Origin of the sequence: Martelella mediterranea DSM 17316 (assembly GCF_002043005.1) — a bacterium.
GTDB classification, from domain to species: Bacteria; Pseudomonadota; Alphaproteobacteria; order Rhizobiales; family Rhizobiaceae; genus Martelella; species Martelella mediterranea.
The window spans coordinates 3,456,995-3,514,665 of record NZ_CP020330.1; the positions used below are offsets into that span (position 1 = coordinate 3,456,995).

General features: G+C 61.0%; 51 protein-coding genes and 1 pseudogene (2 of these 52 running past the window's edge). 21 read left to right on the top strand and 31 right to left on the bottom strand.

The annotated features are described in order from the left end of the window. Positions 1 to 478: the 5' portion of a tRNA dihydrouridine(20/20a) synthase DusA gene (dusA, locus tag Mame_RS16080; RefSeq protein WP_018064198.1), read on the bottom strand. 473 nt of this gene lie to the left of the window's left edge; only the first 478 of its 951 coding nucleotides appear in the window; it begins with the start codon at positions 476 to 478; its stop codon lies off the left edge, out of view. 173 nt (positions 479 to 651) lie between these two features. Here dusA and Mame_RS27630 point away from each other — a divergent pair, with 173 nt between their 5' ends. Further along, entirely contained in the window at positions 652 to 1,251 is a 600-nt protein-coding gene (locus Mame_RS27630) for a hypothetical protein (protein WP_328286101.1), read from the top strand. Continuing rightward, positions 1,191 to 1,709, top strand: a complete 519-nt coding sequence (locus Mame_RS27635; protein WP_328286102.1) for a site-specific integrase — start codon at positions 1,191 to 1,193, stop codon at positions 1,707 to 1,709. The genes Mame_RS27630 and Mame_RS27635 overlap by 61 nt, the downstream gene beginning before the upstream one ends. Before the next feature lie 436 nt (positions 1,710 to 2,145). Here Mame_RS27635 and cnbZ read toward each other — a convergent pair whose 3' ends face one another. From cnbZ to bcoG, 18 genes are all read right to left on the bottom strand, one after another. After that, entirely contained in the window at positions 2,146 to 2,892 is a 747-nt protein-coding gene (gene cnbZ, locus Mame_RS16090) for a 2-amino-5-chloromuconate deaminase CnbZ (protein ID WP_018064199.1), read from the bottom strand. A 34-nt stretch (positions 2,893 to 2,926) separates the two neighbouring features. Beyond that, positions 2,927 to 3,694, bottom strand: a complete 768-nt coding sequence (locus Mame_RS16095) for an aspartate dehydrogenase domain-containing protein (protein WP_235726806.1) — start codon at positions 3,692 to 3,694, stop codon at positions 2,927 to 2,929. Between the two features lie 40 nt (positions 3,695 to 3,734). Beyond that, positions 3,735 to 5,213, bottom strand: a complete 1,479-nt coding sequence (locus Mame_RS16100; RefSeq protein WP_018064201.1) for an aldehyde dehydrogenase family protein — start codon at positions 5,211 to 5,213, stop codon at positions 3,735 to 3,737. A 30-nt stretch (positions 5,214 to 5,243) separates the two neighbouring features. Then, positions 5,244 to 5,963: an ABC transporter ATP-binding protein gene (locus Mame_RS16105; protein WP_018064202.1), complete on the bottom strand. Its 720-nt coding sequence runs from the start codon at positions 5,961 to 5,963 to the stop codon at positions 5,244 to 5,246. After that, positions 5,956 to 6,711 (bottom strand): ABC transporter ATP-binding protein, encoded by a 756-nt coding sequence (locus tag Mame_RS16110; RefSeq protein WP_018064203.1) that lies wholly within the window; start codon positions 6,709 to 6,711, stop codon positions 5,956 to 5,958. Before Mame_RS16110 ends, Mame_RS16105 begins: the two co-directional genes overlap by 8 nt. Beyond that, positions 6,708 to 7,652, bottom strand: coding sequence for a branched-chain amino acid ABC transporter permease (locus tag Mame_RS16115; protein ID WP_018064204.1), 945 nt, complete (start codon positions 7,650 to 7,652; stop codon positions 6,708 to 6,710). Before Mame_RS16115 ends, Mame_RS16110 begins: the two co-directional genes overlap by 4 nt. Beyond that, positions 7,649 to 8,515, bottom strand: coding sequence for a branched-chain amino acid ABC transporter permease (locus Mame_RS16120; RefSeq protein ID WP_018064205.1), 867 nt, complete (start codon positions 8,513 to 8,515; stop codon positions 7,649 to 7,651). Before Mame_RS16120 ends, Mame_RS16115 begins: the two co-directional genes overlap by 4 nt. A gap of 75 nt (positions 8,516 to 8,590) precedes the next feature. Next, complete coding sequence (locus Mame_RS16125; protein ID WP_018064206.1) at positions 8,591 to 9,793, bottom strand: amino acid ABC transporter substrate-binding protein; 1,203 nt, start codon at positions 9,791 to 9,793, stop codon at positions 8,591 to 8,593. A 126-nt stretch (positions 9,794 to 9,919) separates the two neighbouring features. After that, complete coding sequence (locus tag Mame_RS16130) at positions 9,920 to 10,822, bottom strand: LysR family transcriptional regulator (RefSeq protein WP_018064207.1); 903 nt, start codon at positions 10,820 to 10,822, stop codon at positions 9,920 to 9,922. 285 nt (positions 10,823 to 11,107) lie between these two features. Then, positions 11,108 to 12,862, bottom strand: a complete 1,755-nt coding sequence (locus Mame_RS16135; protein ID WP_018064208.1) for a serine hydrolase domain-containing protein — start codon at positions 12,860 to 12,862, stop codon at positions 11,108 to 11,110. A gap of 134 nt (positions 12,863 to 12,996) precedes the next feature. Then, on the bottom strand, positions 12,997 to 13,992 hold the full coding sequence (locus Mame_RS16140) for an NADPH:quinone reductase (protein WP_018064209.1): 996 nt from the start codon (positions 13,990 to 13,992) through the stop codon (positions 12,997 to 12,999). Between the two features lie 7 nt (positions 13,993 to 13,999). Continuing rightward, positions 14,000 to 14,791 carry an SDR family NAD(P)-dependent oxidoreductase gene (locus Mame_RS16145; RefSeq protein ID WP_155122131.1) on the bottom strand — a complete coding sequence of 264 codons (792 nt, stop codon included), beginning with the start codon at positions 14,789 to 14,791 and terminating at the stop codon, positions 14,000 to 14,002. Between the two features lie 2 nt (positions 14,792 to 14,793). Then, entirely contained in the window at positions 14,794 to 16,449 is a 1,656-nt protein-coding gene (locus Mame_RS16150; RefSeq protein WP_018064211.1) for an ABC transporter ATP-binding protein, read from the bottom strand. Further along, on the bottom strand, positions 16,442 to 17,263 hold the full coding sequence (locus tag Mame_RS16155) for an ABC transporter permease (protein ID WP_018064212.1): 822 nt from the start codon (positions 17,261 to 17,263) through the stop codon (positions 16,442 to 16,444). The genes Mame_RS16150 and Mame_RS16155 overlap by 8 nt, the downstream gene beginning before the upstream one ends. Positions 17,264 to 17,273: 10 nt before the next feature. Further along, a complete protein-coding gene (locus tag Mame_RS16160; RefSeq protein WP_018064213.1) occupies positions 17,274 to 18,233 on the bottom strand; it encodes an ABC transporter permease in 960 nt (319 codons plus the stop codon). Between the two features lie 7 nt (positions 18,234 to 18,240). Then, entirely contained in the window at positions 18,241 to 19,827 is a 1,587-nt protein-coding gene (locus tag Mame_RS16165) for an ABC transporter substrate-binding protein (RefSeq protein ID WP_018064214.1), read from the bottom strand. A gap of 114 nt (positions 19,828 to 19,941) precedes the next feature. After that, positions 19,942 to 21,387, bottom strand: coding sequence for a carnitine 3-dehydrogenase (locus tag Mame_RS16170; RefSeq protein ID WP_018064215.1), 1,446 nt, complete (start codon positions 21,385 to 21,387; stop codon positions 19,942 to 19,944). Further along, complete coding sequence (bcoG, locus tag Mame_RS16175) at positions 21,387 to 22,307, bottom strand: 3-dehydrocarnitine:acetyl-CoA trimethylamine transferase BcoG (protein WP_026173372.1); 921 nt, start codon at positions 22,305 to 22,307, stop codon at positions 21,387 to 21,389. The genes Mame_RS16170 and bcoG overlap by 1 nt, the downstream gene beginning before the upstream one ends. A 402-nt stretch (positions 22,308 to 22,709) precedes the next feature. Between bcoG and Mame_RS16180 the strand changes: the two genes are divergently transcribed. Then, positions 22,710 to 23,636: a GlxA family transcriptional regulator gene (locus Mame_RS16180; protein ID WP_018064217.1), complete on the top strand. Its 927-nt coding sequence runs from the start codon at positions 22,710 to 22,712 to the stop codon at positions 23,634 to 23,636. A gap of 7 nt (positions 23,637 to 23,643) precedes the next feature. On the opposite strand, the gene Mame_RS16185 is transcribed toward Mame_RS16180, so the two are convergent. Next, positions 23,644 to 24,528 (bottom strand): alpha/beta hydrolase, encoded by an 885-nt coding sequence (locus tag Mame_RS16185; protein ID WP_026173373.1) that lies wholly within the window; start codon positions 24,526 to 24,528, stop codon positions 23,644 to 23,646. 304 nt (positions 24,529 to 24,832) lie between these two features. Here Mame_RS16185 and Mame_RS16190 point away from each other — a divergent pair, with 304 nt between their 5' ends. The 3 genes from Mame_RS16190 to Mame_RS16200 all read left to right on the top strand — a co-directional run bounded on the left by Mame_RS16190 (position 24,833) and on the right by Mame_RS16200 (position 26,731). Next, the gene (locus Mame_RS16190; protein ID WP_018064219.1) at positions 24,833 to 25,714 is read left to right on the top strand and encodes a DMT family transporter; all 882 of its coding nucleotides are present in this window, start codon (positions 24,833 to 24,835) and stop codon (positions 25,712 to 25,714) included. Positions 25,715 to 25,860: 146 nt separating this feature from the next. Next, complete coding sequence (locus Mame_RS16195; RefSeq protein ID WP_236953504.1) at positions 25,861 to 26,346, top strand: GNAT family N-acetyltransferase; 486 nt, start codon at positions 25,861 to 25,863, stop codon at positions 26,344 to 26,346. 1 nt (position 26,347) lies between these two features. After that, complete coding sequence (locus Mame_RS16200) at positions 26,348 to 26,731, top strand: GFA family protein (RefSeq protein WP_033409837.1); 384 nt, start codon at positions 26,348 to 26,350, stop codon at positions 26,729 to 26,731. Positions 26,732 to 26,759: 28 nt separating this feature from the next. Here the strand turns inward: Mame_RS16200 and Mame_RS16205 are convergent. From Mame_RS16205 to Mame_RS16230, 6 genes and pseudogenes are all read right to left on the bottom strand, one after another. Further along, positions 26,760 to 27,919 (bottom strand): annotated as a pseudogene (locus Mame_RS16205) (IS3 family transposase). 218 nt (positions 27,920 to 28,137) lie between these two features. Further along, on the bottom strand, positions 28,138 to 29,670 hold the full coding sequence (locus Mame_RS16210) for a sulfatase family protein (RefSeq protein WP_018064224.1): 1,533 nt from the start codon (positions 29,668 to 29,670) through the stop codon (positions 28,138 to 28,140). A gap of 17 nt (positions 29,671 to 29,687) precedes the next feature. Further along, positions 29,688 to 30,773: an ABC transporter ATP-binding protein gene (locus Mame_RS16215; protein WP_018064225.1), complete on the bottom strand. Its 1,086-nt coding sequence runs from the start codon at positions 30,771 to 30,773 to the stop codon at positions 29,688 to 29,690. A gap of 28 nt (positions 30,774 to 30,801) precedes the next feature. Further along, positions 30,802 to 31,665 (bottom strand): carbohydrate ABC transporter permease, encoded by an 864-nt coding sequence (locus Mame_RS16220; RefSeq protein ID WP_018064226.1) that lies wholly within the window; start codon positions 31,663 to 31,665, stop codon positions 30,802 to 30,804. Further along, entirely contained in the window at positions 31,655 to 32,608 is a 954-nt protein-coding gene (locus Mame_RS16225) for a carbohydrate ABC transporter permease (protein ID WP_018064227.1), read from the bottom strand. Before Mame_RS16225 ends, Mame_RS16220 begins: the two co-directional genes overlap by 11 nt. A 63-nt stretch (positions 32,609 to 32,671) precedes the next feature. Then, a complete protein-coding gene (locus Mame_RS16230; protein WP_018064228.1) occupies positions 32,672 to 34,180 on the bottom strand; it encodes an ABC transporter substrate-binding protein in 1,509 nt (502 codons plus the stop codon). 263 nt (positions 34,181 to 34,443) lie between these two features. Between Mame_RS16230 and Mame_RS16235 the strand changes: the two genes are divergently transcribed. Beyond that, the gene (locus tag Mame_RS16235) at positions 34,444 to 35,358 is read left to right on the top strand and encodes a LysR family transcriptional regulator (RefSeq protein WP_018064229.1); all 915 of its coding nucleotides are present in this window, start codon (positions 34,444 to 34,446) and stop codon (positions 35,356 to 35,358) included. 4 nt (positions 35,359 to 35,362) lie between these two features. On the opposite strand, the gene Mame_RS16240 is transcribed toward Mame_RS16235, so the two are convergent. Continuing rightward, on the bottom strand, positions 35,363 to 36,901 hold the full coding sequence (locus Mame_RS16240; RefSeq protein WP_018064230.1) for a sulfatase family protein: 1,539 nt from the start codon (positions 36,899 to 36,901) through the stop codon (positions 35,363 to 35,365). Positions 36,902 to 37,159: 258 nt separating this feature from the next. Next, positions 37,160 to 38,962, bottom strand: a complete 1,803-nt coding sequence (locus Mame_RS16245) for a putative bifunctional diguanylate cyclase/phosphodiesterase (protein WP_210190846.1) — start codon at positions 38,960 to 38,962, stop codon at positions 37,160 to 37,162. A 284-nt stretch (positions 38,963 to 39,246) separates the two neighbouring features. Here Mame_RS16245 and Mame_RS16250 point away from each other — a divergent pair, with 284 nt between their 5' ends. The 4 genes from Mame_RS16250 (at position 39,247) to Mame_RS16265 (ending at position 45,730) form a co-directional block, all read left to right on the top strand. Continuing rightward, positions 39,247 to 40,503, top strand: coding sequence for an efflux RND transporter periplasmic adaptor subunit (locus tag Mame_RS16250; protein WP_018064232.1), 1,257 nt, complete (start codon positions 39,247 to 39,249; stop codon positions 40,501 to 40,503). Beyond that, a complete protein-coding gene (locus Mame_RS16255; protein WP_018064233.1) occupies positions 40,504 to 43,572 on the top strand; it encodes an efflux RND transporter permease subunit in 3,069 nt (1,022 codons plus the stop codon). Positions 43,573 to 43,670: 98 nt separating this feature from the next. After that, positions 43,671 to 44,399: a response regulator gene (locus Mame_RS16260; protein ID WP_018064234.1), complete on the top strand. Its 729-nt coding sequence runs from the start codon at positions 43,671 to 43,673 to the stop codon at positions 44,397 to 44,399. Beyond that, entirely contained in the window at positions 44,396 to 45,730 is a 1,335-nt protein-coding gene (locus Mame_RS16265; protein ID WP_018064235.1) for a sensor histidine kinase, read from the top strand. Before Mame_RS16260 ends, Mame_RS16265 begins: the two co-directional genes overlap by 4 nt. On the opposite strand, the gene Mame_RS16270 is transcribed toward Mame_RS16265, so the two are convergent. After that, positions 45,731 to 46,573 (bottom strand): MipA/OmpV family protein, encoded by an 843-nt coding sequence (locus Mame_RS16270; protein ID WP_018064236.1) that lies wholly within the window; start codon positions 46,571 to 46,573, stop codon positions 45,731 to 45,733. It abuts the gene before it with no gap. Positions 46,574 to 46,931: 358 nt separating this feature from the next. Here Mame_RS16270 and Mame_RS16275 point away from each other — a divergent pair, with 358 nt between their 5' ends. Together Mame_RS16275 and Mame_RS16280 are read left to right on the top strand one after the other, a co-directional pair. Beyond that, positions 46,932 to 47,660, top strand: coding sequence for an SDR family oxidoreductase (locus Mame_RS16275; protein ID WP_018064237.1), 729 nt, complete (start codon positions 46,932 to 46,934; stop codon positions 47,658 to 47,660). 153 nt (positions 47,661 to 47,813) lie between these two features. Further along, complete coding sequence (locus Mame_RS16280; RefSeq protein ID WP_079921004.1) at positions 47,814 to 47,942, top strand: winged helix-turn-helix domain-containing protein; 129 nt, start codon at positions 47,814 to 47,816, stop codon at positions 47,940 to 47,942. Positions 47,943 to 47,984: 42 nt separating this feature from the next. On the opposite strand, the gene Mame_RS16285 is transcribed toward Mame_RS16280, so the two are convergent. Together Mame_RS16285 and Mame_RS16290 are read right to left on the bottom strand one after the other, a co-directional pair. Beyond that, the gene (locus Mame_RS16285; protein ID WP_018064238.1) at positions 47,985 to 49,283 is read right to left on the bottom strand and encodes an NAD(P)/FAD-dependent oxidoreductase; all 1,299 of its coding nucleotides are present in this window, start codon (positions 49,281 to 49,283) and stop codon (positions 47,985 to 47,987) included. Then, positions 49,283 to 49,984, bottom strand: a complete 702-nt coding sequence (locus tag Mame_RS16290; protein WP_026173378.1) for an HAD-IA family hydrolase — start codon at positions 49,982 to 49,984, stop codon at positions 49,283 to 49,285. The genes Mame_RS16285 and Mame_RS16290 overlap by 1 nt, the downstream gene beginning before the upstream one ends. Positions 49,985 to 50,093: 109 nt before the next feature. On the opposite strand from Mame_RS16290, the gene Mame_RS16295 reads away from it, so the two are divergent. The 8 genes from Mame_RS16295 to Mame_RS16330 form a co-directional block, all read left to right on the top strand. Then, positions 50,094 to 51,032 (top strand): LysR substrate-binding domain-containing protein, encoded by a 939-nt coding sequence (locus Mame_RS16295; RefSeq protein WP_018064240.1) that lies wholly within the window; start codon positions 50,094 to 50,096, stop codon positions 51,030 to 51,032. Next, complete coding sequence (locus Mame_RS16300) at positions 51,029 to 51,772, top strand: LysR substrate-binding domain-containing protein (RefSeq protein ID WP_018064241.1); 744 nt, start codon at positions 51,029 to 51,031, stop codon at positions 51,770 to 51,772. The genes Mame_RS16295 and Mame_RS16300 overlap by 4 nt, the downstream gene beginning before the upstream one ends. A gap of 247 nt (positions 51,773 to 52,019) precedes the next feature. After that, positions 52,020 to 53,525: an FAD-dependent oxidoreductase gene (locus Mame_RS16305; protein WP_018064242.1), complete on the top strand. Its 1,506-nt coding sequence runs from the start codon at positions 52,020 to 52,022 to the stop codon at positions 53,523 to 53,525. A 66-nt stretch (positions 53,526 to 53,591) separates the two neighbouring features. Then, positions 53,592 to 54,434, top strand: coding sequence for a transporter substrate-binding domain-containing protein (locus tag Mame_RS16310; protein WP_018064243.1), 843 nt, complete (start codon positions 53,592 to 53,594; stop codon positions 54,432 to 54,434). Between the two features lie 240 nt (positions 54,435 to 54,674). Next, positions 54,675 to 55,421 carry an amino acid ABC transporter permease gene (locus Mame_RS16315; RefSeq protein WP_018064244.1) on the top strand — a complete coding sequence of 249 codons (747 nt, stop codon included), beginning with the start codon at positions 54,675 to 54,677 and terminating at the stop codon, positions 55,419 to 55,421. Then, positions 55,418 to 56,227, top strand: coding sequence for an amino acid ABC transporter permease (locus Mame_RS16320; protein ID WP_018064245.1), 810 nt, complete (start codon positions 55,418 to 55,420; stop codon positions 56,225 to 56,227). The genes Mame_RS16315 and Mame_RS16320 overlap by 4 nt, the downstream gene beginning before the upstream one ends. A 16-nt stretch (positions 56,228 to 56,243) precedes the next feature. After that, positions 56,244 to 57,002 carry an amino acid ABC transporter ATP-binding protein gene (locus tag Mame_RS16325; protein WP_018064246.1) on the top strand — a complete coding sequence of 253 codons (759 nt, stop codon included), beginning with the start codon at positions 56,244 to 56,246 and terminating at the stop codon, positions 57,000 to 57,002. Between the two features lie 52 nt (positions 57,003 to 57,054). Next, a protein-coding gene (locus tag Mame_RS16330; protein ID WP_018064247.1) for an NADH:flavin oxidoreductase crosses the window boundary here: on the top strand, positions 57,055 to 57,671 show its 5' end (the start). It continues 1,417 nt past the right edge of the window; only the first 617 of its 2,034 coding nucleotides appear in the window; its start codon is at positions 57,055 to 57,057; the stop codon falls past the right edge of the window.

Below are 57,671 nucleotides of genomic sequence, written 5' to 3' on the forward strand. Positions count from 1 at the left end.
GCCACGCCTTGCGGGCGTGTATCCACAGCGCGTCGGCCCCGGCGCCCGCCATCCGGTCGACAAAATCCGGAAGCACCGCATAGGGATCCTGATCATCCACGCCGATCCGGCATTTGACGGTGACCGGCACCGAAACAGCCGCCTTCATGGCCGAAACCGCTCGTTCCACAACCTCGGGCGTGCGCATCAGGCAGGCGCCGAACGTGCCGGATTGGACGCGGTCCGACGGGCAGCCGACATTGAGATTGATCTCGTCATATCCGAAATCGCTGCCGATCGATGCGGCCTCCGCAAGCTTCAGCGGATCGGACCCGCCAAGCTGCAGCACCACGGGATGCTCGACCGAGGCAAAGCCCAGCAACCTGTCGCGATCACCATGCAGCACCGCATCGGCCACGATCATTTCCGTATACACCTGCCCGCGGGTCATCATCTGCCGATGAAAAAACCGGCAATGCCGATCCGTCCAATCGATCATAGGCGCAACGGCAAAGCGGGAAGCAGCCAGAAGTTCTCGTTTTTCAGTTTTTTCAGACACTTACAGAAACCTTATTTCTGTCTCTTTTCCGCTCGTTCGGTACCAAATACGTCGATCTCGACACTGGTCTGGGTACAGAGCGCCAAATAAAACTCCGTGTACCAAATCAGGAGATGGGCTCGATCAGACGCGCAAACGAAAAGAGCAGCAGCTACCATGCTCGCGTGCGCGTGATGCGAGAGGGGACGTCCTATCACGAGACCAGGACTTTTGACAGACGCCCTGCCGCAACCGCCTGGATAAGGAAGCGCGAGAAAGAGCTGGCCAGACCTGGTACGTTGGAGGCGTTAAATGCGCAAGACCCGCCACTCTCCAAAGCCATCGAGCGCTACATCAAAGAAGCGGTCAAAGAAATCGGACGCACGAAGGCACGAGTCCTGAAGACGGCCTATCCGATCGCCGACATGCCCTGCTCCGCCATCAGGTCAAAGAACAGCATCGCGTTCCTTCAGTTCCTTCCCGGGCAACCACAAACCGTCGGGAATTACGCAAGCCACCTCGCCTCCATATTTGCCATTGCGCGGCCGATGTGGGACTTTCGGCTTGACGACAGGGAAATGAGAGACGCCATCACGGTGGCGCGCCGCATGGGATCATATCCCGTTCAGTTCAGCGCCACCGCAGACCCACCCTCGATGAACTCGACCGATTATTGGCGCATTTCATCGATCGGCGCCGAAGAACACCTCAGGCAATGCCAATGCACAAGGTGATCATTTTCGCTCTCTTCTCGACCCGCCGACAGGCAGAGATCACCCGCCTCACCTGGGCAGATTTCCAGAAGCAACACAAACGCATCCTGGTTCGTGACATGAAGCACCCGGGTGAGAAGCTTGGCAATGATACATGGGTCGACCTTCCCGACGAAGCCATCCGTATCATCGACAGCATGCCCAAGCGTAAATCGGAGATATTCCCCTACTCCCCGGATGCAATCACAGCGAACTTCACACGGGCTTGCAAGCTACTCGGAATTGAAGACTTGCACTTCCACGATCTGCGCCACGACGGCATCTCGCGCCTGTTCGAGATGGGCTGGAACATCCCGCATGTTGCAGCGGTCAGCGGACACAGGTCCTGGGTGAGCCTTAAACGTTATATCCACATCCGTGAGACCGGCGACAAGTATGCCAATTTGCAAGGCTTGCAACTCGCGAGCGGAAACGACTGAACGCCCCCGGAGGCTCACCGGTTTATCTCTTTGAGATAAGCCTGATGGGTTGAAGCGTTACGCGTCTGCGCCCTAAGCGTATGCCTGTTTGAGACGGCTCTTCGCGCGTCGCGCAGAATCTGCCGGCTTCATCTACCCCCTGCGCCTTTCACAGTGCCGCAACGAACGGCAGGTCGCTCGGGCAAGCTTCTGAACGGCTGGCATAGGTGCAAGGCGGCCGCCCAAATTCGGCATTGACATGAATTTTCATTTTGAAGCACGTAGTAATATATCACTCTGCAGAGTGGTTGCGGGGGCGGGATTTGGACACTGTTTTTTGCTCACAGCCATTTGCTGTTTCATCAAGGCTGCTCGTGCCACGCGATATCTTTAAGCGCTTACTTCCCGAAAACGTTCCAGGCTGAGATTCACCTGCACACCCCAGGCCTACGTCGCTTCACAGAATGATTTCGTCGAACACCCGGCGGCAGTCCATCTCATATTCCAAACCGACAATTGGCGGCCGGTTGTAGTGCCAGGAAAACCCGTTTCGGTGGGCGCCGCGCGGGCCGAGTTCGGTCTCGATCAGGGTGTGGATGTCATGGACCGAATAGATCTGCGCCGCCGTCGTATCCGCCCACTTGCCGCCGAAAAAGCCCATGCGGCGCTCCATCTCATCGAGCACGAAGGCGGCCTTCTCGCGAATGGCGTCAGGACCTGTCTCACCCGGACGAACGATATGGTCGCGGTAATTGGCCTTGCCCTCCGGCACCTCGCCGGAACCGGCAATCGCGAAGGTCTTCGGCGCGTCCTCATCCTTCACCGTGTAGCAGAAGGCATGGAACCCGGGCTCCTCCGGCGCGCCGATCTCGGGGCAGATATTGGAGCGCGCTACCGGATTGTCATCGCCTTCCATGATGTTCCAGGCGATGAGCGTTTCGGCGTAAAGCGTGTTGAAGGCGGCAAACCCCTCCTCGGTGAACTGGCCGGGCGAGCGCAACTCACAGGCGCAGAAGGCTTGCAACGGCCGGCCGATTTCGCGCAAATGCGTCGCGATTCGCTCAAAGCCCTCCTCCATCGGTACAACATCGAAGAAGCGGGCGCGGACGATGCGGTAGCCATCAAGGGCCGCGACACCGGCCGAATACTGCATCACGCCCGGAATATAGTGGTAACCGCCGGCCGCCATGGTTTTTGTCTGCATAATCAATTCCTTCTGTCTGATATGTGCTTCCGGCTCACGAGCCGAGCGAAACGGCACTTTCCATACGCCTCAAGGCAGCGATGATGCTGTAGGCCGTGATCGCGCTGCTCTTCGGATTGTCCGCATCGGGCAGGTTTTCCGACACGGCCCTGATCTTGCCGCCCCTGGAGCGAATGGTGAGTTCATGCGTATTCAGGGCGATACCGGGATCGGCCCAGATCTCGACAGATGTCCGATCGGCGCCGAACCCTGCAAGCGCGACGGTCGCCGCCACATTGATGTTCTTCGGAAAGGCTGCGATCGATTGCCGGGCACTGCCGGAGAACAGGCGTGTGGGCTCTTTGATCTCAGACGCCGCCACGATGGTGTCACCGATCCTGACGCTATCACCGAAGGAATGCGGCGGCTTGCTGGTTTTCAACGTCACCGCCTCCAGTCCGATCTCGCGCGCTGCCCGCAGCCCGTCAAGTCCGGTAACCGCACCGGATGGCACAAGGATCGCAAGGTCTGCTGCACGTACGGCATCGAGAAAGCCTTCGGCGATCAACAATTGCCCGACGCTTGCCACGACAAACCTCTTGCCGCCGTGGTTCAGCATCGCGTTACCAAGCTCCAGGAAAGCCGATGGCGGCAGGCACTCGACCACGATATCGGCCGCTACCGGCAGTTCGGAAAGCGGCAGGATGGCGGGAGAAGAACGCAAGCCGGAAAGACGCGCGGTCGCCGTCGTGACATCACGCAGTGCGACGGCTTTCAGTTGAAGACCCTCGATCCCCTGATCAAGGGCTTTTGCGACCCGCATGCCGATCGATCCCAGACCGGCGACTGCGACCGAGTGACATTCAGCCATAATTGACCACAAGGAGCTTGATGTCGGTCATACTATCCATCGCATAGCGCGTGCCCTCGCGGCCGAGGCCGGAATCCTTCCAGCCGCCAAAGGGCATAGTGTCGATGCGGTAGATCGGCACGTCATTGATCATCAGCGCGCCGACATCCCAGTCCTCCAGCGCGCGGAAGGCGGCCTTCATGTCGTTGGTGAAGAACCCGCCCTGCAGGCCGAACCGGCTGTCGGCGGCGCGGCGCACGCCCTCATCGGCATCCTTCACCTTCGTCAGCGTCACCACCGGTCCGAAAATCTCGTCGGCCTCGACCTTCATGTCGGGTTTCGTGTCGGTCAGAACCGTCGGCGCGATGACGGCCTTGTCGCGCGTGCCGCCGGTCAGAACGCGCGCGCCCTGCTCGACGGCCTCGTTGATCCAGCTTTCGATACGCATCGCCGAGCGCTCGTCGATGACCGGTCCGACATCGACCCCCTCCTCCATCGGATTGCCGACCTTGCAGGCTTCCACACGGGCGACCAGCTCCTTCTCGAAGGCGTCATAGACCTTTTCATGGACGAAAATACGCTGAACGCCGATGCAATACTGGCCACCATAGACGACGCCGCCGCGCACGCAGCGTGCCGCCGCAAAGGCGATATCGGCATCATCGGAGACCACGACCGCCCCATTGCCGCCAAGTTCGAGCGAGACCTTCTTCTTGCCGCTCAGCGACTTGATATGCCAGCCGACCGGCACGCTGCCGGTGAAGGTGACCATGGCGATGCGATCATCACGCACCAGCTTTTCGGCAAGCGGCACATCGCAATGGACGACCGTCAGCGCCTCCTCAGGCAGACCGGCCTCATACAAGACTTCAGCCAGCAACCGGCTGGTGAGCGGGGTCTGCGGCGCGGGCTTGAGGATGACCGAATTGCCGACGGCAAAGGCCGGGGCCAGCTTGTGCAGCACCAGGTTCAGCGGAAAATTGAACGGTGTGATGGCCAGGATCGGGCCGATCGGGAACCTTCGGGCAATGCCGATGCGCCGGCCAAGCCCGTTGAGCGTCGCCAGATCGGCCTTCGACAGATCGAGCGGGCTGCCATCGGCAGACGCCGTCTGGTATTCGAAGACCGCGCCGTCGATATCGAGCGGCACTTCCTCGCCGCCGAAGGCGCGGGCCTCGCGGGCCGCGCCGCGCAGGTTCAAAAGCGAGCGTGATATCTCGCCGCGCGCATCATAAAGCGGCTTTCCCGCTTCCGCCGCGATGAGGCGGACGAATTCATCCTTGCGCGCCTCGATTAGGTCCGCAGTGCGCTCGAGAATATCGGCGCGCACGAAACGCGGCAGCTTGCGCATCATGTCGAAACCCTTTTGCGCTGTCAGGATCGCCTGCTCGATATCGGCCTCCTCGCAGACCGGCATATGCCCGACAAGGCTGCCGTCATAGGGCGAGAGAATGGCGTCCTGGCGGGGTTCGATTTTCTGGGAAGCATGCATCGGAATTGCTTTCTGTGTTTTCTCTAAATGTCAGGCCGCGCCGATATAGGCTTCGCGCACGGCGGGCTCCTGACGGAGTTGTTCTGAAGTGGCTGCAAGGGAAATGCGGCCGCGATCGATCACATATCCGCGATGGGCAAGGTCGAGCGCGGTCATCACATCCTGCTCGACAAGCAGGATGGCGACGCCGGTCTTGTTGATCTCGATGAGCGATTCGCTGAGGAGCTCGACGGCGCGCGGGGCAAGCCCCAGCGAAAGCTCGTCGATCATCAGAAGTTTCGGACGGCTCATGATCCCGCGACCGATCGCGCACATCTGCTGCTCGCCGCCCGACAGCGTCGAGGCATCCTGATGCGCCCGTTCGGCAAGGCGCGGGAACATGGTCATGACCCGTTCGAGATCTTCCTCGACCGAGGCGCCCCTCTTCCTGAGATAGGCGCCCATCATCAGATTGTCCTTCACCGACATGGTGCGAAACAGCCGCCGGCCTTCGGGCACATGGGCAATGCCGCCCGCCAGGATCCGGCGCGTGTCGGCGCCCGCGAGCTCCTGGCCGTCGATTACGATGCTGCCCGCCGTCGGCGGAAGCAGGCCGGAGATCGTGCGCAGCAGCGTCGTCTTGCCCGCGCCGTTGGAGCCGATCAGGCAAACGATCTCGCCGGCACTGACGGCAAGGTCGATGCCCCAGAGAACCCGGATTTCGCCGTAGCCGGCCTCAAGCTTGCTGATCTGGAAGAATGGTTCAGACATCGGCTTTCTCCCCGGCATTGGCTTTCGCATAACGATTGCCGAGATAGGCCTCGATCACCTTCTCGTTTCGCGTGATCTCGTCTGGCCGGCCTTCGGCGATCTTGGCGCCGTGATGCAGGACAACAATGCGGGTGCAAAGGCTCATCACCACCTTCATCAGATGTTCGATCAGGATGATGGTGACCCCGCGCGCCGCAATTGCCCGGATCATCTCGAGCGCCGTCTCGATCTCCGCCGGGTTGAGCCCGGCATTGACCTCGTCGAGCAGCAGCACCTTCGGCTTCATGGCAAGGCTCTTGGCCAGTTCCAGCCGCTTGCGGCCGGCAAGGGTCAGTTCGCTTGCCGGCGTGTCGCGATGGGCTTTCAGCCCGAGGAATTCGATCGCCTCGTCGGCGGCATGCATGGCCTCGGTGGTGGAGGCGGCCCCCGCGGCAAAGACCGCCGGCGCCATCACGTTTTCCAGCACGGTCATCTCGGGAAACGGCTGGACCACCTGATAGGTGCGGGCGACGCCGAGCCGGCTGATCTGATAAGGCTTCATGCCGTCGATGCGCCGGCCATCATAGATGACGCTGCCGGCAGACGGCTTGAAGACGCCCGTTACCAGATTGACGAGCGTGGTCTTTCCCGCGCCGTTGGGTCCGATGAGGCCGACGATCTCGCCGGGTTCGACCGCAAGATCGACATCATTGACGGCTGTCAGCCCGCCGAAGCGCTGGGTGAGACCGTTCAGTTCGAGAATGCTCATGGCCTGGTCTCCACTTTATGTGCCTTGCGCTTGCGCAGTTTGCGCATGGCGGTCCCGACAACGCCGTTGGGCAGGTAGAAGATCAATCCGACAATGAGGATGCCGAGAACGGCGGCATGGATGGACAGGAAGTTGCGCCACACCACTTCCTCGATGACTAAAAAGATTCCGGAGCCGATAACCGGACCGAGCAGCGTTCCGGGACCGCCGAGCATGGTCATCACGATCGGGCGAACGGTGGTCATCACCGAGTAGACATCCGGCGGTTCGATGTAGAACACCCATGAGGCATAGAGCGCGCCAGCGGAGCCGACGAACAGGGCGGAAAGCACAAAGGCGATGATCTTGTAAAGCGTGGTGTTGATGCCGACCATGGAGGAGGCATCCTCGTTCTGGCGAATGCAGCGAAGCGCAAAACCGATGCGTCCGGCCGAGACATACCAGCTCATCAGGAAGGTGAGCACGGCAAGGACCAGCATCGACCAGAAGAACAGGCGCGCCTGGGCGGCGACCGACATGCGGATGATCGGCAGGTTGAGCCCCATGCCGCCGCCCGTCAAGCTGGTCCAGGAGGTGGTGATTTCCAGAAGCACCTCGGCAAGAACAAGGCTCGCGATAGCGAAGTAGTGCCCCTTCAGGTGCAGAATGGCAGCGCCCATCGCGGCCGCGAAGGCTGCGGCCATCAATCCGGCCGCCGCCCAGGCAAGCGGCATGGCAAGGCCGAGCCCCTGCAGGATCGCGCCGGTATAGGCGCCAAGCCCGAAGAAGGCCGCCGTTGCGAAGGAGGGATAGCCGGCATAGCCGCCGATGATGTTCCACGACTGGGACAGCACGGCATACATGGCGAACATGGTGCCAAGGCGCAGGATGTAATTGTCTCCGAACACCGGCAGGAAGGCGATGAGGGCAAAGAAGCCAAGACCAATCAGCGGATGTCTCATTCATACCCCCTGCGGCCCATAATGCCGGTCGGCTTGAAGATAAGAAGCAGGATGAGCAGGACGAAAGCGATCGTCAGCCCGTGTTCCGGGCCGATGAACAGCGCGCCGAAACTCTGGATGAGGCCGAGCGCCAGCCCGCCGACGATGGCGCCGGCAATGCTGCCAAGCCCGCCGAGAACGCAGACAATAAAGGCGATCGACAGATATTCCGAGCTTGCCAGCGGTGAGATCGGGAAGACGAGGCTCAGCAGACTGCCCGCGGCACCGGCCATCAGCGCACCGATGCCGAAGGTAATCGCATAGATCGTCTTCACGTCGACGCCCATGAGGGCTGCCGCCTCCCGGTCCATGCGCACGGCGACGATGGCATGGCCGATCTTGGAGCGCACCAGAAGCAGGTATAAAAGCCCGGTCAGTACGCCTGCAAGCAGCATCGCCACCAGCCGGTCAAGCGGAAACACCAATCCGGCGATCACCTTGCTGCCAAGCGGGTTGGCAAGCTGTACCGAGCGATAATCGGCGCTGAAGGCGAGCAACATGCCGTTGTTCAGGAGAAGATCGAGGCCGAAGGTCAGGACCAGCGTCGTCAGAACCGGCGCGCCGACCACCCGGTTGATCAGGCCGAGCTGCACCACATAGCCGAGCGCAAACAAAAGCGCACCGGCGATGACAACCGAGACGAACGGGTGAATACCAAGGTGAACATAGGCGAAATAGGCGATGTAGGAGCCAAGAACGACAAATGAGCCGTGTAGCACGTTGATGACGTTCAGGACGCCCCACACCAGCGAGAAGCCGACCGAGATACAGGCATAGAGCCCGCCCAGCACCAGCCCGTTAAGGAGGATCTGTGCATATAGCATTGCTGTGTTTTCCGCTGTTTTTGCGGCCGACCGCGACAGCCGGCCGCTAAAGCGTTGAATGGCTGACGCCGGGACTTATTCGATACCGCCGAAACGCATATCGGCCTGCTTGATCTCTTCCGGATAGATCGTCTTCGTGGCGCCATCCTGGATCTGGAAGACCGGCGGCTCGAGTGAGTCGATCTGGCCGTTCTCGCCGAAATGCACCGGACCGTAGAAGGTCATGACATCCATCGCGGCAAGCGCATCGCGCACGGCGGACGGCTCGATCGTGCCGGCATCCTCGATGGCAAGCTGCAGAACGACGCCGGCAGCCGCAGCAGAGGCTTCCGCATAATCGGGCGTGGCATCATATTTCGCTTCGAAAGCCGTGACGAAGTCCGAAGTCGGACCAAAAACACCCTCGCCGTCATAGGCAACGGCCGGATGCCACCAGGCGGCACTCGAGACATTGTTCGAATGATCGCCGGTCGCCTCGATGAATTCCTTGTAGGCGGGACCGGCCAGCATCGTCAGCGCCTTCGGCTCGATGCCGAGATCGGCCATTTGGCGGCGGATGAGAATGAGATCGTTGATATAGCCGGTGGCGAAAATCCAGTCCGGTTTGGAGCGCATCAGGAGCGTCATGGCCGAGGCGTGGTCCATCGTTCCGATGGCGTATTCATCAAAGGAGATGACCTCGATGCCATTGTCGCCGGCCGATTTTTCCATTTCCTTGGCGATCGCCAGCGGAAACAGGTCGTTGCGAGCATAGATCGCGACAGTCGAGATGTCCTCGCCGGAATCGGCAACGATCCTGGCAAGCGGATCGGTCAACGTATTGTTGGGCGTGAACGTACCGAACAGATACTGATAACCCTGATCGTAAACCTCCACGGAGGAAGCCGTCGCGGCGACCATCGGGATCTGGTAGCGCTCGGCAACGGAGCTTGCCGCCTTTGCAGCACCCGAACCGAATGGCGCGAACAGGAAGTTCACATCATCGGCGGTGATCAACCGCTCGGCGGTCTGGACGGCGCGCGGCGTCTGGCTTTCGTAATCAACATACACGATCTCGACGTCATAGGTCGTGTCACCGGCGGTGACGCCGCCGGCTGCGTTGACGGTTTCGGCCCAGAGATCATAACCGCGCTGCTGCTTCAGACCTTCCGGGGAAAGAGGCCCCGTCAGTGGAAGCGGCGCGCCGATGCGGATCGTTTCATTGGCAAGTGCCGGCGTCGCCAGCAGCATTGTGGCACCGGCAAGCGCGAGCAGCCACGATTTCGTAGAATGCGTCATTTCGGAACCCCTCAGTTCTCGTTGTTTTTTGATGCACCGGGAGATTTGGCGGTCTCCGGATTTCAACAAGGTAAGGGGAAAAGCGTGCCTCGCGGAAGTCGTAATTCAGGCACACAGCGTTGCGTTCTACGCAACACCAACAAATTCATCGGCCACTTTCCGAATATACTCGACCAACCGGCCTGCGGCCGGGCTCAGTTCGATCTCCGCGCGCTTGCAGACCTGCGTCGTCGACTGCGACAACGTTGAGGAGGTGATCGGGACGCCGATCAGCTCACCGGATTCCAGTTCACGCTCGAACGAGAAGGCAGGCAGAAAGACGATGCCCATATCCTGAAGCGCAAACTGGCGCATCATGTCGATAGAATTGGTTTCCAGCCTGATCTTGAGCGCAAGCTGCTCGGACCTGACGACATGATCGACCAGCTGACGAATGCCGAAGGACTGGTCCGGGAGGCCGACCGGCTGATGGCGGACTTCGGTGAGGTTCAGTTCCCGCCGTCCGGCGAGTGGGTGGTGGCGCGACATCACCGCCATCACCGGCTGGCGCAGGCTGACCAGCGTATCGATCTCCTCGCGCGGAAACGGCTGGAAGGAAATACCGATATCGCAGCGTTCCTCTGCAACCGCCCGCATCACGCCATCGGTTCCGGCCACCAGCACTTGATAGGTGATATTCGGATGGTCCCTTCCGAAACGGGCAAGCGCGCGCGGCAGAAGACCGCCGATCATGCCCTCGACCGTGTAGATGATGACATGCCCACTCTCAAGGTTTTTCAGCGCATCGATTTCCGCGCGCAGCCGCTGCAGTTCCTTGTTGCGCCCCTTCACAAAGCGCAGCACCAGTTCACCCGCCGGCGTCAGCCGGACGCCCTGGGACTGGCGGACGAGAAGTTCGGTTCCGTAAGCATATTCCAGCTTCTGGATCTGCCGGCTGACCGAAGACGGCGAGATATGAAGCTTTTCCGAAGCCTTCCTGATCGAACCGAGCTCCGCAACAGTCTCAAACTGAAAGAAAGCCGTCTCCATATCCGTTTCCGTTTGAATTTACCGAAACGGGCTGCAGGCCCATTTCCTTTCAGCGGCTGACACTCTGACCTCAAAGCCACGATCCTTCAGAGAAAGGCTTACAGAAGCCGACCCTAAAAGGCTTTCCATATGCTGTGCTTCCCAAGCTATTGGGTGCAGACGCGTTTTGCAATGCGCACCATAAAGCTACGCTCCGCCCAAGCTCGGCCAGCGGGGTATCAAAGAGGCAAAACAGAAAGCGCCGGACAGGTCTTTTCCCGCTGCCAGGCGGATCATTCTTCGAGTTTATGGGCAGAAGGACTCGATTGCGTTTGCCGTGCGGATGAGGCTCTCCATGTTCTTTGCGCTCTCGTCGCCATCCCAGTTGGCCGCAATTCGGATCGCGGTGATGTCGTTTGGCATCAGCATGACGCGGTTGTCGCCCCAGCCATCCATGGACGGGAAATAGAGCGTGCATTCATCCGATTTGAAGGGATAGCGCCAGAAGGCCTTTCCGTAATAGGGCTTCGCTTCCTGACCGGTCGTAAGCCCGGCAGGTTCGCTGGTGGTGGCGATATCGGCCATCATCTCGGCGCTGAGTATCTGCTCGTCGCCAAACCTGCCGCCATTCTGGTAGAGCCTTGCAAGCTTCACGAGATCGCCCACCGTCGGATAAAGCCCATAGGCCGTTAGCGGCTGGCCTTCGCTGCCGTCATCCTCGATCGTCTTGTTGATCGGCATGTCATGAATGCCGATCGGTTCGTAAACATTCGCCTGGAGGAAGGACCAGGCATTCGGGTCCGGGTCCTGCTTTTCCTTCAGGTAGTTGGTGACGGCGACGCCAACGAGAAACATGTCCTCATCGCGGTAGCGCATCATCGCGCCGGGACCCCAGACATAGGGCTTGGCGGCGTTGAGCAGCAGGTTGAGCTTTTCTTCCTGCGATCGCGCCTCATAGAAGGCGTAGTAGTCGTCGGTATAGGGCGACCAGGATATTTTCGGCTCTGCCTCGCGCTGGCCATAGCCCATGCCGGTCGCCATGTTGAGCGCATCGCCGACCGTTACCTTGTCCCAGCCTTCGATGCCTTCGGCTTCCGGCACGAGGTCCGTGATCGTCATGTCGAAGATCTCGGGACCGTACTTCTCCGAAACGCTCAGCATCGCAGCAGCCGCGACCAGCGATTTCGACACCGACCAGACACCGAAGCGCTGTCGGTCGCAATAGGGCAGTTCGCCGGCCGGCGTCGGGCAGGATTTCAGATAGAAGGTATCCTCTACCATCAACCCGTCCAGCAGAAGTTCGTTGGGGCGGATGTCGCTGTCGAAGCCTTCCAGCGTGTCGGCACCAACCTTTTTCTCCAGCGCGGACCACGGGCGGATGTCCTCGGCATCGGCCCTGGCAATCTCGAATCGCGCGGCCAGCGCATCAGCATCATCAACTGCCGTGGAAGTCAGCTCGGCAGGCAGGCTTCCTGCGGCGGTGAAATAGGTCTCAACGTAGAAAGGCGCTGTTTCCGTCAGTATCTGATAGCGGAGATCGCTGATTTCGCCGTCCCTGTAGAGGAACATGGCAACGCCGTTATGGGTCTCGCCCTCGATCATATGGACCAGCGAGAACGGAAACGACGCCCGCGACCAACCGTCATCGCCAATCGACCAGACCTTTCCGGGCTGAACGATGATATCCCAGAAGCTGCTGCCGTTTTCCGTCGATCCGGCGCGGATGACGTCCTGCGTGGCGGGCACGAGCTCATCGCCGAGGGTGATGAACGAAAGATCGACAGCCGGGAAAAGCTGCGGGTTCTTGCCGAGTACCTCCCCGCTCGCAATCTCGGCAGGATCACTCGGCATCGGGGTCTCGGAAATCGACAGCGTGCCCTCGAAGGCCTCCTTTGCCGGCCCCGCATCTTGCGGCGGCACGAACAGAGCGTTGTCGACCAGCGCATAGTCGTCAATCGACGCAGTGAAATCGTCAATGGTAAAACGGGTTTCATCGGCAAGCGCTGTACTTGTGACCATCGCGCCAAGCGACACCATCATGGGCAGAAGCAGTCGTTTCATGGGCTTTTTCTCCAATCTGTTGTCATTGCGGCCGGCTCCGCGATGGCCGCCCATTCCCCAGCAAAGCCTGTCCGGCCGCGCAGTATGTATCTTCACTTCGCATCGGCTCCCGCCGAAGGGTCGGATACGGTGGCTCAAGCGCCGTTGATCTTCAGCACCACCGAACCACGCACCTCGCCCGCTTCGATCTCGCGGTGGGCGAAGGCGCAGTCTGCGAGCGGGATCAGGCGGGCAATGCGATGCTGCAGGCGGCCGGCTTCCAGCGCATCCTGAATGTCGGAAACGGCATGGTCCTTGGCCTCATCCGGCATGGCGTAGACAATCACCATGCGGATGGTGATGTCGAGATACATCATCTTGAGGAAGGGCAGCTTCGGCTCCTTCTCGACCGTCGATGAATAGGTCGCGATGACGCCGCTTGTGCCAATGACCTTCAGCACATTTTCGAGATTGGCGCCGAACTCGACCTCCACCACGCGGTCCACCTTCTCACCGTTGGTTGCGGCCAGAAGCGCTTCCGGCCAGCCGGCGTCGCGGTGATTGACAATGATCGATGCACCGGCATTGCGGCAGGCATCGGCATCGGCGTCATTGCTGGCGGTCGCAATCACGCGGGCGCCGGAAAGCGCTGCCCACTGGATCGCGTAAAAGCCGACGCGGCCCGCCCCGCCGGTGACAAGCACGGTCTTGCCGTTGACCGATCCATCGGCGAAAACGCAGCGGTGCGCGGTCATGGCCGGAATGCCGAGGCAGGCGCCGACTTCGAAGCTTGCAGACTCAGGAAGGCACGGCGCATGGGCCGACGGCAACGCGACATATTCCGCCGCCGTGCCGAAACGGCGGCCGTATTGCGCATTGAAGGTGAAGACCCGCTCGCCGATCCGAGCTTCGGGCACGCCTTCGCCGACGGCCGCGATTACGCCGGCGCCATCGCTGTGGGGAATGACATATCCATTGTCGAGAAGGTTCGGAAAGGACGCCATCCGCTTCTTCGTATCGGACGGATTGACGGCACTGGTGTGCAACTTCACCAGCACCTCGCCGAGGCCTGCGACGGGCGTTTCGATATCGCCGTAGATCAGCACCTCATCGGCATCGCCGAATTTTTCAAACCGGACTGCTTTCATCATAACGCTCCTAAAAGGGGACTGAGAGGCTTTCGGTGTGCCCATCGACGGCGATCACCTGGCCGGACACCATGCCCGCATCCTTCGACGCCAGAAACACGCACATGCGGGCAATATCGTCGGCGCCGACAAATTTGCGCATGGACACCTGGCTCTCGTAGATTCTGCGCACATCGCCAGCTTTCATGCCGCGGCTTTTTGCATCCCGCGCAATCACGCCATCAATGCGTGGGCCTTCCACCGATCCCGGGCAGACGGCATTGGCGCGGATTCCGAAGGGGCCAAGCTCCATCGCAAGCGTCTTTGTGAGCCCGATGATAGCCCATTTGGAGGCAGCATAGGAGGTACGGTTCGGATAGCCGAAAAGGGCGGCCGTCGAGGCGATATTGATGATCGCGCCCTGCCCCATTGCCTTCATGGCTGGCACCACTTCCTTGAGGAAATAAAAGGTGCCGTTGACATTGATATCCATGGTGCGGCGGAAGTCTTCGGCATCGACCGCTTCCACCGGCGCATTCATGCCGGAAATGCCGGCATTGTTGACGAGAAGGTCGAGCCGGCCACCGGTCGCCGCAACAACCTCCGCCACCAGCGCAGACACCGCGGTCTCATCGGCGACATTGCAGACACTGGCGGTGATACCGGCGGTCTGCATGCTTTCGACGGCCTCCGGATCGACATCGCAGATGAACACGCGAAAGCCCGCGGCCTTCAGATTGAGGGCGATCGCCTTGCCGATGCCGGAGCCGGCGCCGGTGACCAGAGCCACCGGGCTATCTGTTTCGGGTTTTGTCTGAGACAAGATCAGGCTCCTTCGGGCACGGCTGAAGCCGGCAGATGCTCTTCCAGAAGTTCCAGCGTATCTTCCAGCCAGCCGATCCGCATTTCCGGCACGGAGCGCATGAGAAGCTCGGTGTAATCGTCGAACGGCGGCGAAAGGACCTCTTGCTTGCCGCCATAGCGCACCACCTCACCCTGATACATGACCGCAATCGTGTCGGCGACTTCGCGAACGGCGGCGATATCATGGGTGATGAAGATGTAGGTCACACCGTCTTTCAGCTGAAGATCGCGCAGCAACTTCAGAATGCCCTTGGCCACCAGCGGATCGAGCGCGCTCGTCACCTCGTCGCAGATGATCAGCTTCGGTTCTGCCGCAAGCGCGCGGGCAATGCAGACGCGCTGCTTCTGCCCGCCGGAAAGTTCGGCCGGGTAGCGATCGATGAATTCTTCGCCGAGTTCGATACGGTCGAGCAGCTCGATGACGCGTTTGCGTTTCTCCTTGCCCTTCATGCCGAAATAGAATTCGAGCGGGCGGCCGATGATCGTGCCGACGGTCTGGCGCGGGTTCATCGCCACATCCGCCATCTGGTAGATCATCTGCAGTTCTTGCAGGTTCTGCCAGCTACGTCCCTTCAGCGCAGGCGACAGCACCTCGCCGTCAAACGAGATTTCCCCGGTATGCGGCGGCAACAGCCCGGTCAGGACCCGCGCAAGCGTCGACTTGCCCGAGCCGCTTTCGCCGACGATCGCGAGTGTGGTGCCCGGCTGGACCTCCATGTTGATGTTCTTCAGCACATCGAAATCGAGCCCGCGATAGCGCGCCGAAATCTCCTTCAGCGTCAGCACCGGCTTTTCATCCGGGTCGTGCTCGCGGCGCTCGACATTGATCGCCGAGACGAGGTCCTGCGTATACTCCTCCTGCGGGTGATTGATGATCTGGTCGCAGGTGCCGTATTCGACGGTTTCACCGCCGCGCAACACCATGATGTCATCGGCGATCTGGGCGACGACGGCAAGGTCATGCGTAATGTAGAGAGCGGCCACGCCGAAATCGCGGATCGCCTTCTTGATCGCCGCCAGAACGCCAAGCTGGGTGGTCACGTCCAGCGCCGTCGTCGGCTCGTCGAAGACGACAAGATCCGGCTTCGGGCAAAGCGCCATGGCGGTCATGGCGCGCTGAAGCTGGCCGCCGGAGACCTGATGCGGATAGCGGTTGCCGAAGGTTTCCGGGTCGGGCAGGCCAAGACGGGTGAAAAGGTCGACGGCGCGCGCCTTTGCCTCCGACCGGCTCATGCGCTTGTGCTTGACGGTCGATTCAATGACCTGATCCATCAGCTTGCGCGCCGGATTGAAGGCGGCCGCCGCTGACTGCGCCACATAAGTGACTTCGGCGCCGCGGGCAGAGCGCAGCACCTTGCCGGGCGCGCGGCGCATTTCCCGGCCATTGAGCTTGATGGAGCCGCCGGTCAGCCTGACACCGCCACGGCCATAACCCATGGCGGACAAGCCGATAGTCGACTTGCCGGCGCCCGATTCCCCGATCAGGCCCAGCACCTTGCCCTCTTCCAGCGTCAGCGACACGCCGTTGACGATGGTGATCTTCTGCGGCTTTTCGCCCGGCGGATAGCTGGTCGCCTCGATTTTCAGGTCCTTGATTTCAAGAAGAGCCTCAGCCATTGCGGCCTCCTTTCAGCGATGTCGTGCGTTCCAGAATCCAGTCGGCGACCAGATTGACGGAGATGGCGAGCGCGGCGATCGCAACGGCCGGCAGCAGGGCTGCGGGAATGCCATAGACGATGCCATCCTTGTTTTCCTTCACGATGCCGCCCCAGTCGGCATTCGGCGGCTGGATGCCGAGACCGAGGAAGGAAAGCGTCGAGACGAACAGAACGACGAAGATGAAGCGCATGCCGAGTTCGGCAATCAGCGGCGAAATCGCATTCGGCAGGATTTCACGGAAGATCACCCAGCCACGGCCTTCACCGCGAAGCTGCGCTGCCTCGACAAAGTCCATGACGGCAAGATCGGCTGCAACGGCGCGCGACAGGCGGAACATGCGGGTGGCCTCCAGCAGCCCGATGACGACGATCAGGATCGGCACCGTGACCGGCATCACCGAGAGCACCACCAGCGCAAAGATCAGCGATGGAATGGCCATGATGAGGTCGACGAGGCGCGACAACGCCTGATCCACCCATCCGCCGATGACGGCAGCGAAAAGCCCAAGCGCCGTGCCGACAGCAAAGGCAACCATGGTTGCCGCGATTGCCACGAAAATCGTGGTGCGGCCGCCATAGATCAGGCGCGACAGCAGATCGCGGCCGATATTGTCGGTGCCAAGCCAGTACGCGGCGGACGCCGGCTCCCAGACATCGCCGACAACCTGGCTCATGCCATAGGGCGCAAGAAACGGCGCGAAGATAGCCGCGAGGAAGAAGCAGATGGTGACAAACAGGCCGACAAGGGCGGGATAAGGTATTCGTTTTATCATGTTCTTCTCCTCATCGCGGATGCCTGAGGCGCGGATTGGCGAGGATTGAGAAGATATCCGCCAGCATGTTGAGGCTGATGTAGACGGCGGCAAAGATAATGCCGCAGGCCTGAACCACCGGCACATCGCGCTTGGCCACATGGTCGACCAGATACTGGCCCATGCCGGGATAGACAAAGACCACTTCGACCACCACGACGCCGACGACCAGATAGGCCATGTTGAGCATCACGACGTTGACGATCGGCGCAATGGCATTCGGAAACGCATGCCGCCAGATCACCTTGAAGCGGGAAAGCCCGTTCAGTTCGGCGGTTTCGATATAGGCGGACTGCATGACGTTCAAAAGCGCCGCGCGGGTCATGCGCATCATATGCGCCAGCACCACCATCACCAGCACCGTGACCGGAAGCGCAATTGCATACAGTCTGGCGAAGAACGACATGTTCTGGTTGATCATCGCGACCGACGGCGCCCAGCCAAGCTGCACGCCGATGTAGAAGATCAGGATGTAGCTCAGCATGAATTCCGGCACGGAAATCGAGGCCAGCGTGATGGTCGAGATCAGCTTGTCCGGCCAGCGGTTGCGGTAGAGCACCGAAACAAGACCGAGAATGATGGCAAGCGGCACCGAGATGATGGCGGCGCACCCGGCCAGGAACAGCGTGTTTGAAAGCCGTCCACTGATGGCGGTCGCGATATTCTGGCCATTGGTCAGAGATGTTCCGAGATCGCCGTGCAAAAGACCGACAAGCCACGTGATGTAGCGTTGGTAGACCGGCGCGTTAAGGCCAAGCTCGGCGCGCAGGTTTGCCAACGCTTCAGGTGTGGCAGACTGGCCGAGAATGGCCTGGGCGACATCGCCGGGCAGCATTTGCGTGCCGGCGAAGATCAGGATCGATACGAAAAAGATCAGCATGAGGCCCAGCGCTAACCGCTGGGCCACAAGCTTGAAAAGGGAGGCGTTCATGGGCGCCTCAGGCCTTCCAGCATTTTACGGGAGCAAGACCGTTCATCAGCTCGAAGACGCCGTTTTCTTCCCAGCCCTGAACATCGGTGCTGACGGCCTGTACGAACTCGTTGAACATCGGGCAGATGAGACCGCCCTCGTCACGCAGGATCTGCGCCATCTGGCTGTACTGTTCCTTGCGCGTTTCCTGGTCGAGTTCGCCCTTGGCTTCCAGAAGAAGCTCATCGAATTCCTCATTGTAGAAATGCGTGTCGTTCCAGTCGGCGCTGGAAAGATAGGCGGTGGTGTACATCTGGTCCTGAACCGGACGGCCATCCCAGTAGGAGGCGCAGAACGGCGTGTTGTTCCAGACATCCGACCAGTAGCCGTCATCGGGCTCGCGCTGGATCTCAAGCGGAATGCCGGCAGCCTGTGCGCTCTGCTGGAAGAGCTGCGCGGCATCGACAGCGCCCGGGAAGGCGGTTTCGGCAACACGCAGGATGATCGGGCTGCCGTCATGACCGGAAGCCTTGTAGAGTTCGGCGGCCTTTTCCGGATCGTAAGTGCGCTGCTCGATGCTGTCATCGAACAGCGGATAGCTTTCGTTGATCGGGAAGTCATTGCCGACCGAACCATAGCCGCGCAGGATCTTTTCGACCATTTCCTCGCGGTTGATGGCGTATTTCAGCGCATTGCGCAGTTCCCTGTTGTCGAACGGCGGCTGATCGCACTGCATGATGAACACGTAGTGACCGCGACCGGCAACATGATCAACGGTGATGTTCGGCGCACGATCAAGCAGACCGGCAACGCGCGGCGCGACCTGGTTGACGATATCGACCTGACCGGACTGGAGTGCGGCATTGCGCGCCGTCGCATCATTGATGATGGTCATCTCGATCGTGTCGAAGTGACCGCGGCTGTCATCCCAGTAGTCGGCAAACTTTTCAAACGTGTAGCGAACGCCCGGCTCGGCCTCGACGATCCTGTAGGCGCCGGTACCGATGCCGGCGGTCGGGTCTTCGCGGCCACCGCCCGGCTGGATTGCCAGATGGAAGTCGGAAAGGAGATAAGGAAGGTCCGCCGTCGGCACATCGACCTCGACGATCAGGTTTTCGCCATCGACGCGGATATCGGAAATGCCGCGCATGATGCCGAGCGCGCCGGACTTGGAGTCCTCATCGGAATGGCGCAGCAGCGTCTGGCGCACATCTTCCGGCGTCATCGTCTCGCCATTGTGGAACTTGACGCCCTGGCGGATCTTGAAGGTCCAGGTCTTGGCGTCGTCGGAGGCCTCGAAGGATTCGGCAAGGCGCGGGTTCAGCGAGCCGTCTGCGTTCACTTCGAGAAGCTGTTCGCCATAGGCGCGGACAACGTGGAAGGGAACCTGGCTGGCAATCAGCGCCGGGTCGAGCGAGGTGGTCGACGAACCGCCGCCGAGGCCCATGCGCAGCGTGCCGCCCTTGACCGGCTCCTGCGCCATGGCCATGCGGCCGAACATCGAATTGGCGGCAACGGCACCGACGCCAAGCGCCGAGGTGCGGGCGATGAATGCACGGCGGGACATGCCGCTCTTCAAAATGCCGGGTGTGAGAAATTTCCGATAATTGTTCATTTTGCTTCCCTCTTGGTTTGGATTTGTCCGCAAACGAGGCGGCTCGTGAGCCTCTCTGGTGGGGCGGAATAAAATTGCTGGAACGAGCCCGTAGGAAACTTTGCCCGGTCGCAGCTAACGACTGCCGGGGCGCTCGCCGACAAAACGGCCAGCGCCATCGGCATCGAAACCGGAATGTATACGCTCGAATTCCGCCAGCTTTTCGGCGACCTCACCTTCCGGAACGCAGGTGCGACGTGCCTTGAGGTCGGTGTGCAGCAGCAGCGTCTCGACGGTTGCCGCCAGTTCGCCGTCACCGCGGAAAAGCCGGTGGAACAGATGCATCTTCTTGCCCTGGCCGGAGAGCAGTTGCGACGTCGCCGTCAGCCTGTCACCCTCGTGAACCTCGTTCAGATAGCGCACATGGCTTTCGACGGTGAAATAGCTGAGGCCACTGGCGATATAGGCTGCATCCGCGCCGATCAGCGCCATGAAACCGTCCGTCGCCTTGGAGCCGGCCTCCAGAAAGAAGGTCTCGTTCATGTGGCCGTTATAATCGGTCCATGACGACGGCACCTGGCGGTTGAGCGTTACGGGAAGTCCGTCACGCTCTCCGCTGACGACAAGATCGGCCTCATGCGCCGACACGACCTTGCCGGAGGCATTGTCGCTGACCTTCAGCGCCCGCAGGATGCCGACAAGATTGTCGTCGCGCTCCCGCTCCAGTTCACGGATGGACTTTGCGCCGGACTGCGCGTCTGACTGCCCGGCGATCAGCCCGACAAGTTCATCATTAAATTCCGGCACGTCCATGAGCTTCGTCCACGGCCAGGAAAGCGCCGGACCGAACTGCGCCATGAAATGCTTCATACCCGCCTCGCCACCGGCAATGCGGTAGGTCTCGAACAGGCCCATCTGGGCAAAGCGCAGGCCAAAGCCCATGCGGATCGCCTCGTCGATATCCTCTGTCGTGGCAACGCCGTCCTTCACCAGCCACAGGCTCTCGCGCCAGATCGCTTCGAGAAGCCGGTCGGCGATATGGGCGTCGATTTCCTTCTTCACCGTCAGCGGATACATGCCGATAGAACGGAGAATCTCGGCAGCCTTTTCGCAGGTCGCCTTGTCGCCGACGAGTTCAACGAGCGGCAGCAGATAGACCGGGTTGAAGGGATGGGCGACGATGGCGCGGGCGCCCTTTTCATTCAGCTCAGACGGTTTGAAACCGGACGTGGACGAACCGATGATCGCCCCCTTCCCCGCCGCCGCAGAAATTGCTGCATGGGTTTCATGCTTCAGCGCCAACCGTTCCGGCACGCTTTCCTGTACCCAGATGGCCTCGCAGACAGCCTCTTCAAGTGTGTCACAGAAGGTCAGCGCCCCTTCGACGGGCAGCGGCTTATCGTAGAGCGCCGGCAGCGAGCGGCGGGCATTGGCGATGACCTCGCCAATCTTCCGCTCGGCTTCCGGATCGGGATCGAACACTGAGACATCAAAACCATTCAGCAGGAAGCGCGCGGCCCAACCGCCGCCGATCACGCCGCCGCCGATAATGGCGACCTTTGATGGGCCATCCGAACTCATCAGGCAGCCCCCTTCGGCGCACGTTTGACCAGACCGAGCTTTTCACGCACGGCCTCCGGCCCGATGACGCGACCGCCCATGTTTTCAGCAATCGTGACCGCTTTTTCGACGAGTTGGGCATTGGTGGCGAGCACGCCCTTCGACAGATAGATATTATCCTCAAGCCCGACGCGGATATTGCCGCCGGCAAGCATGGCGGCTGCCGCATAGGGCATCTGATCACGACCGAGCGAGAAGGCCGACCACTGCCAGTCTTCCGGAACATTATTGACCATGGCCATGAAGGTGTTGAGGTCGTTCGGCGCGCCCCATGGCACGCCCATGCATAGCTGCACCAGCGCCGGCGAGGTCAAAATGCCTTCCTTGACCAGCTGTTTGGCGAACCAGAGGTGGCCGGTGTCGAAGGCTTCGATCTCCGGCTTCACGCCGAGATCCGTCATCATCTGCCCCATGGCGCGGAGCATGCCGGGCGTGTTGGTCATCACGTAATCGGCTTCGGCGAAATTCATCGTGCCGCAATCGAGCGTGCACAGTTCCGGCAGGCATTCGGCGATGTGGACGACGCGTTCGGCGGCGCCGATCATGTCGGTTCCGGCCTCATTGACCGGCAACGGCGCCTCCGTCGACCCGAAGGTGATATCGCCGCCCATGCCGGCCGTCAGGTTCAGCACCACATCGACCTCCGCATCGCGGATGCGGTCCGTCACTTCACGGTAGAGTGCGGGAAGGCGTGACGGCGCGCCGGTTTCGGGATCGCGGACATGACAGTGAACAATCGCTGCGCCCGCCTTTGCGGCATCGATGGCGCTTTTGGCAATCGCTTCCGGTGAACGGGGAACATGGGGCGAGCGGTCCTGGGTACTGCCTGAACCGGTTACGGCACACGTGATGAAGACATCCCTGTTCATTGTCAGAGGCATGAATACTCCTGTTGCGTCACTCCCGTCGTGAAGAGGCGGAGAGCGAAAATACTCGTTGCGCACAAGCCGGCCCTGACCTTGAAGGCCGGGTGCGAATTCCAATTTTTCTCGCGCAGATTGACGCCCTGCGCGGCGCTTAACGTGCAGGTATGAATCGGACTTCGGATGCAAGACGCATCCCGGCACGCGGCGTGCAGCCATGTGCATGACCCGGTGGAAAAACAGTCGCATGCCCCGTCAGGACAGACTTCGTCACCGGCTCGTCCGATTGTCCAGGCGAAGGGCCTGAGGCGCGCTGTCGCGAGGACTGACGGTTTCGATGGGCAGGAGAATAGGTTAGCCATGCGCCGGCGTTTTATCCTATTATGCCATTTTATTGTCCAATAAGGCCAATTACGCCCCATGAACGTCACATTCCTGCTCCTCGACGGCTTTTCGAACCTGGTCTTCTCCTGTCTTCTCGAACCGCTTCGCATGGTTCACGATCTTTATCGGGAGGATATCAGATGGCAGGTCATCAGCGCCGATGACGAAGCGGTTGAGAGCTCGTCGCACCTGCTGCTCGTCCCCACAGCAAAGCGCGAGGACATCGAGGCCTCCGATCTTCTGGTCATCGTCTCCAGCAACGGCTACCGCCAGCATCCGACGCCTGAAAACCAGCGCCTCGTGATGGCGCTCGCCCGACAGAGCCGTTATGTCATAGGCGCGGATGCCGGTGCATGGATGCTCGCCTCGACCGGTCTTCTGGACGACCTGACGGCAACGCTGCACTGGTCGGTGATCAGCGAATTTGCGGAAACCTTTCCGGAGGTTCACGTCAGCCAGGCAGGCTACGTCAAGGAAGGGCGGCTGTGGAGCTGCGGCGGCGCCTCGACGGCGCTGGAACTGATTCTCGCCTTCATCACCGAGGAGTTTGGCGCGGCCAGGGCGTTCATGGTCTCATCCATGTTCATGCATGATGCAAGCCCACAGCGCGACGGCGCGCGCATGCCGACGGCGCTTTCCGTGCCAGGACGCGGCAAGATGGACGCCATCATCAACATCATGGTGGAAACGATCGAAAATCCGCTGTCGCTCAGCGCGCTTGCCGAACGCGCCCACATGTCGACGCGCACCCTTAACCGGCTGTTTAAGGCCGAGCTCGGCATGTCGCCGGGGCAGTACTACCAGAACATCAGGCTGGCTCACGCCCGCGAGATGGCGGAAAACACGGCGCTGGGCCTGCGCGAAATCGCGATCCGCTCCGGCTATTCGAACGCCCCTGCCCTCAGCAAGGCCTTTCGCAAGGCCTATGGGCACTCGCTGCGCAAGATCGAAAAGAAGCCGTGACCGGCCTTCAGTCGCCGTGGCACAGGAGCGAGAGCCGCTCCGTGATCCGCCGGAACATATCCGCCGCCCTCTGGCTGCGGTGGCGGGCGCGCAGCCAGCCATGCACCAGTTCCGTTCCGGTTTCGACATGGACGGAACCGCCGACAGCTTGCGCGGCGGCCTGATAACGCAGCGCGTCGTCATGCAGCGGATCGCATTCGGCAGGATAGATGAAGGTTGCGGGCAGGCGTGCGAGATCGCCGGCCCGCGGCGTGGCCCTCGGATCATCCGGCGTGCCGCCGCGGACATCGCCATAGCCGCGCAACTCGTCACGGGAAAGCAACGGCGCGTGGGCATGAGTCTCGAAGCTTCCGCCCTCCGGTGCAAAGCCGAGCGAGGGATAAATCAGAACCTGCCCCGCAAGCGCCGGCCCCACCCACGTTCCAGCCACGGAAGCGCAGAGCGACGCGCCGGCACTATCGCCGCAAAGCACCAGCCGGCGCGCCTGTGCAAGCGCGCGCACAACGGAAATCATATCATCATAGGCTGCCGGATGGCGGTGCTCCGGCGCAAGCCTGTAGTCGACGGACACCACCTGAACGCCGGTCGCGGCGGCAATTTCCGCGCAAACATCGTCATGGCTCTCCAACCCGCCCAGCACAAAGCCGCCGCCATGGGCATAGACAATGACCGTGTCGGTCTCTGCCCCATAAAAGCGAACCGGCACGCCGGCGATCGTCCCGTCGAGAACCGTGAGCCCTACCGGTCGTCCAGCATGAAAATGCGCCGCCATGCGGTCGTAAGCCGCCCGCTGCCCGTCCCAGTCGTCACCCTTCAGGTCCGCAGGATAGAAAGTCATTGTTTCATTGACGAAGTCGAGAATGGTCTGGTCCAGATAAGTCGTATAATCCACGAACACGCTCCCTTGGCTGCAGGGATCGTTAGCTCATTTTCCCATCGGCAAACAAGTTCCCGCGAACAGGTCAAAAAACTGATCACCGATTTGAGGGCGAAGCTGTTCGGCTTGCCGAAACGAGGTCGACGGGCAGCGACAAGGCCGGCCGCGCCGTCGACGCCAAGGCTGCCGGACCAGTCAGGAAGGTCATACCGACCCGGGCTCCAGTGCCCCCGTGACTTCTTCGCCCTTGCCACTTTCGCACCGGATCGGGCAGTCTGTCCTCTCGCATACGGAAAGGCATCGACAGAAAGAGATCGAAATGCAGGCTGCGCCGTCCGGCAGAGAGGCAAGTTATACCAGCGGCGTTGTCCTGATGTGCGCAGGCGTTGCCTGCCTGAGCGCCAATGATGCAGTAGCCAAGGCGCTGACCTCGCACTACCCGCCGCTTCAGATCCTGTTTCTGCGTAACGTGGTCGCCTTGCCCTTCACCGTGCTCATCGCCATCACCATGGGTGGATGGCAGGCGCTGAAGACCTACCGGCCCGCGGCACACCTGCTGCGCGGAGCGCTCTGGGTCTGCGCCACGATGATGTTCTTCACGAGCTTTATATATCTCGGACTTGCGGAGGCCACCGCGCTGATCTTCGTGGCGCCTTTCTTCATTACCGTCATTTCGGCGCTGTTTTTGGGCGAAAAGGTCCATATATGGCGATGGCTGGCGGTCCTCTTCGGTTTCCTCGGCGTTCTCGTGGTCATCCGCCCGGGCGGGGCGACCTTTCAGGCGGCCTCACTGCTGCCCGTTGCCACAGCACTTGTCTACGCATTGCTGATGCTCAGCGCGCGCTGGGTCGATGCGCGTGAGAGTGTGTGGACACTGCTGGTCTATCTGACGGGCACGGCGGCGCTGATCAGCGTGTTCATTGTGCCCTTCGTCTGGGTGCCGGTGCGCCTCGAAGACCTCTGGCTTTTTGCGGCCATCGCCGTTTTTGGAACGGCGGGCATGACAATGATGACGCAGGCCTTTCGGCTGACCCCGGCGGTTATTGTCGCGCCGCTGGACTATACCGCGCTCGTCTGGGCCACGCTGTTCGGCTGGTTGATCTGGCGGGAAAGCCCGGACGCCGCGACCTTCCTGGGCGCCGCGATCATCATCGCCAGCGGCGTTTTCACGATCTTCCGGCAAAAAGGGAAAGCCGCATGACCCTGCAGAAACGTAACATTCACGGAGACGGATAACAGATGGCACGCCAACCGCATGCGCCGTTAGCTTTTGATATCCGACCGGCAAGATGGGCGCACTTTGAGGCCGTTATGGGAGAGAAAGGCGGCTGTGGCGGGTGCTGGTGCATGTTATGGAGACGCAGCGCCAAGGCGATGGAAGCCGGAAAGGGTGATGGAAATCGGCAGGCCATGAAGGCGATCTTCGACAGCGGCGCTGTTCCGGGGCTTGTCGCAATGCATGGAGACGAGGCTGTCGGGTGGATCCAGGTCGACCGGCAATCGGCATTCCCGCGCCTTGCATCGTCACGAATCCTGAAGCCGGTGGATGAACAGGCGGTCTGGAGCGTCTCATGTTTCCTGGTCGACAAGCGATACCGGCGTCAGGGGCTCTCGCTCAAACTGTTGAACGCGGCTGTCGAATGGGCCCGTATGCACGGGGCAGCAATCGCCGAGGGCTACCCGATCGATACGCCAAAAGCAAAATATCCGGCCGTCTATGCCTGGACCGGTTTCATGGGAACATATATCAGCGCCGGTTTCACCGAGGTCGCCCGCCGATCCGAGACCCGACCGATCATGCGAAAGCAGTTGAAAAATGATGGAGAGGATTGAGATGATCAAAGGCAGATGCGAATGCGGCGCGGTCGCTTTCGAGGTGGAAAATGTGCGCGACACCGTCACGGTCTGCCATTGCAGCCAGTGCAGGCGAACCAGCGGTCATCTCTGGGCATCGACCCACGCGCCGTTCGACCAACTGACATTCCTGAATGACGAAGGACTGCGATGGTATGCATCGTCTGATCATGCAAAACGCGGCTTTTGCACGCATTGTGGATCCAGCCTGTTCTACCGCATGAATGATGAAGCCGGCATCGGCATCGCCGCCGGTTGCCTGGACGACACCTCCACCTTGCACATCAGCAAACACATCTTCGTTGCCGACAAGGGTGACTACTATCCTCTGCCTGACGACGCCGAGATTATCGAGAACAGCTAGATGTGAACTTTCAGGAGGTTTGGACCTGTCACGGTTTCGTTACGCCCCAGGTGCTCGTTTGAGCCACTTTCCATTCGAAAGCGACGGGGCTTTTCCAGCCCAGCGCTGAGTGGCGTCGCCGTGGATTATAGAAGCCGTTGATGTACTCGAAGAGTGCCATTTCAACCTGCCTTCGCGTTTCCCATGACCTCCGCCAGATCAGTTCAGCCTTGATCGTTTTGTAGAACGTCTCGACTGCCGCGTTATCATAGCAATTTCCTTTACCGCTCATTGATATTTTGAACCCATGTTGGTGCAGGATTTTCTGGTAGTCGTGCGAACAATATTGACTGCCTCGGTCGGTGTGATGGATGCAGCCCTCGGGCGGCGTCCTGAATGCGATGGCCATGTTCAGCGCCCGGATCGCCAAGTCCCGTTTCATCCGGTTCGAGAAGGCCCAGCCGATCACTCGGCGAAAATGCAAGTCCAGGGACACAGCCAGATACAGCCAGCCTTCGCGGGTCCAGACATAACGGATGTCACCCGCCCACTTCTGGTTTGGCGCGTCAGCTTTGAAGTCACTATCCAGCAGGTTTGGCGCGATGTTGAACCCGTGGTCGCTGTCCGTCGTCACTTTGTGTTTGCAGGTTCTGACCACGGATATGCCATTCTGGCGCATCAGTCTGCCCACACGGCGGTGCCCCACATTCAGGCCGATGTCCTTCAACTCTTACGTCATCCGTGGTCTGCCGTAGCTGCCCAGGCTCAGACGTGATTGTTCCTTGATGTGCGCCAAGGTCACCATATCGGATCGTTGCCTGCGGCTGGCTGGCCGACTGCGGAAAGCCCGCAAGCCGTGCGGATCACTTCCATGACCTTGCACAGTCGTCCGATGGAAAATACGGATTGGTGCTCTTCGATGAACTTGAACCTCACGGCTTTTGGCTCGCGAAGAACACCGTGGCTTTTTTTTAAGATGTCCCGCTCCTCCTTGAGAATACGGTTCTCGCGCCGAAGTCGCTCATTCTCTTGGGCGTGGCCTAAATCCTCTGTCGACACCACATCCGTTTCTCTGTGCGCTGTGATCCACTTGTTCAACGTCGACATGCCAACGCCCAGATCATCTGCAACCTGTTTGCGCGTGAGCCCCCTCGTCAACGCGATCCGAACCGCGTCCTGGCGGAATTCGTCTGGCCGTTTCAATCCCATACTCAGTCTCCTTTGTGGAAGTAAATGCTATCAAAGGAGCGGAATCAAACCGCGACAGGTGCTGTGTCCGCGTGCATCAATATGGTGCTACCGGAAAAACGGACTCCAATCGAAGCCTGGGGTGTGCCAAGGGGGACCTGACAACGAAGAATCACGCCCTCGTCGATCCGGCGATTGATCTGACCGATCTCGTGCACCAGAGCATCCATTTGCCGTTTTCAGTTCCGACAGGCGGCCCCGTTGTGCTCCGGCACATCGCCGATCTCAGCCATCTTGGCATCCAGCTTTTCCAGCATGTCACGGAAAATGCCCCCATATTCCGGGTCGCCGGCGCGATTGTACAGTTCAAAGGGGTCCGCACCACAGTCGAACAGTTCCCATTCGGGCGGGTCATCGCCCGATGTAGCCCCGATCTGGCCGAGCGGCTCGTTGTACCAGTAGATCAATTTGTAGCGCTCGGTCCGAATGCCGTAATGGGCGAACGCATTGTGGATGACATCCTTGTGCATCCAGTAACGGTGATAGGCGACATCCTGCCACTCTTCGCCCGCCTGGCCTTCGAAAACCGGCCGCATGCTCGTCCCCTGCATGTAGGAGGGAACCGGCACGCCGGCATAATCGAGAAAGGTCGGCGCGAAATCGACATTCATGGCGATCTTCCCGGAAATGCCGCCCGGTTTTATCCCGTCGGGATAACGCACCAGAAACGGCATCTGCAGCGATTCCTCGTACATGAAGCGCTTGTCGAACCAGCCGTGCTCACCCAGGAAAAAGCCCTGATCGGAGGTGTAGATGACGATCGTGTTGTCCGCCAGTCCCGCCTCGTCGAGATAATCGAGGAGACGGCCGACATTGTCGTCGATCGACTGCACCGTTCTCAGATAGCGCTTCATGTAGCGCTGATACTTGAATTCGGCGAGTTTTTTCGGGTCGGTAAAGGTGAAGTTTTCGCCGGTCTTCACATCGATCAGCGTCACGCTTTCCCCCTCCTTCAGTTCGGGCACCTTGCGCATGTGCACATTCGGATGCTCGAACAGCAACGCGCCGACCTCCGAGCCGCCTTCGGGCTGCACCAGACCGAGATCCTCATAGGTCATGTCCGAGCGCACCCGCATCTTCGCCTCCTTCGCCGCCGCCGCGCGGTTGGCGTAATCATCGGTGAAGCTGTCGGGCAGCGGCAGGTCCGCCTCGAACATGTCCTCGTGCTTGTGATCGCAGACGAAATGCCGGTGCGGCGCCTTGTGATGGCACATCAGGAAAAACGGCCGTTCCTTGTCGCGGGCCTTGATGAAATCGATGCTCATGTCAGTGGTGATGTCGGTGACGTAACCCGGATGCACCTTCGGACCATCGCGATCGATGAACACCGGATCGTAATAGACGCCCTGCCCCGGTATCACCGCCCATTGATCGAAACCGGTCGGCTCGTGCGCCTTTCCCTCACCAAGATGCCACTTGCCGAAGATCGCCGTCTGGTAACCGGACTGTTGCAGGTGTTTGGCGACGTTCGGCAACCGGTTGTCGATATGGGTGTCGAGTGTCGTCACCAGGTTCACGTGATTATAGGTGCCGGTCATGATCGCGGCGCGGCTTGGCGTGCAGATCGAATTGGTGACATAGCAACGGTCGAGCCGCATGCCCTCGTTCGCCAGCCGGTCGAGATTGGGCGTGTTGTTAAGCCCGCCACCATAGGCCGAGATCGCGCGGGCGGCATGGTCGTCGGACATGATGAAGATGATGTTGGGTCGCATGGATCTGCCCCTTTATGTCAGTTCTGGTCTGCGGCAAGCGAGATGCCGGCAAGCGACCGTCCCTCGCTGTCGAAGAAATGGGTACGTCCCGACAATACGACACCGGTTGCGACGCCCGTCGGCGTGTTGGTGCCGCCGGGAACACGCACCACCAGTTCCTGACCCCATTCGGTGGCGACATAAACGAACTCGCTGTCGCCGAGACGTTCCACCACGCTGACCGTGCCAGTGAAATGACCGCTGTCCGGCTCCGTGAGCGTCATCTGGTCGGCCCGTAGCCCCACAACGGCGGTTCGCGCCGCATCCTCACCTGAAAGCGTGACGGCGCTTTTATCCCTGAAACGGAATGTCAGGTTTTCGCCGCCTTCGAGATCGAGAAAGTTCATCTTCGGCGATCCGATGAAACCGGCGACAAAAAGATTTGCCGGGTTCTCGTAAAGCTCCATCGGCGCGCCGATCTGCTCGACCCGGCCCTTTCGCAAAACCACGATCTTGTCCGCCAGCGTCATGGCCTCAACCTGGTCGTGGGTCACATAGATCATCGTGGAGCCTGCCAGCTGCTGATGCAGCTTGGCCAGTTCGAGACGGGTCGCGACCCTGAGCTCGGCGTCGAGGTTCGACAGCGGCTCGTCGAACAGAAAGACCTGAGGGTGCCGTACGATGGCGCGGCCGATGGCAACGCGCTGGCGCTGTCCGCCGGAAAGCTGTTTCGGCTTGCGGTCCAGAAGGTCCTCGATCTGCAGGATTTTCGCCGCTTCGCTGACGCGCTTGGCCACTTCGGCTTTCGGCGTACCGTTCATCCTCAGTCCGAAGCCCATATTCTGGTCGACCGTCATATGCGGATAAAGCGCATAGGTCTGGAATACCATGGCGACGCCCCGGTTGGACGGATCGACATCGTTGACCCGCTGCCCGTGGATCTCGAGGTCGCCGCCGCTGATTTCCTCAAGCCCGGCGATCATCCTGAGAAGCGTGGACTTGCCGCAGCCTGACGGGCCGACAAACACAACGAACTCGCCCTTTTCGATTTCGATGTCGACGCCATGCACGACCTCGAGACCGCCATAGGATTTCTTGATGTTCTTGAGACTGACGCCAGTCATGTCTGGTCTCTCCCAAATAGCTCAGCAGTCATCCCTTCACCGCCCCGGCGAGGCCGTCGATGAAGTAGCGCTGCAGGAACAAAAACAGGATCACCACCGGAAGGATGGAGATCGTGGAGGCGGCGGTCATGCCGCCCCAGTCGATGAAGTTCTCGCCGCGAAAGGCGTAGACGCCGACCGAGAGCGTCCGGATCGAGGGATTGGCGAGCGTGACGACCAGCGGCAGCAGGAAATCGTTCCAGGCGTAGAGCGTCTGCATCACCACGACCGTAACAACGATTGGGCGGGCAAGCGGCAGCATGACGTACCAGAAAGTCTTGACGAAGCTGACGCCGTCCATCTTGGCAGCTTCTTCGAGCTCGTTCGGTATCTGGCTGAAATAGCCGGCAAACAGGAGAACGAAGATGACGAAGGATCCGCCGCAGGTGGCCAGCATCACGCCCCAGAGCGACTGGCCAAGCCCGATGCGCGTCAACAGGTCGAAGATCGGGATGATGGTGTAGCCCTGCGGCACGAAGATCGTGAACGCGATCAGCGCGAAGATAAGGCCGCGCCCGACGAACCGCCGGCGCCCCAGCACATAGCCCATCATCGAGGAGGCGATCGTGACGAGGAGAACCGACCCCACCGTGACGAAAACGGTGTTGAAGAAATAGGAGCCGATATTGGCCTCTTTCCAGGCGCGAACATAATTTTCGAACGTCGGCTGTCCGGGGATAAGCCCTTCATTGGCAAAGATCGCGGCATTGTCCTTCAGCGACGCCGAGATCATCCACAACAGCGGATAGATCCAGACGGCGCAGACCGCTGCCAGAACGACGGAGATCAGAACGCGGCGCATGCGCGGCGACAGCGCCGGCTGTCGGATTGCAACACGGGCATCATGCGGCATGGGGCTTCTCCCTGTTGCGCAGGTGGCGAACCGCCAGCACCTGAAGAATGGTCAGCGACATGATCGCCAGTCCGAAGAACACGCCCGCCGCACTGGCATAGCCGAGACGCGGTATGGCGCCTGCGGTGGCAAAGGCGTAGCGAAAGATATAGACCTCCATCACTTCCGAGGCGAAATAGGGTCCGCCCTGGGTCATCGACATGATCAGCGGGAACACGTTGAGCGCACTGATGGCGGAGATCAGCGCGATGACGATGGCAAAGGGCATGATCATCGGCATGATGACGTAAAGCGTGACCTGCCAGCCCTTCACGCCGTCGAGCTTGCAGGCTTCATAGAGTTCGGCGGGAACCGTCTGCAGCGCGGCCAGCCAGTAGACCATGGTGACGCCGACCCATTTCCAGACATAGATCGCCGCCAGCGTCCACAGGACCAGGTCCGGGTCACCGAGGAAGTCCAGCGGCCGCGACAGCAGACCGATATCCAGGATGGCCATGTTGATCGGCCCGTTGAAGGGCGACAGCATGATCGTCATCACGATGCCGATGACGGCGACAGGCGTCACCACCGGGAGGAAGATCATCGTGCGAAAAAGGGCCGAGAGCTTCAGAAGCTTGTTGTTCAGGATGATCGCGATAATCAGCGAAATGATCATCTGCGCGGGCACGGTGCTAAGCGTGAACAGAAACGAACGCCCGAAAGCATTCCAGAAGAACGGATCGCGAAGCAGTTCGACATAGTTTGCGAGCCCGACAAACTTGGCATTGGCATCGAAGCCGGACCAGTTCAGCAGCGAGAAATATTCCGCCGCAAAAATCGGGTAGAGAATGAAGGCGCCGAAGATGAGCATGCCGGGAACGAGGAACAGATAGTCGACGCGGCTGCTCCAGATCCGTGCGCCCAGACGGCGCGTCAGACTGGATGACACGGTGAAATCGGACATGGGATAGTTTTCCTGACTGCGGACCCGCCGTCGGCGGCGGGCCCTTTTCGCCTGCTTCCAGCCTCAAAGCGCCTCGTAATCCGAAGCCACATAGTCTTTCGACGGGTCCCAGTTGGGGAAGACGAGATCGTCACGGCTGACATTCGCCCCATTTTCCTTCGCCGTCTTGAAGGCAGCATCGAGCGCCGTATTGGTGGCCGAGACAAGCCTGGTCAGTTCGCCCTTGATGTCGGTTGTCTGGCCGGTGAACAGGCCCTGAATGGTCTGGGCGGCATTCGGAGTCGGCTCCTGATAGATGCTGGCGACGGCCGCAAGCTCCGGGTTGCGCGCGAACGGGTTCGGCGAAATGCGGATGGTCTGCTCGAACATCTGCAGTGCCTTTTTCGATCGCGCCGACATCGTCGACTGTTCGACGGCTTTCGGGAAGATCGGAGGATCGGAGGAGCCAACGACATTGCCCCACGCGATCTGGCCTTCCTCCGTGCCGAGATAATGGAAAATATCGGCGGCAACGGAAGCGTTCTTGGACTTCGAATAGATGAACATCGTGTTCGACGCCGATGCCAGAGAGCCGACGATGGAGTAGCCGCCCTTTCCCGGGGTTGGCGCGATGCCGAAATCGAAATTCGGGTTCTCGCGCTCCCACTGGGGAATATTCCACGGCCCCTGGAGGATCATGCCGGCGGCGCCCTGCGGCATCATCGCGCGCGCCTGCGGCGCGTTGATGCTCATCACGCCGGGGAAGATCGAACCGTCCGCCTTCAGCGCCAGCAGAAGCTCGATGGCGCCGACGATCTCGTCGGCGTCGAAGACCACCTCGCCGGTGCGGAAATCGACGCCGTTGCCGATCGACGTATCGCCGCAGGCCAGCCCGTTGGTCTGTGCCAGCGTCCGGCAGGCATCCCACCAGCGATTGACCTGGTTGCCGCCGATGATGAAGCCGAAGGCGCGCCCGGCATTCATTTCGGTGACCTTGGCCGCCGCCGCGCGGAATGTATCCCAGGTAAACGGCGTCGCCTCCGGATCATAGCCGGCATCATTCAGGTATTTCCGGTTATAGAGCGTAAAAGCCGAACTGACGCGCGCCGACGTGTATGGCAGGCCATAGGTCTTGCCATTGAAGACATTCAGCCCCTCCAGAAAAGCGCCGGGCGGAAATCCTTGCTTCCAGGTCTCGATATCCGGGATGAAATCGTCATAGGCCTGCACCCAGCCCTCGTTGACGGCGTAGGCAGGCGGCATGTTGAGTGGCAGGTTGAAGACGTCCTGTGCGGTATTGTTGCGGATGCCGAGCGGCAGGACCTGATTGATCTCGTTCCAGGGCAGTCCGTCATAGACCACTTCGATATCGCGCGCGCTGGCGTATTCCGGGAAGAACGCCTTGTAGAAAGTCGCCTTCTGATCGCCGCTGTCGAGCCAGCGAAACGGACCGTCGGCATTGATCGGACCGATGGGGGCCGGAATATCGAATTCCTGCGCGAAAGCCCGTCCGGCGCCGGTCAGCGCCAGTGCGCCGAGTGCTGCGCTGCCAGCCAGGAACTGGCGGCGTTTCATCGTTGTCATCTGCGTCATAGTCTCCTCCCTTGGCGCAACCCGACCGGCTTTCCGGTCAGGACAGACCCGGCACCATAGGATCTACCATTGTCCGTTTACGAACGCTCTCGCATCCTCAAGCGAAAACAGTCCGCAGCCAACGTATGACGCCAACCGCAAGTCTCCTCCTGCAGGCGGCGCCGGTAAACCATTCGATGACGGTTGCGATCTGATGGATATCAATTGAAGTTATCAAAAACAAATGCCATTCTTTGCTGCAGCGATAAAGGAATTTGATACCTATGCTGGACAGAATGAGCCTGCTTTTCCGGTTCCGCACCATTGCCGAAGCGGGCAGTGTACGCAAGGCATCGGAGATCCTGAACGTGACCCAGCCCGCGCTTTCGCGGTCGCTGGCGCAACTGGAGGATTTCTACGATGCCAAGCTGCTGGAGCGCCATGCCCGCGGCGTTCGTCCGACGCCTTTCGGCACGAAACTTCTTTCAACGATATCGCGGCTTGCCCGCGACTGGGAACTCGCCGAGGCAGAGCTTGCCGGCAATGATCCTGCCGCCGAAGGACGGTTGCGCATTCATGCCGGCCCGTTGTGGTCTTCCGTCGTATTGCCGACGATAACATCGAAGCTCCATAAGCAATATCCAAATCTGACGCTTGAAATGGCGCCCAGCGTGGCCGGTTCATCCCAGGCACTGATCGACGGAATGATCGACGTTGCCTTCGGCGGGCTTTACGCGGAGAGCGAACATCCCAACCTGGAGACGCGCGCCTTTTCCAAGATCTGCGATCGCCTTGTCGCCCGCGCCGATCATCCGATCCAGCAATGCCGCGCCGATGAGTATGAAGCCGTGCATTGCTACCCCTGGATCATCTATTCCGCCGATCCGATCTACGAGGCGGAGACGCTGCACGCCGTCATGGAGCGCACCGGGCGACTGCCGCAGATCAGGGTGCGATCAAGCTCTCTTCTGGCCATTTTCCGCCTTCTGCAGGACGGCGACTATCTCTGCATCCTGCCGGATGCCGCTGCCCTCGGCATTCCCGGTCGTCCGATCCTGACCGTGCCGATCGAGCTTGGACGGCGCAATTCCGATACTGGCGCGGTCTATCGCAAGGCGATCAGCCACTATCCGCCGCTTCAGGCGTTGATGGCGTTGTGCGCGGACTATTTCGAGACCATCGACCAACGCGTCGCATAGCCCCTCATGCACCGGCAATTCGCGGCATGCGGGTGGGTTCGGATTTCATGATGCCTTGTATCATGGCATGAAGCATTCTGGCCTTGAGGTCCTGCGAAGCGGGATCATCCCAAAGATTGTCGATCTCGCCGGGATCATCCTGAAGGTCGAACAGTTCGCCGAAACGGCCCTGACGGTAAACCGTGATCTTGTAGCGCCGGTCGACATAGGTTTCGACATGCGGCATCACCGGATTGTGCCGGTTCTCGCAAAGAATGAAATCCCGCGCTTCCGGTCCGCCCTGCCAGTTCGACCATTGCGAGACGCCCTGCATTTCGCCGGGCACGGCAATGCCGGCGGCCTCCAGAAAGGTCGGCGCCAGATCGACGAGGCTCTGCATATCCTCATTGACCGCGCCGGCCGCGACCCTGCCCGGCAGCCTGACGATCATCGGAAGGCGCAGCATGTCCTCATAGTGAAACGGACCTTTGGCGATGAGGCCATGCTGACCAAGAAAGTGGCCGTGATCGGTTGTGAACACCACCAGCGTATTCTCCGCCAGGTCCATGTCATCGAGCCTGTCCAGGATGCGGCCGATCTCGGAATCGAGAAAGCTCATCATTCCGAAATAGGTGGCCTTATCCTTCCTCAGATCTTCCTCCGGATAGAGGTGGCTTTCGCAGCCATGCGCCTGATAGGGATCATGCCAGTCCCCGAAATCCGGATTTTCCTCTTGCGTCTTGCCAAAATGCGGCGGGTTGCGGTCATGCTCGCCGGGCGTGACCCGATCGATTTCCATGTCGTCCGGATCGTACATCGACGCCCAGGGCTCGCTGACGGTGTAGGGCGGATGCGGATCGTGAAAGCTCGCCCATAGAAAGAACGGCTTTCCGCTGCGGCCATGCTCGTCGAGATAGGCGATGCTGCGCTCGGCGGTCCATGTCGTATAATGCATGTCGGCGGGTAGAGACCAAGAACGGTCAAGCCGGGTATAGCTGCCCTTCTTGCCGGCGCGCGGTGCTTTCGCAGCATTTTCGCCCGAAAGCGGTTGGAAATAGTCACGCCAGTCGACAAGCCCCTTTTCCTCCATCCAGATCGCATAGTGCTGGCCTGCATGGCTTTCATCGGCGTGGTTGCGGGCAAGTTCCAGATGTTCGAACCCATACCAGGTACGGCTAAACCCCCGCCAGAAATCAAGGTCACGCAGGATCGGCTGACATTCGAGCGATTCCGACTCCGGAGTGCTTGCGAGCGGCTGAAAATGCGCTTTGCCGACCAGCGCGGTATTGTAGCCCGCGGCTATCAGGTGATCGCCGACAGTCGGGACATCCTCCGGCAGCTTGACGCCGATTGTCCAGGCCCCGTGATGCGATGGATACTGCCCGGTGATGATGCTTGCCCGTGATGGCGTGCAGACCGGCGCGGGGCAATAGGCCCGATCAAAACGCGTCCCTTCCCGGCACAAGCGGTCAAGGTTCGGTGTCTTCAGTCTTGGATCATGAACCCCAAGCGCTTTGTAGTGCTGCTGATCGGTGGTGATCAGCAAAATATTCGGCCTCGTCATAAACGCCTCCCATCCCGACGCCGCACCATAACGAAATGAGAGGCCGGGAGCTTTCGAAAGGCATATCCGCTCCATGCAACAATTTTATCGCTCGCAGGTCGGAAGTGCTCCGATCGGAGTTCCGCCAAAGCAATGACCGAACGACATTTCCAGCATGCCAGGAAAGAGCTTGTGCAAAATCTCACGATCAGTGGACAGACACAGTACCCCTCACCCGCTAAAGGTCATGTAGTTTCCACCAGTTACGACGCGCAACCACTACGTTGCCTCCTTTCCCTCATTTGCCTGCTCCGCGCGTTCGTTCACCCTTGAGAGGGGCTCCGGTCGGCCGAGGAGAAAGCCCTGAAGTTCGGGACATCCCATGTGCCTGAGGGCGATGCGCTGGCTCTCATGTTCGACCCCCGCCGCCGTGACCGACAGGTCGAGTTCCTTCCCGATCGCCAGGATCGCGCGGATGATCGCGACGGAGCGGGCGTCGGAATCCAGATTTGAAACAAAACTGCGATCGATCTTGATCCGGTCGAACGGCATGCGCTGAATGCTCGATATCGACGATGTTCCGGCGCCGAAATCATCCAGCGCCAGCAGAACGCCGATCTCCTTCAGCTGCGAAAAAGTCTGTGCGACCATCTCCGTCGCGCCGATCAGGGCCGATTCCTTGATCTCCAGTTCGAGGCGGCGGGGCGCAAGCCCGGAGACGTCAAGAGCATGCCGGACCGTTCCGGCCATGTGCCCGTCCTCAAGCTGGGTCGAAGAGACATTCACCGACACGCGCACATGGTCCGGCCACATCGCCGCGTCACGGCATGCCCTCTCCACTATCCAGGCGCCGAGCCTGCGGATAATGCCGGTTCTCTCGGCGACCGGGATAAAGACATCCGGAGAAATCTCTCCTCTTTCGGGATGCGTCCACCGGGCGAGCGCTTCATATCCGACGACCACCGAATCCATGCCGTCGCACAGGGGCTGATAGGCAAGCGATATATCGCCATGGGTGATCGCCGCGCGCAGTTCCTTTTCGACGTCCCACTCCGGCCAAACCTGCCCTTCAGGGAAGTGGTCGAAACGAAGATAACTGCCCCCGCCCGACCGCTTGACCGCATAGAGCGCCATGTCGGCATTGTTATAGAGTTCGTCCATGCCCGAAGCATCGTCCGGAAACAGCGCAATTCCGATGGATGCCGAGACGGAAACGCGCGTCTGTCCCACGAGAACCGGTTCTTCGAACGCGCGAATGAGACGCTTCGCCAGGGCGAAGGCGCCGGCCGGTTGCTGGACGCCCACCTGGACGACGCAGAATTCGTCGCCCCCGATCCGCGACACCGTGTCGCCGGACCGGACATGACCGGACAGGCGCCGGGCAACCACCCGAAGAAGCTCATCGCCGGCAACGTGACCGTATCGGTCATTCACCTGCTTGAACCCGTCAAGATCGAGAAGCAGAAGCCCCACCTTGGTCTGCGAGCGCCCGGAAGCGGCGACGGCCTCGGCAAGCGTATCCGTAAGCCGGTTCCGGTTTGAAAGACCCGTCAGCGGGTCGTGCTCGGCAAGATAAGCGGCCCGCGCCTCGGCCTCCCGGATCTTCGTGACATCCGAGAGAATGGCCAGGATGAAAGGCTCCCTGCCATCATTCGTGTCGAGTTCGACGAGCCGCTTGCGCGTCACGATGACGTGGACGTCACCTTTGGCGTCGGTGACGACCTCCTCATTCTCGTTCGGCTCACCCGTCTCGAACACCTGGTTGTCGACCTTCCAGAAGACAGCGCGCTGGTCCTCCGGTAATTGTTCGTCCAGCGAGCCGAGCAAGGCCTCCCGCGGCGTTCCGAAAAATGTGCAGGCGGCATCGTTTGCGACCACGACGCGATGACTGCGGTCCTTCATGATCACGGGCAGCGGCATGGCATTCAAAACCGCCTGGAGGTTGTCGACCGTGGCTCGGATTGTAGAACGCGAGAACATAGACAGCCTTCCGTACGCCTTAACTTCAATAAACAGGGCCTGATCTCCGTGTCCGCGGACCTGCCTGTCCGCAACAGGAGAAGACCCTTCCTGCCGCATCATAACACGAAGTCCGCCAGGGAATGAACCGCCCGGGGTGACACACATCTGCTTCGCGTAAGGCCAGACTTCAGTCGGTCATTTGGCAGGCAGGATTTGTCACGTCGACACGGGGCAATCGCCCCTTCGAGCGAATCTGACCCTCATTTCCGCATGACCATCGCCGCTTCCCGATGGCACCTTCGCAACATTTCGTAACACAACGTAGCACCCCCTGCCCGGCTGCTCTGGCAGAGCTCATGGCGGGGTCGGATGATCCGGCTCCGGTTCTCAGACAGAGATCGGCCATGACAGACAAAACGACTATTTCTTCCTCCAGCGAGCCGCATGGCGGGCGGCGGGCGCTGTTGCGCTCCCTCTTCCTGCTTCTCGCGATGATCCCGGGCTCCCTCGCCGCGGCGCAGGAGACAAGGCATGTCACGGTGGTGGCCGCGCGCGCGGGAGAGGTCGTCGGCACGGCGACCGCGACCGGCATGGTCGTCGCCCGCGATGAGGTGCCGGTCCATGCCGAGGTGGAAGGCGAGATCATCCGCGTCGTGCTGGCCGAGACGGGCGATTTCGTCGCGGCGGACGCGGCGCTTGCCGTAATCGACACGGCCGATGCCGAACTGGCGCTTGCGAAAAACGCCGTCGAACTGCGTCGGGCACGCATGCTCATCGAACAGGAACGGGCCCGGCTGGAAAAGGCAAGGGTCAGCGAGGCGGAAGCCGCAACGGAACTGACGCGCAATCGCTCGCTGGTCGCAAACGGCGCCGTATCCGAACGGGCGTTGAGCGAGCGCGAGAACGAACAGGCCCGCGCCGCCGCCGATCTGGCGCTTGCCCGCCATGCGCTCGAAGTGGCCGAAGCCGAACTGGAACTCGTGGAGCGCAGCCGCGCGGAAATCGAACGCACAGTTGAGAAGAGCACGGTCCGGGCCCCGACGGCCGGGCTTGTGCTCGCCCGCAACGCCCGCACCGGCCATACCGCATCGCTTTCCGGCGAACCGCTCTTCGTGCTGGCCGAAGACGGCGTTCTGGAACTCGAGGCCGAGGTGGCCGAAGCCGATTTTGTCCGCGTGCGCACGGGTCAGACGGCTCGCTTCCGCATTGAAGGAAACGATATGCCCCTCGTGGGTCGCGTCCGGCATCGCGCCGCACAGATCGACGCGGCGAGCCGGCTGGGCCGCGTGCGGATCGCGCTCGACGACCCGGAAGGTCTGGTCGCGGGCGCCTTTGTCAGCGGTCGTATCGACGTCGTTTCCCGCCGCGCCATCCTGCTGCCCGCCTCGGCGATCCGCTTTGCCGGAAACGGCGCCGCCATCGTCACCGTGGTGGAAGACGGCATCGTCTCGAAACGTGAAGTCACGACCGATCTGACGCAGGGCGACCTTATCGAAGTCATCGACGGCATCGCGCCCGGCGAACGGGTCGTGCTGAAAGCCGGCAGTTTCCTGAAGGACGGCGAGCGGGTGACGCCGGCGCTTTTCGAATACCGCTTGCCAAACGAACGCTCCGGCAACATCGCGCCGGACGAAGCCTCCAGACTGTCGAGGGCCGGTTAAATGAACATGTCCGCCTGGGCGATCCGCTCGCCGCTTGCCTCCATCCTGCTTTTCATCGTGCTGATGGTGATCGGCGTCTACGGCTTCATGCGCCTGCCGATCACCTATTTCCCGACCATCGACACGCCGGTCGTCAGCGTTACCGTCAGCCAGCCGGGCGTCGCGCCCGAAGAGCTTGAGACCGAAGTCACCAGGCCGGTCGAAAACGCGCTGGCGTCGCTTGCGAATGTCGAAAAGATCTCCTCGACCGTCACCAATGGCGAATCCGTCACCGAGATCGATTTCGTGCTCGGCACGGTCGATATCGACAGGGCTGTCTCGGAAGTGCGCGGCGCGGTGTCGAGGATCCGCTCCGACCTGCCGGCCGATATCGATGAACCGGTCATCGAGCGCATCGAGGAAGAGGCGCAGCCGGTCGCCATCTACGCGGTTTCAGCGACCGCCATGTCGCTCGAAGAGGTTTCCTGGTTTATCGACGATACGCTGGCGCGCGAGCTGCAATCGGTGCCAGGGCTTGCCGGCATCAGCCGGATCGGCGGCGTCGACCGCGAAATCCTCGTCGCTCTCGCGCCGGACCGGCTGCGCGCCTATGGTCTGACGGCCAACGCCGTGACGGAAAGCCTTGCAGTCAACCATGTCGATGTCTCGGGCGGCCGTAGCGCGTTCGGCGGGCGCGAACAGGTGCTTAGCACACGCGCCAGGGTGAATGATGTCGCAGACCTCGCGGCGATCGGCCTTCCCTACCATGATGGGCGGCAGGTCACGCTCGGAAACCTCGGCGATATCCGCGATCTCTACGCCGAACCCCGCAGTTTCGCCCTGCTCGGCGGGGCCGAGGTGGTCGCCTTTTCCGTCGAGCGCACCCGCGGCGCCAGCGAAACCGGCGTTGCCGACGCCGTTGCCGCAAGGATCGCCGAAATCGCGGCGACGACGCCTGGCATCACCATGACGCTGGTGGATGACGGCGTGCGCTATGCCCGCGGCAATTACGTCGCTGCCATGCACACGCTGCTGGAAGGCGCGGCGCTGGCGGTTGCCGTCATCTTCCTGTTTCTGAGGGACTGGCGGGCGACGATCATCGCCGCGCTGGCGCTGCCGCTCTCGGTGGTGCCGACCTTTTTCGTCATCGATCTTCTGGGCTTTTCGCTCAATATCCTGACGCTTCTGGCGATCACGCTGGTCACCGGCATTCTTGTCGACGATGCCATCGTGGCGATCGAGAATATCGCGCGCCACCGCGCCATGGGCAAGAAGCCCTATCAGGCGGCGCTGGAAGCCTCCGACGAAATCGGGCTCGCAATCGTCGCGATTTCCGCGACCATCATCGCCGTGTTCCTGCCGGTCGGGCTGATGAGCGGCGAAGTGGGCCTCTATTTCCGCGAGTTCGGACTGACCGTCGCCATCGCGGTATTTTTCTCGCTGCTGGTCGCCCGGCTGATTACGCCGATGCTGTCGGCCTATTTCCTGAAGGGCACAGTCCCGACGGAAGGCGAAAGCGGCGCTGTCGCGGCTGCCTATCAGCGCTTCCTGCGCCTCGTTCTTCGATATCGCTGGTTCACGGTGGGCATTGCGGTCGGTCTTTTCGGGCTTTCGGTCATGCAGCTCGGTTCGATCCCCACATCCTTCGTGCCAGAGGAAGACACCGGAAAGCTGACGCTCACCATAGAATTGCCGCCGGGCGCATCGCTTAACGAAACCCGCGCCGTCGCGGAGGATGTCAGCCGCCGTTTCGCGCATGTCGAAAATGTCGAGACGATCTTCATCCGCGGCGGATCCAGCGCCACCGGCGACCGCGACGTCCGCTTCGCATCGGTCATGTTCGACCTCGGCCCGGCCGCGGAGCGGGACACGCACATGTCTGTCATCGAAGCCGCCCTGGCGGACGAGCTTTCGGGTGCCGCCGACATCCGCTATCAGTTCCTGAATGCCAGGGGCGGCCGCGATGTTTCCTTCGTCGTCCTCAGCAATGACGGCGATGCCGCACAGGAAGCCGCCGCCGTTATCCTCGCGGCCATGGAAGCCGACCCCGCCTTCGTCAGCCCGACATCGGAGGCAACCGCCATGCGGCCGGAACTGCGCATGGATGTGCAGTCCGACAAGGCTGCATCGCTCGGCATATCGACGGCCGCAATCGCCCAGACCATCCGCATTTCAACCGTCGGAGACAGCAGCGGCAACCTGCCGCAATTCGCCGACAATGGCCGTCTCATCCCTATCCGGCTTCAGCTCGACGAACGCATTCGCAACGATATCGAAACCTTCGGCCTCATCGGCGTTCCGACAGCCGGCGGCGGGCAGGTTCCGCTCTCCAGCATCGTTCGTTTCGAACACGGCGAGACATTGTCTTCCATCGAACGGCTTGATCGCGAACGCCGCGTCAGCATCGGCGCCGATGTTGCCGAGGGTCTGACATCCGGCGAAGGGCTTTCCCGGCTTATGAGCCTGCCGGCCGTGCAGGCACTGCCGGCAAGCGTGAGCATTTCGGCGACCGGCGATTCCGATTCCGAGGGTGAGGTTATTTCAAGTTTCGGTATCGCCATGGGCGCCGGCGTCATGCTTGTGATGGTCGTTCTGGTCCTGCTGTTCGGCAGCTTCCTCTCGCCCTTTACCATCCTTGCCTCACTGCCGCTGTCGATCATCGGCGTGGTGGGAGCGCTCATGCTCACCGGAAGCTCGCTTTCCCTTCCCGCCGTCATCGGCATCCTGATGCTGATGGGGATCGTCACCAAGAACGCGATCATGCTGGTGGACTTCGCCATCGAGAAGGAACGGGCGGGCCACCCCCGGCTGGAAGCCACCATGGAAGCCTGCGCGGAGCGGGTGCGGCCGATCATCATGACCACGCTCGCCATGGTCGCGGGCATGGTTCCCTCGGCGCTGGCCCTTGGCGAAGGCGGAGAATTCCGGGCGCCGATGGCGATCACCGTCATCGGCGGGCTGATTGCATCCACCGTGCTTTCGCTCGTCGTCGTCCCGGCGCTGCATCTCATCGTCTCCGGCTTCGGTGACCGGCTCTCCGGCCTTTTTGCTCTGAGGCCCGAGCGTGACGAAGCGCCGGCGGCAGGCTGAACGGCGGCTGGACAATTGCAGCGAAACCCACAAACATGAAAAAACCGGCCGCCCGATACGGCCAGCCGGCCTCTTCCGGCCGGTTTACGGAGAAAAACTTGAACGGAAACAACAGCCACAGGTCCGCAGACATCCTGATTGTCGAGGACGATACCGAAATCGCCGATCTTCTGGCGGAAACCATCCGGCAGAACGGCATGCATGCCACGCATGTGCGCGACGGTGCGGCCATGCACGGGCTCCTGCGACGTCGGGTCTTCGATCTCGTCATTCTCGATATCATGCTGCCGGGAGAAGACGGCATCAGCCTGTGCCGGAGCATCCGCGCCGGCAACACGATACCGATCATCCTGCTGACGGCGCTTGGCGAGGAGGTCGACCGCATCGTCGGGCTGGAGGTTGGTGCCGATGACTACATCACCAAACCGTTCAGCCCGCGCGAGGTGATTGCCCGCATCCGCAGTCTGCTGCGACGGGCAGCCTACGGCGTCAAGGCCAATCATGCGCCGACGGCGCTGCGTTTCGAGGGCTGGCGGCTTGATCCGATGCGCCGTCAGCTGCACGATCCGAGCCATGCGCGGGTGTCGCTGACGACGACCGAATTCGATATCCTGATCGCCTTCTGCCAGAATCCCGGTCGCGTCATTTCGCGCGAGGAACTGCTGATGCTCACCCATTCGGGCCTTGCCGGTCCGATCGAGCGCAGCATCGACGTCCATATCAGCCGGCTGCGGCAGAAGATCGAGAAGGACCCGAAGGAGCCCCAGCTTCTCCAGACCGTGCGCCTTGGCGGCTATGTATTCACTGCGGCGGTGGAACGCGAATGAGACGGCTCAGGCGCTTTCTGCCGACCACGATCAGGGCGCAGATGGTGTTGCTCGTGATCGTGGCGATTGCCGTCGTGGTCAATGCCGGAGCATTGCTGGAACGTCTGGAGAACAGGGACTACAGCACCGACAGCGATGCCGTGGTGGCGCAGGTCGAACTGCTGGCGGCGATGATGTCAAACACACCGCCAAAACGACGGGACGCATTGCTTGAAAGCGCCAGGCAAACAGGCATGGACGTCTTCATGGCCGAGGCGGCGAATTTCCAAAACCTGGAGGACGCAGAAGAATCAGCGGGGTTCCTAAGCCTGATGCTCTCCTCGCTGTTTCAGGCCAGATATGACGACAGCCTTGCGCCCGGAACAAGGATCATTCATTTCGAGGGCCGGCCGGCGCTGCTCGCAACGGTCGGGCAGGACGGCGAAGCGCTCGTTTATATTCCGAGACCGTCGGGATTCGATATCACCTCGCGCTACACCTACTACTTTCTATCCTTCGTGACCCTTGTGACGCTGTTTTCCATTTTCGGCGTGCGGGCCATCACGGCGCCGATCCGCGACCTCTCGCGCGAACTGTCTTCGACAAAGGCCTTCCTGCACAAGGACACGCCGCTGAAGGAACAGGGCAGCCGCGAGTTCGTCGAGCTGGTTCGGGTCCTCAATGAGCTCAAGTTCCGCATCCGGGCGATGATGGAAGGCCAGACCCGCATGCTGCGCGCCGTCAGCCACGATCTGAGAACCCCGCTGACGCGCATTCGCCTGCGCAGCGAGCGGATCGAGGACGAAACCCTGCGCGGCCAGATCGTTGCGGATGTCGGCAAGGTCGACATGCTGATCAACGCAACGCTGGACTATATCCGCAATGAAAAGGACACCGAGCAACCGGAACGCACCGACCTTGTCAGCATGCTGGAAACCATCGTCGCGGACTATTCCGATCTCGGCTCTGACATTGCCTATGACGGACCGGCGCGCCTGATCTGGACCGTCAAGCCGCACGCCTTTCAGCGCGCCATCGTCAATCTCTGCGACAATGGTCTGAAATTCGGCACTGCGGTCACCGTCGCGCTCAGAAAAACGCCTTCAGGTCTCGAGATAGCGATCAGAGACAACGGCCCCGGGATCCCGGAAGATGTACGCGCGCGTGTTCTGGAACCCTTCTTCAAGCTCGATGACGCTCGCAGCGAAAGAGGTTCACCCACTGGCTTCGGGCTTGGCCTGTCAATCGTCGACAACATCGTCCGTGACCACGGCGGCACGATGTCGTTTCACGACAACGAACCGCACGGGCTCGTTGTCGTTTTGCGTTTTTCCGACGACGCTCCGGCGTGATCAGAACCGGTAGCCGAGCGAGAGCGAGACCTTCGGCTGCAGCTCTCTTTCCACGATCGGACTGTTGGCGGCATCGCCGACCAGCAGGCCAACGCCGGCGCCGGCCTGCAACAGCCAGTTCTCATCGAAGGCATAGGTCGCGGAAATGTCGAAATCGACGCGCTGCAGGCCGGCCTTGGCCTTGTATTGCGGCAGGCCGGAAGCTGCGGACTGGGCCGCGTCGACACTGAAATAGCTGTCCATGTAATTCTTGTCGGCAATCGTCGCCTCGAGACTGGTCGCGACAATGAGCCTTTCGCCCATATGCCAGCCATAACTTGTCCCGATCTTGCCAACGAGCCCTTTGCTGCCGCCGATCGTCTTGTCGATGATGCCGTAGAATTCGAAGGCATCCCACTCATAACCGGCCTTGATCCCGGCCGTGACGCCGAAATCGACATCGCCGAGACCCTTCAGCAGGTCGCCGTCTCCTTCGGAACGTCCGGGTTCGTAACCCAGTCGGGCGTCGACATTGAAGCCGCCATCCTTGTAGAGGGTCACGCCCAGGCCGCCGGGATCGAGTTGAAGCCAGTCGGCATAGCCGATCGACACGATGGGGATGGGACTGATCTTCATTTTCTTGCCGCCCTCATAGGCAGGCTCGAAACTGGCGCCACCGCCGACGATCACTTCCCAACGGGATTCGAACGCCTCCTTCTCCAGCGGCGGCGGTCCCGAAATGGCCGGCGGTGCGTCATCGCGAAAGACGAAATCCGCTGCAAGGCTTCGATGCGCGACAGCGCCCACGGAAACGAACCCCGTCAGCCCGGCTGCCGTCGCGGCGAAATGTCTGAATTTTACCATGAGTAATGAAAGCTCCGATGAAACACCAACGCACCGGAGAACCCGGCGCAACCCTGGAGGTCGGCTTCATCTTGGGCCGTGAACACGCAGCCGTGTGTTTTCTTTCGTTGCGATAGATTACGGGCGCGCCGCATATGTGGCAGCGCCGGGGCCTCATCAAGGCAGGCTGAAACAGGCATCAGGGGATTTGCGGAAACGCTGAAATGACGATGACCGCGATAATGCCGCCTCTGCAAAAGCCCGTAACATTTCGACACACATTCGAGAAATCGTCGCGACGACTATCCTCTAGTCTGGTTTCGCAACCCGACCGGATATCAACGCATTCTGTTGCCGGTCCGGCCATTGGAGACCCGTCATGAATGAAACCGGAGTCGTTCTCGTCACTGGAAATGACAATGCCATTGCCGCCTTTACCGCCGGTCTGCTAGCACGCGCGGGACATGGTGTCGCCATGCTGCTGTCGTCGTCGCGACAGGAGGCGTTCGTGAACGAGATCGGCGGCATCGGCATTGTCGGAACCACCCAGTCCTGGCGGGATATTCGGTCGCTCGCCGACATGGCTCTCGGCCGATGGGGCCGCGTCGACGCTTTGCTGAACTGCCCCTGGTCCGAAACGTTCGGCTTCAACGCCCTTCCCGGCACGGCAATCCACGAAGCCTGCCTGATGTCGATGATCCGCACCATGCGCATTGTCGTTCCAATCATGAGAAGACAGCAGGGCGGCGCGATCGTGAATATAGCCCCGCCACCCATGCCCGACTTCATGGCATCGGGCGAAGACGCCTTCGCCGACGGCCTCATGGCCTTCACCGCTCGGTTTTCGGCAGGCAATGAGGCGCACAACATCCGGATGAACAATGTCTTTCCCGGCTGGCTCGAATACCTGCCGGAAGACGAAACCATTCGCGAGGCGATCCCGCTGGGCCGTTACGGCGAAATCGACGAAGTCGCCGCCACCGTCGCCTTTCTGCTTTCCAAAGGCGCCGGCTACATCACCGGCCAGAATATTCATGTCGACGGCGGCATCTTCCAGCCTGCACAGGGCGCGCCGGAGGCCGGCTTAAACTTTATTTCCGAGGGATAGGCGGAAGCACGGAAAACCGGGTGGCATCGCCATTTCCGGCGCCAGTCCGACGATGATCGGAAAGGGTCGATGGAAGCTCGTGCACTACGTCGATTACACCGACAGACTGCTCTTTGACCTCGAGTCAGATCCGCGCGGGGTGGCGAACCTCAGATCGACGTTCTGATCCTGAGACTGCGGCGGAAGGTCGAGCCGACTCCGACCAGCCCGCGCTTCATCAAGACGGAGCGCGGCCACGGCTATGTGTTCAACGCAACGGTCGAGGCTTTGTCCAACGTGTGAGCCGGAAACGCTCCGAATTCCCAGCACCGCCACGGGGAGAGCCTAAAGACCCGCGGCATCCATCATTTCGTAGAAGAAGGTCACGCCGCGCACGCCTGCCGAGCGCAGCGGATAGAACGGCACCTTGGGAATCGAACCGCGCGCGATCAGCGCCAGTTCATGCGGCTGTTTCATCATCATGTTAGCGAGTTGATCGCCGACATAGCCCGACATCGCGACGCCGGCGCCGTTGAAACCGGCAGCATAGCCGATGCGCGGGGACAGCATGCCCGCCATCGGCAGGCCGTCGAATGAAAGCGCCACGTGACCGGACCAGCGATAGTCGATGCCGATGCCGCGCAGTTCCGGGAAGATCAGATGCATCGCCTTTTCGAGCCGGCTGAAGGCCGCCGGCGCCTCGACATGGCCGAGCGCGCCGCGCCCGCCGAAGACGATGCGCCCGTCAACCTTGCGGAACCAGCGCATCATGCGCCGGGTCTCGGTATAGCTGCGCTCGTTCTTCAAAAGCCGCGCATCGAGATCGGCGGGCAGCCGCGCGGTGGCGATCATGGCGCTGCGGAAGGGCACGATGCTGCGGGCGACCGCGCGATCAACTCCCGTCAGCCCCGAATAGGCATTGGTGGCCAAGACCGCCTGCCTCGCAACCACCCTGGCGTCCGCCGTCGAGACGACGACGCCCGAGCCGCTCTCGGCCACGTCCAGAGCCGGCGTATCGGCATAGACCTGCACACCCCGCGCGCCCGCCGCGCGCCACAATCCCTGCAGATAGGCGAGCGGCTGAATTGTGCCCGCGCCGTCCTGCAGCACGCCGCCGACAAAACTGTCGCACCCCGTCTCATCGCGCACGTCTGCCCGGTCGAGAACATGAAGGCCGCGCTCGCCCAAATTCCGCGTCAGCCACTCGGCCTCGTGGCGCGCATGTTCGAAAGCCTTGACGGAATGGGCGCATTTGAGCGCGCCGACGCGGCGAAAACCGGTGTCGGCGATGGCGTAACGCTCGATCGTCTCGATCAGGTGGGCCACGCTCGCATTGGCGATCGCGTGCATCCGGCGTGCGACATCCATCCCGTGCGCGGCGGCAAGATCGGCGAAACCGCGGCGGAACTTGGCGGAAACCACACCGCCATTGCGCCCGCTGCCGCCGAGACCGACCGAGCCGGCCTCCAGCACCACGACGCTCAGGCCCTTTTCGGCAAAGGCGAGTGCGGCATGCAGGCCGCAATAGCCCCCGCCGATGATCGCCACATCGCAGGAGACGTCGCTGCCGAGCGCGGGAAAATCCCGCGGCCGAAGCGACCTGTCCTGACGCCAGAGCGATGCCGGAAGCGAGGGCAGTTGCATTATCTGGTTCCGAATACCGCGTCGGCCAGTTCGCCGAGGCTGTGGAAATGGAAATCGGGCTTGGTGAATTTGTCCGGCACCGGCGTACCGCCATAGCCTTCCTGATCGAAGCGGCGCTCGATCCAGCACACCGAGTAACCCAGTTCACGGGCGACGCCGATATCGTGGTACTGGCTCTGCGCCACATGCAGGATCTCGTCCTGCTTGAAGCCGAAGGCGGACTGACGGCCCAGATTGTGGGAGAAGAACCGCGGATCGGGCTTGGCGCACTTTGCGTCGTCATAGGTGACCGAATCGTGGAACGGCCAGCCGAGACGATGGTCATAGGCGGTGAACGAGGTCCGGTCGCCATTGGTCATGGCAACCAGGCGGAACCTGGTCCTCAAACGGGCCAGGGCCTGGGCGGAATCGGCGAAGGCCGGCCATTCGAGAACCGAGAGCTGAAAATCACGCGCGGCGGCCTCGGTATTGACCAGGCCGAGTTCGGCCGCGACATATTTGTATACGTCGTAGAAGACCTCGCTGTTGCGGCCGTAATGCCTGAGACGCCCGTCGAGATAGGGCTTGAAGATATCGTCGTCGGACAGATTTGCCGTCGCCTCCCCGCCGATGCGACGGACGGCGTCGAGCACGCCCTTCTCGAAGTCGATGCAGGTTCCGACGATGTCGAAAGTCAAAAGCTTGAAGCGGGAGAAGTCCATTGAAAGCCCATTCTTCTGGTTGCGTTCAGTTCGGATTTTGATGGACAGTGCGGCAAGTTTGTCATTTTGGGCAATTGTGAAATTCTCCTGCATACCATAATCTGGAGTTATGACAGGACTTCGCCGAAAACTTTCCTCGCCCAGCGCGCTCTTCATTTTCGAGGCGGCGGCTCGCTATGAGAACTTCACCAGCGCGGCCAACGAGCTCAACATCACCCAGCCTGCCGTGAGCCGCGCGCTTGCCACGCTGGAAAGCCATATCGGCAGCAAGCTTTTCCTGCGCGGGAAGCCCGGCGTCCGGCTCACCGAAAACGGCAAGCTGCTCAGAAACGCCGTTATTTCGGCATTTTCCGAGATCGAACGCGCATTGAACGAAATCGAGGAGCGGCGAACGGGCAAGACACAGGTGACGCTGTCGGTCTCGACGGCCTTCACCACCCACTGGCTGATGCCGCGGATTACCCGTTTTCAGTCGACATTCCCCAATGTCGATTTGCGCTTCCAGCTCATCCCGGGCCCGGTCACCGGTGAACTTGGCGACGTCGACATCGCCATGCGCTACGGCGCGCCGGGAAAGACGCCGGGGCGCTTCGTCATGCAGGAGGCTTATGTACCTGTGTGCGCACCGGGCTATTACGACGACACGGCGCGGGAAGATGCGACGCTGATCCTCCTCGAAAGCGACATTCCGGGCGACCCGCAATGGACGCCGCTTGATTCCGGTCAGCCCTACCGCAACAAGCTGACATTTTCGGACTATTCCGTCGTGGTTCAGGCAGCGCTCGTCGGCCAGGGCGTGGCTCTGGGCTGGCTCAATATCGTCGCCCACTGGATGGGACAGGGACGCCTGGTTCCGGCCAGTTCGACCGTGATGCTGCCCGGACGCGAATGCCGGCTGCAACTGCGGCAGGAGGAAGGCCGCTCGCCCGTCGTGTCGGAGGTGGCGGACTGGCTGCTGCAGGAGCTCCACGCCGACCTTTCGGCCATCAGCGCAAGCCATCCCGAACTCGATCTCGATTCCATCATCAAGCCAGGAAACGCGGCATGAACGTCAACACGGCCATATACGAGGCTTTCCAGGTGATCATGCGGGCGGGCACCGTTTCGGGAGCCGCGAAAATCCTTGGACGCAGCCAGCCGGCCGTCAGCCGGATGATCGACAAGCTTGAGGAAAATCTCGGGGTGAAACTGTTCGAGCGGCGCAAGGGCCAGGTCGTGCCCACCCATGCGGCCCATCTTCTGCTCGACGAAGTGGAAAAGCTGTTCGTCTCGCTGTCCTCGCTCGATAATTTTGGCCGGCGTCTCGAAGAGGGTCTGGAAGGCGGCGTCGGCGCGGCCTGCCTGCCGGCGCTCGGGCTCGACTTCATGCCGGAAGTCATCGCGCGATTTTCCCGGATGCGCCCGCAAGCCCGAGTCGTGCTTCACGTGCGCATGTCGGTGAGCGTGGAGAAATGGGTGGCAACCCAACAGGTCGATTTCGGCCTGGCCGAAACGCCGTTCCTGCTGTCCGGCTTCGAAACGAAGATCTTCGCCGATTCCAACTATGTCGCGGCCCTGCCCGTCGACCATCCGCTGGCGGAGAAGGCGGTGATCCGGGCGCAGGATATGCACGGCCAGAACCTGATTGCATGGACGGCCACGGTATCGGCGCGGCGAACCTTCGACGACGTCATTCAGGGCGCCGGCATCGCGCCGCGACAGATCATCGAATGCACGATGTCCTCGCCGATGTGCAGGATGGTCCAGCGCGGACTGGGCATAGCCATCGTCGATCCGTTCACGGCCTAGACCCAGCGCCATCCGAACGTCGTTTACCGCCCGTTCCTGCCACAGATCCCGTGTCGGTTTGCGTTGTTGCAGCCGAAGACCCGCGCGCCAACGGCGCTTGCCGGAGAATTGATCGGCCAAGCCGAGCAATTGCGGGACGAAGCGCTTGCCGATATGCGCAACCAGGGCGCACTGTTATAAATTTTTCGCATATTGAAAGGCAAATTTTGCATTTTGCTTCTATTGAGCCTTCGTCTTTCATGGCTGCATGGAACAAACCGTTCAACTCCGCAGCGCGCAGGATTGCTTTGACGTCGTCGTCATCGGCGGCGGCGTCAACGGCACGGCATCGCTGAGGGAATTGAGCCGGGCGGGTTATTCCACGCTCCTTGCTGAGGCCGACGATCTGGCCTCCGGCGCCAGTGGCCGCTCCTCCCGCATGCTTCATTGCGGGCTGCGCTATTTCGAAACGGCGAACCCGGTCCGGGACTTTGTCGGCAACCCGCAACGCCTCTTCTCCGCGCTTTCGATGGCGCGCGACGCCATGGAAGCGCGACGCGAGCTTGCGCTCGACGATGAGGTCGACACGCGCGCGATCGAACTTTCCTTCCCGGCATGGACCGACGGCCCCTTTCCCCGCTGGCAGATCAGCGCGGGCCTGCGCCTTCTCGGCCTGATCGGCCCGAAGGAGCCGCCGCTCGACCGCCATGTCCGAAACGCCGGAGAGACCCGAAACCACCCCATCGGCCGACATCTCCGCGACCCGGACAAACTCACCGGCATGGTCAGCTTCCGCGAATATCTCTTCGGCGCGCCGGAGCGGCTGTGCGTCGACAATGCGCTCGATGCCGAGGCGCACGGCGCCGAACTGTGTTTGCAGACCCGCGCGGAAATCCTCGGCAAGGATACCGACGGCCTCTGGCGCATCGCGCTGGAGAGCCGGAAGGATGGCAGGGACCGCGAAGTGCGCGCCCGCAGTATTCTCAACATGGCCGGCACCTGGTCCGACGCGGTCGGCGATTTCGGCAAGCGCCTGATCTGCGGCACCAAGGGCGCCCATATCATCATCCGCCTGCCGGATGGGTTTGCGGATCGCGGCATCGCCACCCTGCATCGCGGCGGGCATCCCTTCTACGGCCTGCCGCTGGGCGATGACCGGTTCTATTTCGGCCCCACAGAAACGCTTTTTGAAGGCGACGCCCGCGATATCCAGGCAGATAACGAGGATATCGAATTCCTGCTGGGCGAAGCCGGACATCTCTTGCCCGGCCTCGATCTGAAACGCGGCGATATCGAACAATGCTGGGCCGGCGTCCGCCCGCTGACCAGCGATCCGCGCTACCCGATGGGCGCTCGCGCCCGCACCATCCACGATCTCGGCCCCCAAGGGTTCGAGAACGTGCTCGCCATGACGGGCGGCCCCGTGATGAGCCATCGCAGCGCCGGCCGGCTGATGCTCGAACAGGTAAGAGCGCGTATCGGCGCGCCGCGCGATGCAACCCTTTCGGCGCGCAAGGCGGAAGCCCCGACGAAAACGCGCGTCGATCCGATCATTGAGGCGGTAACGCGCGAACATGCCTTCGACCTGAATGGCGTTCTGTCGAAACGCACCGGCGCGACATGGAAATCGCTTGTCGGTCATGATGCCGCCATGCAGACGGCACAGGAAATCGCCCCTCATTTGTCCTGGGACGCAACCAGGACGGACAATGAGGTCTTTCAGTTTCTCGCCCGCCAGGCGAAGGAATTCGGCGTCCCAGCGGCGCCGGAGTAAATCCGGAAGATACCGGAAGTGTAGAATGTCCACAAACCACGATAAAACAACCAGAGGAGTTCGAAAATGACAAAACTGGCTATCATCGCAGGCACCATCGCGGTTCTCGCCGCATCCGCCAGCGCAAGCTTTTCCCAGGACGTGCAGAACGACCGCTTCAAGGAAGTGCTCGATCGCGGCACGCTGCGGGTCGGCGTTCAGGGCGCCTTCAAACCCTGGGCCTTCCGGGCGCCCGATGGCTCGCTGCAGGGCATCGAGGTCGATCTCGCCCAGACCGTCGCCGACCACATGGGCGTCGCGCTCGAACCCGTCGTGATCACCTCCGCAAACCGGATGGAGTTTCTCCAGCAGGGCAAGGTCGATCTCTTGATCGGCGCCATGTCGGACCGTCCCGACCGTCGCAAGATCGTCGGCATTGTCGAACCGGCCTACTGGACGTCCGGCCCGACCCTGATGGCCAAGGAAGGCGTGATTTCCTCCTGGGACGATATCAAGGGCAAGCCGGTCTGCGGCAAGCAGGGCGTGTTCTACAACAAGATCGCCGAGACGGAGTTCGGCGCAAAGGTGATCGCCTTCGCCGGCAACACCGAAGCCAAGCAGGCGCTCCGCTCCGGCAAGTGCGTGGCCTGGGTCTATGACGATACCTCGATTTCCGCCGACCTCGCCAGCGGCGAATGGGAGCGTTACGAAATGCCGGTCGACACCGTCTTCTCCAACCCCTGGGGCGCGGCCGTTCCGCTTGAGGAAATGGATGGCATCTGGGGGACCTTCATGGCCGGCATGGCCTATAACTGGCACAAGGACGGCACCCTGATCGAGCTCGAGAAGAAGTGGAATGTCAAGCCGTCGCCGTGGATTCAGAAGATGCACGACGAACTGCAATACGACGACAGCTACCTGGAAAACTAGCGCATCGGCCCGGAAATCGGACTCGATTTTCGGAAAGCACGATGCGTAGATTCAATAGGTTAGAGCGTCCCTTGTGCATCCGAATGGATGCACGGCGCTCCAGGAGGCATCGCCGCCGGAGCATCAGGCGATGCGGTCAAGTCGCCCGATGGTCCCGGCAAGCATGCTACTCGAGACAAACCATCGGCCCCGTCGGGCGGCCGGCCAGTCGTAACCCGGTAAGACAGGAGAATGTCCTCCTTGCTAGAGATAATCGCACCGTTTTTTGAACGGCTGAACGAGACGGCAGGCATCAATTTCTCGCCGTTCCATGACCCCTATGACTGGTCGCGTTTCGTCGAGGGCATGTGGATTTCGGTCAAGCTGATCTCGGCCATCATCGCCTTGTCGCTTGTCATCGGCGTCCTTGGCGCTGGCGCCCAAACCTCGAAATCGAGACTTCTGCGCATCGTCGTCGCGGCCTATATCGAGGTTTTCCGCAATACGCCGCCCATCGTGCAACTTCTGTTTTTCTATTTCGGCCTCGGCGCGATTACGCCGCAGGTCGACATGGGCGGATGGTACGAGCCGATCATCGGCGCATTTGGCTGGGCGGTGATCGCCATCGGCATTTTCGGCGGCGCCTACAATGTCGAGATCTTCCGATCGGGCGTCGAGGCGGTCCCGCACCACACCAAGGAAGCGGCTGAAGCGCTGGGCTTCTCCGACCTCAAGATCTTCATCTACATCACCCTGCCGCTCGCCTTCCGTTTCTGTCTGCCGGCGCTCACCAACAACATCATCAGTCTCGCCAAGACCTCCTCGCTTGCCTATGTGATCGCGGTTCCCGAAATCACCTATTCGCTCGCCAATATCTGGTCCGACAGCCTCAATGTCTCCGAGATGATGGTCCTGCTGTTTGTGTTCTACATCCTGCTCGTCGCCGTCATCGCGCAGATCATGTCGTTTCTCGAACGCAAGCTTGCGCTGAAAGGATACGGCCAATGATGTCCTATTCGGTTGCCAGACTGACCTGGCGCGCGCCCGCAATCGTCGGCGGCCTCTGCATCGCCGCCACCCTCGCCACGACATTCACCGCAGAAGCGCAGGATGCCGGTTCCGGCCAGATGTCGGCCTTTGCAGCACTCGTCACGTGGATGCCCTTCATCCTCAAGGGCTTTCTTCTCAACCTCTTGATGAGCGTGCTGGCCATGGCGCTTGCGACCGTGACCGGACTGTTCCTCGGCTTCATGCAGATCAGCCCCAGCGCATTCATCCGCCTGCCGGCCAAGTTCGTGACCCATCTTTTCCGCAATTCGCCGTGGCTGGTGATCCTGTTCGCGATCATGCTTCTCGTTCCGTTCCAGGTCACGCTGCCGGGCGGCGAGAAGGTTCTCATCCCCGACTGGGTGAAGGCAACGATCGGCTTCGCCCTTCCGGTGATGGCGAACATCGCCGAAATCCTGCGCGGCGCGATTGCCTCCATCCCCTCCGGCCAGTGGGAAAGCGCCGAAAGCCTGGCCTTCACGCGCGGCCAGACGCTGCGTCACATCATCCTGCCGCAATGCGTTCGCCGCATGCTGCCGCCCTGGATGAACTGGTACGCCCTGTTGACGCTAATGACGCCGATGGCCGCGATCCTCGGCGTCAGCGAGGCGCTCGGCAATACCCAGGCCGCCATGGAAGCCGCCGGTTCGCGGCCGGAATTCCTGATCCCGTTCTATCTGTTCCTGATGACGATCTTCTTTGTGTTCATCTATCCGCTTTCCATCTACACGCGCCGGCTCGAGCGCCGCTTCTCCGCCGGAGCCTGACAAGGGACTGTCTCACATGAATGCTGAAAACAGCTGGACCCCTGACCAACCGATCATCTCGATGCGCAATGTGCGCAAGTCCTTTGGCGATTTCGAAGTCCTCAAGGGCATCGATCTGGAAGTGAAGAAGGGCGAGGTCATCTGCATCATCGGGCCGTCGGGCTCGGGAAAATCCACCCTCATCCGCACCATCAACGGCCTTACCCCCGTAAACGCCGGCTCGGTTATGGTGGAAGGCCAGGAGGTGCATGATGAAAAGCTCGACAAGCTGGCCCTGCGCCGCAAGGTCGGAATGGTCTTCCAGCAATACAATCTGTTCCCGCATCGCACCGTTCTGCAGAACGTCATGATGGCCCCGGTGCTCGTGCTGCGCGAGAACAAGGCCGAGGTCGAAAAGCGCGCCCGCGCGCTTCTCGAGAAGGTGCAGCTGCGCGACAAGGAAGACGCCTATCCGCTGGAGCTCTCGGGCGGTCAGCAGCAGCGCGTGGCGATCGCCCGCAGCCTCTGCATGCGCCCCGACATCATGCTGTTTGACGAGGTCACCGCCGCGCTCGACCCGGAAACGGTCAACGAGGTGCTCTTCACCATTCGCGAACTGGCGGAGGAAGGCATGACCTGCGTGCTCGTGACCCACGAAATGGGCTTCGCCAAGGAAATTTCCGACCGGGTCTATTTCACGGATTCCGGCAGGATCGTCGAAAGCGGACCGCCAGCGGAACTGTTTGACGCGCCAAAGGATCCGCGGACACGGGAATTCCTGTCCAAGGTGCTCTGACGGTCGTCGACAAGACCGATCCTGGAGAAAACGCATCCGTGGGAGAATAGAGATGAGCGACCAGAACCGGGGCGCGAAGCGGGATCCGCTGCTTCAGCCGCTGACCATCAAGAAACTGACCCTGCGCAACCGCATCATGAGCACCGCGCATGCCTGCGGGCTGCAGAAGGACGGCTTTCCGCAAGAAGCCTATCAGGCCTATCACGAGGAAAAGGCCAAGGGCGGCATAGCGCTTTCAATGTTCGGCGGATCATCGAATGTCGATATCGACAGCCCGAACATCTTCCAGCAGCTCAATGTCGGCGTGGACGCAATCATCCCGCATCTGCAGCGCTTTTCCGAGCGCATGCACGCCCATGGCGCGGCGCTGATGTGCCAGATCACCCATCTGGGACGCCGGGGCGACCCTTACGCGCAGGACTGGCTGCCGGCCATCGGCCCGTCGCCGATCCGCGAAACCCTGCACCGCGCCATTCCGCGCGAAATGGACGAGCACGACATCAACCGCGTCGTCAAAGCCTATGGCCAGGCCGCGCGGCGCTGCGAGGAAGGCGGGCTGGACGGGATCGAGACCTTGGCATCCGGCCACATCATCGGCCAGTTCCTGTCGCCGAAGACCAACCACCGCACCGACCGCTTCGGCGGATCGCTCGACAATCGCATCCGCTT

What these genes read in the sequence shown, in the direction of transcription:
- Mame_RS27630 (WP_328286101.1), top strand. Translation starts at nt 652, where the DNA reads ATGGGCTCGATCAGACGCGCAAACGAAAAGAGCAGCAGCTACCATGCT.
- cnbZ (WP_018064199.1), bottom strand. Translation starts at nt 2,892, where the DNA reads ATGCAGACAAAAACCATGGCGGCCGGCGGTTACCACTATATTCCGGGC.
- Mame_RS16095 (WP_235726806.1), bottom strand. Translation starts at nt 3,694, where the DNA reads ATGCGGGTCGCAAAAGCCCTTGATCAGGGGATCGAGGGTCTTCAACTG.
- Mame_RS16100 (WP_018064201.1), bottom strand. Translation starts at nt 5,213, where the DNA reads ATGCATGCTTCCCAGAAAATCGAACCCCGCCAGGACGCCATTCTCTCG.
- Mame_RS16105 (WP_018064202.1), bottom strand. Translation starts at nt 5,963, where the DNA reads ATGTCTGAACCATTCTTCCAGATCAGCAAGCTTGAGGCCGGCTACGGC.
- Mame_RS16110 (WP_018064203.1), bottom strand. Translation starts at nt 6,711, where the DNA reads ATGAGCATTCTCGAACTGAACGGTCTCACCCAGCGCTTCGGCGGGCTG.
- Mame_RS16115 (WP_018064204.1), bottom strand. Translation starts at nt 7,652, where the DNA reads ATGAGACATCCGCTGATTGGTCTTGGCTTCTTTGCCCTCATCGCCTTC.
- Mame_RS16120 (WP_018064205.1), bottom strand. Translation starts at nt 8,515, where the DNA reads ATGCTATATGCACAGATCCTCCTTAACGGGCTGGTGCTGGGCGGGCTC.
- Mame_RS16125 (WP_018064206.1), bottom strand. Translation starts at nt 9,793, where the DNA reads ATGACGCATTCTACGAAATCGTGGCTGCTCGCGCTTGCCGGTGCCACA.
- Mame_RS16130 (WP_018064207.1), bottom strand. Translation starts at nt 10,822, where the DNA reads ATGGAGACGGCTTTCTTTCAGTTTGAGACTGTTGCGGAGCTCGGTTCG.
- Mame_RS16135 (WP_018064208.1), bottom strand. Translation starts at nt 12,862, where the DNA reads ATGAAACGACTGCTTCTGCCCATGATGGTGTCGCTTGGCGCGATGGTC.
- Mame_RS16140 (WP_018064209.1), bottom strand. Translation starts at nt 13,992, where the DNA reads ATGATGAAAGCAGTCCGGTTTGAAAAATTCGGCGATGCCGATGAGGTG.
- Mame_RS16150 (WP_018064211.1), bottom strand. Translation starts at nt 16,449, where the DNA reads ATGGCTGAGGCTCTTCTTGAAATCAAGGACCTGAAAATCGAGGCGACC.
- Mame_RS16155 (WP_018064212.1), bottom strand. Translation starts at nt 17,263, where the DNA reads ATGATAAAACGAATACCTTATCCCGCCCTTGTCGGCCTGTTTGTCACC.
- Mame_RS16160 (WP_018064213.1), bottom strand. Translation starts at nt 18,233, where the DNA reads ATGAACGCCTCCCTTTTCAAGCTTGTGGCCCAGCGGTTAGCGCTGGGC.
- Mame_RS16165 (WP_018064214.1), bottom strand. Translation starts at nt 19,827, where the DNA reads ATGAACAATTATCGGAAATTTCTCACACCCGGCATTTTGAAGAGCGGC.
- Mame_RS16170 (WP_018064215.1), bottom strand. Translation starts at nt 21,387, where the DNA reads ATGAGTTCGGATGGCCCATCAAAGGTCGCCATTATCGGCGGCGGCGTG.
- bcoG (WP_026173372.1), bottom strand. Translation starts at nt 22,307, where the DNA reads ATGCCTCTGACAATGAACAGGGATGTCTTCATCACGTGTGCCGTAACC.
- Mame_RS16180 (WP_018064217.1), top strand. Translation starts at nt 22,710, where the DNA reads ATGAACGTCACATTCCTGCTCCTCGACGGCTTTTCGAACCTGGTCTTC.
- Mame_RS16190 (WP_018064219.1), top strand. Translation starts at nt 24,833, where the DNA reads ATGCAGGCTGCGCCGTCCGGCAGAGAGGCAAGTTATACCAGCGGCGTT.
- Mame_RS16195 (WP_236953504.1), top strand. Translation starts at nt 25,861, where the DNA reads ATGTTATGGAGACGCAGCGCCAAGGCGATGGAAGCCGGAAAGGGTGAT.
- Mame_RS16200 (WP_033409837.1), top strand. Translation starts at nt 26,348, where the DNA reads ATGATCAAAGGCAGATGCGAATGCGGCGCGGTCGCTTTCGAGGTGGAA.
- Mame_RS16210 (WP_018064224.1), bottom strand. Translation starts at nt 29,670, where the DNA reads ATGCGACCCAACATCATCTTCATCATGTCCGACGACCATGCCGCCCGC.
- Mame_RS16215 (WP_018064225.1), bottom strand. Translation starts at nt 30,773, where the DNA reads ATGACTGGCGTCAGTCTCAAGAACATCAAGAAATCCTATGGCGGTCTC.
- Mame_RS16220 (WP_018064226.1), bottom strand. Translation starts at nt 31,665, where the DNA reads ATGCCGCATGATGCCCGTGTTGCAATCCGACAGCCGGCGCTGTCGCCG.
- Mame_RS16225 (WP_018064227.1), bottom strand. Translation starts at nt 32,608, where the DNA reads ATGTCCGATTTCACCGTGTCATCCAGTCTGACGCGCCGTCTGGGCGCA.
- Mame_RS16230 (WP_018064228.1), bottom strand. Translation starts at nt 34,180, where the DNA reads ATGACGCAGATGACAACGATGAAACGCCGCCAGTTCCTGGCTGGCAGC.
- Mame_RS16235 (WP_018064229.1), top strand. Translation starts at nt 34,444, where the DNA reads ATGCTGGACAGAATGAGCCTGCTTTTCCGGTTCCGCACCATTGCCGAA.
- Mame_RS16240 (WP_018064230.1), bottom strand. Translation starts at nt 36,901, where the DNA reads ATGACGAGGCCGAATATTTTGCTGATCACCACCGATCAGCAGCACTAC.
- Mame_RS16245 (WP_210190846.1), bottom strand. Translation starts at nt 38,962, where the DNA reads ATGATGCGGCAGGAAGGGTCTTCTCCTGTTGCGGACAGGCAGGTCCGC.
- Mame_RS16250 (WP_018064232.1), top strand. Translation starts at nt 39,247, where the DNA reads ATGACAGACAAAACGACTATTTCTTCCTCCAGCGAGCCGCATGGCGGG.
- Mame_RS16255 (WP_018064233.1), top strand. Translation starts at nt 40,504, where the DNA reads ATGAACATGTCCGCCTGGGCGATCCGCTCGCCGCTTGCCTCCATCCTG.
- Mame_RS16265 (WP_018064235.1), top strand. Translation starts at nt 44,396, where the DNA reads ATGAGACGGCTCAGGCGCTTTCTGCCGACCACGATCAGGGCGCAGATG.
- Mame_RS16270 (WP_018064236.1), bottom strand. Translation starts at nt 46,573, where the DNA reads ATGGTAAAATTCAGACATTTCGCCGCGACGGCAGCCGGGCTGACGGGG.
- Mame_RS16275 (WP_018064237.1), top strand. Translation starts at nt 46,932, where the DNA reads ATGAATGAAACCGGAGTCGTTCTCGTCACTGGAAATGACAATGCCATT.
- Mame_RS16285 (WP_018064238.1), bottom strand. Translation starts at nt 49,283, where the DNA reads ATGCAACTGCCCTCGCTTCCGGCATCGCTCTGGCGTCAGGACAGGTCG.
- Mame_RS16290 (WP_026173378.1), bottom strand. Translation starts at nt 49,984, where the DNA reads ATGGACTTCTCCCGCTTCAAGCTTTTGACTTTCGACATCGTCGGAACC.
- Mame_RS16295 (WP_018064240.1), top strand. Translation starts at nt 50,094, where the DNA reads ATGACAGGACTTCGCCGAAAACTTTCCTCGCCCAGCGCGCTCTTCATT.
- Mame_RS16300 (WP_018064241.1), top strand. Translation starts at nt 51,029, where the DNA reads ATGAACGTCAACACGGCCATATACGAGGCTTTCCAGGTGATCATGCGG.
- Mame_RS16305 (WP_018064242.1), top strand. Translation starts at nt 52,020, where the DNA reads ATGGAACAAACCGTTCAACTCCGCAGCGCGCAGGATTGCTTTGACGTC.
- Mame_RS16310 (WP_018064243.1), top strand. Translation starts at nt 53,592, where the DNA reads ATGACAAAACTGGCTATCATCGCAGGCACCATCGCGGTTCTCGCCGCA.
- Mame_RS16320 (WP_018064245.1), top strand. Translation starts at nt 55,418, where the DNA reads ATGATGTCCTATTCGGTTGCCAGACTGACCTGGCGCGCGCCCGCAATC.
- Mame_RS16325 (WP_018064246.1), top strand. Translation starts at nt 56,244, where the DNA reads ATGAATGCTGAAAACAGCTGGACCCCTGACCAACCGATCATCTCGATG.